Genomic DNA, 57671 nt, shown 5'->3' on the forward strand with positions numbered 1-57671 from the left:
ATGCATACAGGCCCTGCCGCGCCGACTGTACGCCTGCAACAAGTGGTCGACCTGGCCAACGCGCGCAAGGTCGAACCCGGCTACAGCATCACGTTCCCCACCACTGCCGAAGGCGTGTTTACTGTCGCGGTGTTCGCCAACGACCCACGCAATGACGCGACCCTGCATGTGGACCAGTACACCGGCAAAGTGCTGGCCGATGTACGCTGGGAACACTACAACCTCGTCGCACGCGCCACCGAAACCGGCGTGATGCTGCATGAGGGCAAGATGTTCGGGTGGGTCAATCAACTGATCGTGCTGGTGATCTGCTTGATGATTCTGCTCAGTGCGGTGAGTGGCGTGGTGATCTGGTGGAAGCGTCGGCCACAAGGTGGGTTGGGCGTTCCGCCGTTGCGCCATGACCTGCCCAAGTGGAAAACCGCGATGGTGATCATGCTCGCGCTGGCGATTATTTTTCCGCTGGTGGGCGCTTCGTTGATCGTGGTGTGGGCCTTGGATCGCCTGGTGCTGGCGCGCTTTTTCGGCCAACGTGAATCGGCCTCAGGTTCTGCATGAAGCAGGCGAGATGCCCACGGCAGAGGCCTTCTGTAGCCTTGCGCGACTTTAGTCGCGCAGCCAATAAGTGTTAACTTATAACACTTTCTGCGTTATCGTTGCTCGCCGCGCCCTGCGGCGAGCACACCCTTTCAAGAAGCGATTGATCGACCGATGAACAAGTACCTTGCGTGCGGCGTATGCCTGCTCGCCCTGCACAACAATGCCCAGGCGCTGACCCTGCCCGCCAGCCCCGTGACCGCGCCCGCCGTGGATGACGAGCGCGTTGACCTGAACACGCCGACCACCGCCGGTTCGCGCTTGAACCTCACGGCCTTGCAAACCCCGGGCAGTGTCGAGAGCCAGACCGGCGAAAAAATCCGCGAGCGCGGCGACGCCAGTGTGCAGGACGCCATCTCCCGCGCCACCGGCATCAGCCGCACCGGCTCGCCGGGCGACGGCGGCACGTCGTTGCAGGCCCGTGGTTTTACCGGGCAGAGTTCGGTACTGCAACTGTATGACGGGCAGCGTATGTTCGACGGCGCAGGCACGTCCACCTTTCCCGTGGACACCTGGTCGGTTGAGCGCGTGGATGTGCTGCGCGGCCCGGCCTCGGTGATGTACGGCCAGGGTGCGACCGGCGCAGTGATCAATACCATTGCGAAAAAGCCGTTCAGCGGCGAGATCGAAAACCACCTGCGCCTGGGCTACGGTTCCGATGACCGCCAGCAGCAAGCCCTGGACAGCGGCGGCTCGCTGACCGACACACTGAGCTACCGCCTGAACGTCAACCGCCTGCGCAGCAACGGCTTTATCGCGCGAGGCGACTCCGCCAGCGATTTCGTCAGCGGCGCGCTGCGCTGGCAGCCGGCCGATAACCTGAGCTTCACCCTGGCCCACGACTACGGCGACCAGAGCCCGCAGAACTACTACGGCACGCCGCTGATCAACGGCCAGTTGCACAAAGGCCTGCGCGACAAAAACTACAACGTCAGCAACGACAAACAGCACTACAACGACCAGTGGACGCGCCTGACCAGCGAGTGGCAGATCAACGATAACGTCACCGCCACCAACGAGCTGTCGTACCTGAAAAACCAGCGCCGCTGGCAGAACGCCGAGAGCTACAATTTTGTGAATGGCGGTTTGGTGCGCCAGGACTACCTGGGCATCAAGCACAACCAGGAACAGGTCGGTGACCGCCAGACGTTCACCTTCAAGCACACACTGTTCGGCCTCGACAGCCAGACGGTGACAGGCGTTGAGTACAATCGTATTCGCTTCCGCCTGGCCAGCAATGCGCCGTTTAACGACGTGCCAGGCGGCGGCCAGCCGGTGGATATTCAGCATCCGGTGCCACAGCCGTTTGTGAGCGACAGCCCGTTTATTGCGCAGTCGGTCAGCACCACCAAACAGCTCGCTGCTTTTGCCGAAAACCGCCTGCAACTGACCGATAAACTCTCGCTGATCACTGGCGCACGCCGCGACTACCTGCACATCGATAGCCATGACCTGACAACCGCGAACACAGATTCCGACAAGACCCTGACCGGCAACAACTGGAAAGCCGGCCTGGTCTACGCGATCACACCGAGCACTTCGGTCTACGGCCAGTACGCCACCAGCACCGACGGTGTCGGCAGCCTGATCAGCCTGAGCCCGAGCCAGCAGCAGTTTGGTTTGTCCACTGCCAAACAGGCCGAAATCGGCTTCAAGCAGGCGTTCTGGGACGAGCGTGGTGAATGGACCCTGGCGGCCTATCACATCGTCAAAAAGAAACTGCTGGTGAGCATCCCCGGCACCACCCTCAAGGAGCAAGTCGGCCAGCAATCCTCCAACGGCCTGGAAGCCAGCCTGGACCTGCAACTGCCCAACGCCTGGCAGCTGCAAGCCAATGCGGCCATTGTGCGGGCGCAGTACGACGACTTTTCCGAAGTGGTCAACGGCCAGGCTGTTTCCCACGACGGCAACCGCCCGGTGGACGTGCCGAACCGCACCGCCAACCTGTGGTTGAGCAAGGCGGTGACCGATGACATTCGCGCCGGTGCCGGTGTGCGTTACGTCAGCGCCCGTTATGCCGACACCGCCAACCGCAGCGAAGTGCCGAGCTACACCGTGGCCGACGCCAGCGTATCGTGGAAGGCCATGCGCAATACCACCCTGGGCCTTGAGCTGAACAACCTGTTCAACCGCACCTACGCCGTCAGCCAGTACAACAACGGCCAACAGTGGATACTCGGGGAGCCGCGCTCGTTCTTCGTCACGGCGGACTACACCTTCTAACTGAAACACATGGACTAGTGTGGGAGCTGGCTTGCCTGCGATAGCGGTCTGCCTGATACACCGCTATCGCAGGCAAGCCAGCTCCCACAATTTACTGTGTTGAACTTGAGAATATTGATGGCCTCACTCACCCTCACCGACCTTGGCTGGACCCCACCGGGCCACGACCACTGCAATCATCGCTTCCAGCTGCGAGATGCCAGCCTGCAGGTCGGTGCGGGGGAGTTTGTCGGGCTGATCGGCCCTAACGGCAGCGGCAAGACCAGCCTGTTGCGCTGCGCTTATCGCTTCAGCAAACCCGAACGCGGTGACGTGCTGCTCGAACACCAGAATGTGTGGAAACAAAGCGCCAAATGGTGCGCACAACGCATCGCGGTGGTGCTGCAGGAGTTCCCCGACACCTTCGGCTTGCGCGTCGACGAAGTGGTCGGCATGGGCCGCACGCCCCACAAGGGGTTGTTCGATGGCGACACACTGCACGACCAGCATCTCATCCGGCAGGCGCTGGAATCGGTCGGTATGCACGGCTTTGAAGACCACGCGTTCGCCACGCTCTCGGGCGGTGAAAAACAGCGCGTGATCCTCGCCCGCGCCTTGGCGCAGCAGCCGCAATTGTTGATCCTCGACGAGCCGACCAACCACCTCGACCCGCGCTATCAGCTGGAGTTGCTGCGGCTGGTCAAGCGCTTGAACATCGGCACCCTGGCCAGCATTCATGACCTGAACCTGGCCGCGGCTTTCTGTGACCGTTTATACGTGATCAACCATGGGCGCATTGTCGCCAGCGGCACGCCTCACCAAGTGCTGACCGCCGAGTTGCTGCGTGATGTCTTCGGCGTCGAAGCCTTGATCGACGCTCACCCTTTGGCCGGCTACCCCCGAATCACCTGGATAACCCAACCATGATCCTGCGCTCCCTGTTGTCTCTCGCGTTGTTGTTCGGCACTGCCCAAGCGTTTGCCGAAGCCACCCATTACCCGGTGACCGTCAAAAGCTGCAACCGCGACGTGACCTTTCAGGAAGCGCCGAAATACGCGGTCAGCCACGACATCAACATGACCCAAATGATGCTCGCCCTGGGCCTCAAGGATCACATGGCCGGCTACAGCGGCGTCACCGGCTGGAAGTCGGTGACGCCGCAAATGGCCGACACTCTCGTCGGCCTGCCGGAGCTGGCGAGCAAGTACCCGTCGGTGGAAACCCTGCTCAACGCCAACGTGGATTTCTTCTTCGCCGGCTGGGATTACGGCATGCGCGTGGGCGGCGATCTCACGCCGCAAACCTTGCAGCCACTGGGCATCAACGTCTACGAGCTGACCGAGTCCTGCGCCTTCGTAATGAAGCGCCCGGCCGCGACCCTGGACGACACCTATAACGACCTGCGCAACCTGGGCAAGATCTTCAACGTGCAGGACCGCGCCACGGCCTTGATCGCGCAGATGCAGGCGCAAGTGGCCGAGGTGCAACAGCACCTGCCCGCCGACAAGCCTCGGGTGTTCCTCTACGACAGCGGCGAAGACCGCGCCATGACCTCCGGCCGCCTGGGCATGCCGCAAGCGCTGATCACCGCCGCAGGCGGGCGCAATATCCTCGATGACATCGACGCCAGCTGGACCCGCGTCAATTGGGAAACCGTGGTGGAGCGCAACCCGCAGGTGATCGTGATTGTCGACTACAGCGAAATCACCGCCGCGCAAAAAGAACAATTCCTGTTGGATAACCCGGCGTTGCAATCGGTGGACGCCATCAAGAATCAGCGCTTTATCGTGATCCCGTATGTGCAGGCAACGCCAGGCATCGACAACGTGCTGGCGGTGGAAACCCTGGCCAAAGGGTTCCACGGCGAATGATCAGCCGCCGCTATGCTCTGCTGCTGAGTGCGCTTGGCGCGTTGTTGCTGGTCTCTTGCGTGATCTCGCTGGGGTTTGGCTCGGCGCGGGTGCCGGCGGACGTGGTGTGGCGGATTCTGCTCAACAAGGCCTTCGGCCTCGGTGACGTCAACTGGAGCACCGGCCAGGAACATATCGTCTGGTTGATCCGCGTGCCGCGCATGTTGCTTGGCGCACTGGTCGGCGCCGGGCTGGCGTTGATCGGCGCCGTGTTGCAGGCGGTGACGCGCAACCCGCTGGCCGACCCGCACCTGCTCGGCGTGACCTCCGGCGCCACTCTCGGCGCGGTGATCGTGGTGTTGCACGTAGGGGAAGTCGTCGGCTTGCTGACCTTACCTATCGCCGCCTTCATCGGTGCGCTGCTGAGCATGCTGGTGGTGCTGGCCGTGGCCAGTCGTAACGGCCGCCTGGAGAGTGATCGCCTGCTGTTGTGCGGCGTAGCCGTGTCATTCGTGATGATGGCGGTGGCCAACCTGCTGCTGTTCATGGGCGACCATCGCGCCGCCTCGGCGGTGATGTTCTGGATGCTCGGCGGCCTGGGCCTGGCGCGCTGGGAACTGTTGGCGATCCCCACTGCGACTGTGCTGCTGGGGCTGTTGATACTGGTGGGCATGGCGCGGCCACTGAACGCATTGATGGCCGGCGAACAGACCGCCGTGACCCTGGGCATGAACGCACGTTCTGTGCGTTTGAAGGTGTTCCTGGTGGCGTCGTTGATGACCGGTGTGCTGGTGTCCATCAGCGGCTCCATAGGCTTTGTCGGGCTGATGGTGCCGCATATTGCGCGGCGTCTTGTGGGCGCTGAGCACCGGCGTTTATTGCCGGTGTGCGCGCTGCTGGGCAGCCTGTTCCTGGTGTGGGTTGATGTCGCCGCCCGCACCCTGATCGCCCCCGAAGACTTGCCCATTGGCGTGGCGACGGCGGCGATTGGCGGGCTGTTTTTTATCGGGTTGATGCGTAAGCGCTGAACTCAGAGTTCGTCCCGATTCCGTTCATACCAGAACTCTTCGGGTTCCGGCTCTGCCTCGCTCCACTCCTCCCCCAATGGCCCAGCAACTCTCCAGAAGGCATCGGTGACCAGCACTGACAATTTGCCCAAGGTTCGCAATCGCGCAACGAACACACGGGGCACTGGTGCCATACCCGGGGCAAGCAATCGGTCTTCAGATGCCGTAAACGCCGGTACGTACTTGAGCAGCGCACCATTGCGGCAGGACAGATAACAACTCTCGGCGTCAGGGGCATTCGCCCTGGCGACCGACACGTAGTCGTGAAGATCGTCCTTGGCAACGAAGTTACCCAAGAGTTCTTTATCTATCGTTTCAAAGCTGGATGTCGACGCAATGGCTTTATAGAACGCCTGCACAGCGGCGATTTTGTAGGTACTCAGTGTATTTTCAGGCGGTACATCAAACCCGGCATGATCAGCCCAGAACAACAATTCCAGGGTACTGGTACTTCCCGTACCCTGATCTTCCACTGGGTCGAGCGCGACGTACCCCGGCGTTTGCCCCGGCACCAGCACAGCGCCCAGGTACTGCTTGCCCTTGAACGGTGCAACCAAGCCTTGTGCATAGCGGGCCGCATCATCGGTGTAAGTAAACAGCGGGCCGCAAAACGAATGAAAATGCGGATCGTCGGCGAAAGCATGAGGCGCTTTATTCGGCTCCCAATGCTCAGTGACCCTCTCTTTCTTACCCCAGACCTCACTGGTCACCCGAATGTACAACTTCCCCGCGCCCGCAAGGCGGCGCACATAATCACGTACCGTAAGGGAGGCATCGAGCAATTGTGTGCGTTCGATATGTGCCTTGCTCGTCCATGGGTACAACGGCGCCGTTTTGGGAAACTCATACGTGAGCAGCGCACCGTCGCTGCACAACAGATACAGCGTCGGAGCACTGCCGTTACGTGCATAGGTGACAACGTTGAGTGCCTTGGCGATGTACTGGGGCGGGAAAAAACTGCGCGCCATTTCATCATTGCTACCGGCGATGGCCACGGTCGAAGCACAGAGATACAAACCATCAAACACATAGCCCTGTGGCAATTGGCCGTCGATAAAGACCTGTTTAAAATCAGCAAAGTCGTCTCTGACAAGCGCCAGGGTTGCCTTATAGAACGGTTTATTAGCCGACTTGAGTACGTAACCGAAGGCCACTTCGGTTTGAGGCTTCCATAGGCGTTGAGCGTAACGAACGGCATCGACCGCCCGGGTGAAAATCGGGCTGCAGGGCGCGTCCATGAACACAGCGCGAATATCCCCAGGATGGGTTGGCGGTATATTCGCCACAAAATCCCCCGCCAACTTTCTGGGCGGGCCCCATACCCCATCACCTTCTATCACGCTCAGATTGCCGGCTTTCACCACCTCGGTGATGAAGTCCTGCGGCGAGAGCGTGCCACTGCGAAGTTGCTGCTCAATACTGTTGTCACCGTAATCACCCTTGACCTTGTTAAGTGGCGCGAGACGATCCTTGAGTCGCTCCTCCTCGGCAGAGCCCGACAGGTGGTAACTGAGGATCGAGCCACTGGGGCCAAACACATATTCACGGTTAAGGTGGGCCTCACGACGCAACAGGTTTGACAATACCGCAGTCGGTATCATGGTTTTATAGATGGCTTTTTGGGCGACGGACAACAACAACGGCCCCTCTTGATCTATCAAAGACCGATAGCGCGCAACAATCGTACTGTTCTGAGGGTAAAGCGCTAAATCAGCAGCCCGATCCGGGTATATCCAGTGTAATGCCAACCCTTGAGGTGGAAGCGCCAGTGGTTCAGTCGAGACAAACAGACCATTTCCCAGCCTGAGTATCACCCCGGCAAAACGCCGATAGTATCCGTTGTTCACCCTGGCAGCTGCATAGCGGGCTGCATCGTCGGCACTCGCGAAGCAGGGGCTTAAACGCCGCGGTGTCAGGGTTGCGTAACTGCTCCAGCTAGGGGCGACCTGACCTTTTTTATCCCAGAACTGGCTGGTACGTACCACATGCAGCATTCCCTTCAGCGCCCACTCACCAAGGAAGCTCTGGGGTGTCTTCTCGCCGGAGTCCAATGCTTGCTGCGCCTGCGTCAGCAATGTATCTGCCGGGCCGCCACTTTTGACGTCAAGCCGCGGGGGCTCATACCGCAACAGCGCGCCATCAAGGGTGGAAAAGTACACCGACAGGTTGCTCGGGCCACTCCGAATAGCGGCATAAAGAGCAGAGAACAATACTGTTGGCGTGACAAAAAACAGCGTCAACCAGGCGTTCGACGTATTTTGCCCGACACGTGACCATTGCTGCGAGCGAAACAGCCCGTGCAATATAAAACCATCGGGTAGCTGGTAACCCCCCTCGGGCTTAAGTTCAAACAGGCTGTTGAGATTGAACAGTTCGCTCTCACTGACAACGCCCACTACCTCACTGGCGATGTACTGCTCCTTGTCCCTATGCTTGAGGATGAAAGCAAAACAGGCCGCCTGCGCGAAGTTGCGCGCATGCACGCGTCCGTGCAGGTTACGGGCCGCCTCATCGGCACTGGCAAATACGGCACCGTAGGTGGTGTAGTCAGGTGGGCCCGATCTTGGTGCGTAGGAATAGTTAGGCGTCCAGTCGTTGTAGACCACCGAACGCTGGCCCCATAACGGGTTGCCCAGGATGATCTTGAAGTCCCCCGCCTCGGCCAGCCGCCGGACCCAGTCGGCCGGCCGGATCTGCCCGCTGTCGAGGCGCTTGCCGAGGCTGTTGTCGCCAGCCTGCGGGCCGATATTGGCCAGCAGCAACTGTTCCTGCGCCGAATGATTTGGGGTGTACTCCAACAGGCAATCACTGGCTCCCGACAGGTACGCCACGCGACCGGCCGGAATGATCGAGTACATTTCATCATCGGAGAACACTTGCAGGTTGATCTGCGCCTCCTCATGCGTCCAGCCGCGCCGCGCAACCCAGGACGGGCTCACCATCGACAGAGCGGTATGGGAACCGTAGCGAGCATGCAACACATAAGGCTCCGGCGGGATCAACGGCCCGTTACCGTCGCGTGGAAAAAACAGAGTGAAGGCAAATGGGTTGGCCGCACTGGACACTGGCTCAGTGATAACAAAACGGCCGTCTTCGCCCTTGAGTATATAACCGCCGTAGTAGCCGCCACGCCAGTTGTTGATTTGCTCATGGGCATACACCGCGGCATCGCGCGCCGAGAGAAACGAACGGCTAAGGGTTGCCTTGTAAAACGACTCTATCAGGTTCGAGCGGTTATCTACCCTCCCGACCTTGCGCCACAATCCTCCGGCCTGCACCACCGAAAGGTCCGTCGCCGCAATAACCCTGCGCACGTAAGCCCGAGGGCTCAACGTACCGGTGAGCATGGCCGCCTGAGCACCGTTATCGTTTAGCTCGCCCGTGTCGGTTTCCCGCACCAGATCGGTGGTGTTCGTGGCTGCGGGCACCCTGAAGCTCAACAGCGATGAATCCGAGGCCAGCATGTACAGCGACAACCCACGGGCCGGGTTCTGGATGTCCTGGCTTGCGCGCGCTTGACGGGTGGCGGCCACCACCTGCGCCGGGGTGAAAAACGTACTGGCCAGCCAGGTTTCCCGGGCGGCAATTTCGCCGGTCTCGTACCAACTGCTGAAGTAAATGGCTTCCAGCCGAAATTGCGAAGGCAAGCGCAGCTTGCCGTCTGGGCGTTTTGGAAACACCAGGTTTGGCGAAAACAGTGGATCACCCTTGGGCAGTGCCAACGTCGCAACATACGCGTCATCACGGGAGTGCTTGAGTACAAAGCCACACCGGCCGCCCTCGCTCCCCGCCAGCGAAAGTGCACGCAACACCGCAAGCTCAGGCCGTGAAAACACCTGAGTAAAAAACGGTTGTTGCGGTGCAAGGGTCGCCGGCGTTCTGATCCGCCATGTGTTGCTTATACGCCCGCGAACGCCTCCCCATACCGGGTTGGCAATCACTGTCCACAACTCACCCGCCGCAGCCAGCAACCGGATGGGATGCTCGAAATCACTGCTGGTTTCACCCGGCCCGCCGCGCAGTTGCAGGTCCAGCGTTTTTTCAGCGATCGAGCCACTGCTGACATACTTGAGCAGCACATCATCTGGCCCGGACAAATAGTGGACTTTGGCGAACGTTCTTTTTTCAAAGCTGAAGAGTTGATCGGCACCGGAATAGAAGTTGTTGAACACCTGCACCTGGTCCGCCGTGAAGTGTGGAAGTGCGCGCTTGATGCCCTCAGCATCGGCGGGATGAGAGTGGTAAAAGGCCTCGGCCTGGTAATCATCAGGGGCGATGAACTTGCCCTCACTGTCACGGGCCAACATGCGCCCGTGATCAAATTGAACGCGCTCTCCTGCGATGGGATCTGTGGCGTAGAAGCGATTGCCGCGCTTGAAGACCACACCACCATACTCAATGTCACGACGCTGGCCGATCACCGCATGCGCCCAACGCGCCGCATCATCGGCGGTGATAAAGGCCGGACTGAACACCGGTAAGGGAATGCCAGAAAAGGGTCGCCAGTTCGCCTCGACCGTGCCGGTTTTGTCCCAGAGTTGGCTGCCCTTGCCGGGAGCGCTGGCCTTGAGCACCGTCAATTGTCCCGCCGCCGCCAGGCGCTGCACGAACTCACTCGGTTTGAGGCTGCCGGCGATCAAGGTCGAATCGATTTGGTTATCCACAATCGCGCCGTCAGGCTCAACACGATAAAGCTGCGCTTCGATAGCCGAGAATGAACAGGTGTAGCGCAACACCGCGCCATCTTCGGTGTTAAGAAATATCGACAGCCCGGACTGCTTGAGCAGTTCAGGCACCAATCGCCCCTGGTAAAGGTGCCGGACCAGTTCCGGGGGTGAAAAGAAATTGCGGTACAGCCATGGTTGCCGGGTCTGGGCCAATGCCGCATAGCCCGTCTTGCCCAGGCAAATACCGATCAAGTGAAAATGCGCAGGCAGGCGATGTTTGCCGTCCATGTCCTTGGGAAAAACCTCTTGCACCGAGGGCTGGCGGTCGACCGTGCCAGAAGGCTCGGTCACCCCATACAAGTCCTGGGTATCATGCTTGAGCAGGAACACATACTGGGCCGCCCCTGGCATAGCGGCCAAACGCGCCCGAGCGTGGCTGAGCGCATCGGTGAGGCTCGCCTGCACGGGGCCACAGGGCGGCAGCTCCTGGGTTTTGGTTTTGAAGGCCCGGTAGGGCGTCCATGTGTGGGGCACCTCTCCCGTAGAGCCGCCCCACACGGCGTTGGACACGACAATCGACAGCTGGCTGACGCTGGCGACTTTCTTGAATAGATTCTCCACCACACCGTCATAGCCTTCGGGCCTGCCGAACGGTTCCTTGTCCCGCAGCCACACGGCAAAACGCCGCTCGGCCTCCGAACGGGTGGGGACGTGCTTGAACAACGAACCATCAGGGCCGGACACATAGAAGGCGCTGAAAAATACCGGATCCAGAATATTGCCGATCAAGTCAGGCTCGGAATAAAAGCTGTTCAGCGCCTTGATCTGACGATCTGAAAGCTCAGGGTTGTTGCTTTTGTACTGGGTGAAAAAGTCCGGGTGCGAGTGATACTCCGCCACGCACCGATAGCCTTCGGGATGCAGGAGCCGCTTATTACTGTCCTCGTTGAGAACCGTGCCCACATCAAAAAAATTCTCGCCGCCCTCAATGGGGTCGGTCGCGTAAAACAGATCGTCGGCCAGGCTTTGCATAATGACCCCGCCATACTCCGTGTCCTGCGTGCCACCCATCTGGTGATGGGCATACCGGGCCGCATCATCCATGCTGACAAACCCCGGCCCAACCGGGGGCAACTCCACCTCTGGCTTGGGGTCTGCCCCAAACCAGCCACGTTTGACTCGTGCCATCGCATCACCTTCCTATGACAGGCTTCATGGCGCCAGGATTGGCGGCCATAAAGCCCATCTTCGGCAATGGCAGGCGACCTGGGGTGCCAAATAGGCACCCCAACAAGTCCGCCCTCACGCGATGCCCCGTTTTGAGGCTTGCCCTGCACGGGGCCGCTTTAGCGGCGCCACACTGGTGCGCCATGCGACAGCGACTGGCGCCATAGCGCCCTGAAACCGGTACTGCACGGCGCAGGCACAGCCTTTGCAAAGCCCTGTGTATCTGCCCCACAACACTATCGGTTTACGGAGATCGCACCATGAAGCGTCGTAGCTTGATCAAGGCTTTCACTTTGTCGGCATCCATTGCCGCCATGGGTTTGACCTGGACCGTCCAGGCCGCAGAGACCATCAAGGTCGGCATCCTGCACTCGCTGTCCGGCACCATGGCAATCTCCGAAACTTCGCTTAAAGACATGGCCTTGATGACCATCGACGAGATCAACGCCAAGGGCGGTGTGAACGGCAAGATGCTGGAACCGGTGGTGGTGGACCCGGCGTCGAACTGGCCGCTGTTTGCCGAAAAAGGCCGGCAGTTGCTGACCCAGGACAAGGTTGCCGTGGTGTTTGGCTGCTGGACCTCGGTGTCACGTAAATCGGTATTGCCGGTGTTCGAAGAACTCAACGGCCTGCTGTTCTACCCGGTGCAATACGAAGGTGAAGAGATGTCGCCGAACGTGTTCTATACCGGTGCGGCGCCTAACCAGCAGGCGATCCCGGCCGTGGAATACCTGATGAGCGAAGAAGGTGGCGGCGCCAAGCGCTTCTTCCTGCTCGGCACCGATTATGTGTACCCACGCACCACCAACAAGATCCTGCGTTCGTTCCTGCATTCCAAAGGCGTAGCGGATAAAGATATTGAAGAGGTCTACACCCCGTTCGGCCATAGCGATTACCAGACCATCGTCGCCAACATCAAGAAGTTCTCGGCCGGCGGCAAGACCGCAGTGATCTCCACCGTGAATGGCGACTCCAACGTGCCGTTCTACAAGGAGCTGGCCAACCAGGGCTTGAAAGCTACCGATGTACCGGTGGTGGCGTTCTCGGTGGGTGAAGAAGAGCTGCGCGGCATCGACACCAAGCCACTGGTGGGCAACCTCGCGGCCTGGAACTACTTCCAGTCGGTGGAGAACCCGGTGAACAAGAAATTCGTTGCGGACTGGAAGGCCTACGCCAAAGCCCACAACCTGCCAGGCGCGGACAAAGCCGTGACCAACGACCCGATGGAAGCCACCTACGTAGGCATCCATATGTGGGCACAGGCGGTTGAGAAAGCCAAATCCACCGATGTCGACAAAGTCCGTGAAGCCATGGCCGGCCAGACCTTCGCCGCGCCGTCGGGCTTCACCCTGACCATGGACAAGACCAACCACCACCTGCACAAGCCGGTGATGATCGGTGAAATCCAGGCCGACGGGCAGTTCTCGGTGGTATGGCAGACCGAGAAGCCGATCCGCGCCCAACCGTGGAGCCCGTACATTCCGGGTAATGACAAAAAGCCGGACTATGCCGTGAAGAGCAACTGATCCGAGGGGTGTCGGCCCTTAAGGCTGACACACACCCTGTGGGAGCTGGCTTGCCTGAGATGCAGACAACTCGGTGTATCTGATACACCGCCATCGCAGGCAAGCCAGCTCCCACATTTGTTCGAGCAAGGCCCAAGACTATGCCCACTGCCCTTTACCGCCTCATCCTCGCCGCCCTGCTGTTGCTTCCCTTTGCCGCACACGCCAGCGACGCCGAAGACTTCATCAACGCCAACCCGATGCAACAAGCCAAGCTGCTCCAGGACTGGGCCGCCCAGCCCGACCCGGCGCGCATCGAGCTGGTGGACGCGCTGCAACAAGGCCAACTTAACGTCAACGGCGAAACCAAAACCGTGCGCCTGAACAACCGCCTGCGCGGCTTGATCGACAACGTGCAAGCCAGCCAGCAACTGCTCGCCGCCGACCCCAAGGTGCGCCTCGCTGCTGCGCAAACCCTGCAAAAAAGCGCACAACCTGCACAGCTCAAATTCCTCGACCAGCAAGTCGCCGCCGAGACCAACGAGGCCGTGCACACCGCGTTGAGCCTGGCCCTGGCCAACCTGCAACTGGTCGACCCCGACCCGGTCATTCGCCTCGCCGCCGTGCGCCTGCTAGGCAGTACCGGTGACCCGCTGGCGCGCACACGCCTTGAGGCGCTGCTGGCGCCCGGTGTCGAAACCGATGCCGCCGTGCACACCGCCGCCGAGACCAGCCTGGCTCAGGTCAAACGCAAATTGATGTTCGGCGAGATCCTCGGCCAGGCTTTCAGTGGCATGTCTTTGGGTTCGATCCTGCTGCTCGCGGCCCTGGGCCTGGCGATCACCTTCGGCCTGCTTGGCGTGATCAACATGGCCCACGGCGAGATGCTGATGCTCGGCGCTTACTCCACGTATGTGGTGCAGTTGATGATGCAGCGCTACGTACCGTCGGCCATCGAGTTCTACCCGCTGATTGCGCTGCCGGTGGCTTTCTTTGTGACTGCCGCGATTGGCATGGCGCTGGAGCGCACGGTGATTCGCCACCTCTACGGGCGGCCGCTGGAAACCCTGCTGGCCACCTGGGGCATCAGCCTGATGCTGATCCAGCTGGTGCGCCTGGTGTTCGGTGCGCAGAACGTCGAAGTCGCCAACCCCGAATGGCTGTCCGGCGGCATTCAAGTGCTGCCCAACCTGGTGCTGCCGTACAACCGCATCGTGATCATCGCCTTTGCCCTGTGCGTGGTAGTGCTGACCTGGCTGCTGCTGAACAAGACGCGCCTGGGCCTCAACGTGCGCGCCGTCACCCAGAACCGCAACATGGCCGCCTGCTGCGGCGTGCCCACCGGGCGTGTGGACATGCTCGCCTTTGGCCTTGGCTCCGGTATCGCGGGCCTGGGTGGTGTGGCGCTGAGCCAGATCGGCAACGTCGGCCCGGAACTGGGCCAGAGCTACATCATCGACTCGTTCCTGGTGGTGGTGCTCGGCGGCGTCGGCCAGTTGGCCGGTAGCGTGATGGCCGCCTTCGGGCTGGGCATCGCCAACAAGATTCTTGAACCGCAGATCGGCGCCGTGCTCGGCAAGATCCTGATCCTCGCGCTGATCATTCTGTTTATCCAGAAACGCCCGCAAGGACTCTTTGCACTGAAAGGACGGGTGATCGACTGATGAACCAGCCATTGATGCTTACCGCCGCGCAAAAGGCCGGCCCCAAGATCACGATAGCGGTGGGTACGGTGATTTTGGTCCTGCTGCTGGCGCTGCCTTTGTGCTCGCTGCTGTCGCCGGCAAATCCGTTTTACGTCTCGGCCTACACCCTGACGCTGGTGGGCAAGATCCTCTGCTACGCCATCGTCGCCCTCGCGCTGGATCTGGTGTGGGGCTATGCGGGGATGTTGTCCCTCGGCCACGGTTTGTTCTTTGCCCTCGGCGGTTATGCGATGGGCATGTACCTGATGCGCCAGGCGTCCGGCGATGAGTTGCCGGCGTTCATGACCTTTTTGTCGTGGACCGAATTGCCGTGGTATTGGGTCGGCACCGAGCACTTCCTCTGGGCCATGTGCCTGGTGGTATTGGCACCCGGTTTATTGGCGTTGGTGTTCGGGTTCTTCGCCTTTCGTTCGCGGATCAAGGGCGTGTATTTCTCGATCATGACCCAGGCGTTGACCTTTGCCGGGATGCTGCTGTTTTTCCGCAACGAAACCGGGTTTGGCGGCAATAACGGCTTCACTAACTTTCGCAGCATTCTGGGCTTTGGCATCACCGAGCCGGGCACGCGGGCGGTGCTGTTTGTGGCCACCGTACTGTTGCTGGTCGCCAGCTTGTACACCGGCTGGCGCCTGGCGCAGAGCAAGTTCGGCCGCGTGCTGACGGCATTGCGTGACGCCGAGAACCGCCTGATGTTCTGCGGCTACGACCCACGTGGCTTCAAGCTGTTTGTGTGGGTGTTGAGTGCGGTGCTGTGTGGTTTGGCAGGCGCGTTGTATGTACCGCAAGTGGGCATTATCAACCCCAGCGAAATGTCGCCGACCAACTCTATCGAAGCCGCCGTATGGGTAGCCCTGGGCGGGCGCGGCACCTTGATCGGGCCGTTGCTGGGCGCCGGTGTGGTCAATGGCATGAAGAGCTGGTTCACCGTGGCCTTCCCGGAATACTGGCTGTTCTTCCTTGGGGCGCTGTTCATCATCGTCACCCTGTACCTGCCCAAGGGCATCATCGGCCTGCTGAAGAAATGAGGAACGTCATGCTTGAACCTATTTTCGATGCAGGCAGCGGCCGCGATGCCATCGGTATCGGCCAGGCTGCCGGCAAGGGGCTGAACACACGCCACGGCACCATCCTGACCCTGGAAGACATCAGCGTCAGCTTCGATGGCTTCAAGGCGCTCAATGACTTGAACCTGTATATCGGCGTCGGCGAGCTGCGCTGCATCATCGGCCCCAACGGCGCGGGCAAGACCACACTGATGGACGTGATCACCGGCAAGACCCGCCCCAGCCACGGCAAGGCCTGGTTTGGCGAAACTCTCGACTTGACCAGCATGAGCGAAGTGCAGATCGCCCAGGCCGGCATTGGCCGCAAGTTCCAGAAGCCTACGGTGTTCGAAGCCCTGAGCGTGTTCGAAAACCTGGAGCTGGCGCAAAAGACTGACAAGTCGGTATGGGCCAGCCTGCGCGCACGCCTGAGCGGCGAACAGAAAGACCGCATCGAGGAAGTGCTCGATACCATCCGCCTGACCGCCTCGGCACTGCGCCCGGCGGGGTTGCTGTCCCACGGGCAGAAGCAGTTCCTGGAAATCGGCATGCTGCTGATGCAAGACCCGCAACTGTTGCTGCTGGATGAACCGGTGGCGGGCATGACCGACGCCGAAACCGAGTTCACCGCCGAGCTGTTCAAGCGCCTGGCGGGCAAGCATTCGCTGATGGTGGTGGAACACGACATGGGGTTTGTCGGTTCGATTGCCGACCACGTGACCGTGTTGCACCAGGGCAGCGTGCTGGCCGAAGGGTCGCTTGCACAGGTGCAGGAAAACGAGCGCGTTATCGAGGTTTACCTCGGTCGCTGACGCGCACCGCTTTATGTGGGAGCTGGCTTGCCTGCGATAGCGGTGAGCCTGATACACCGCCATCGCAGGCAAGCCAGCTCCCACATTTGATCCAGTTCCCTCAGTGGGGAATTGAGGAGGTTTTGAACATGCTGCAAGTCGACAAGCTGCACCAGTACTACGGTGGTAGCCACATCCTGCGCGGGCTCTCATTTGACGTGAAGATCGGCGAAGTCACCTGCCTGCTCGGCCGTAACGGCGTGGGCAAGACCACCTTGCTCAAATGCCTGATGGGTTTGCTGCCGGCCAAAGACGGCGCGGTGAATTGGGAAGGCAAGGCCATCACCGGGTTCAAACCGCACCAGCGCGTACACGCGGGCATCGCCTACGTGCCCCAGGGCCGGGAGATTTTCGGACGGCTGACGGTGGAAGAAAACCTGTTGATGGGGCTGTCGCGCTTCCCAGGCTCCGAAGCCAAGGAAGTCCCGGCGTTTATCTATGAACTGTTCCCCGTATTGCTGCAGATGAAACATCGGCGCGGTGGCGACCTGTCCGGCGGTCAACAGCAGCAGTTGGCAATTGGCCGCGCACTGGCCAGCCGCCCGCGCCTGTTGATTCTCGACGAGCCTACCGAGGGCATCCAGCCGTCAGTCATCAAGGAGATCGGTGCAGTGATCAAAAAGCTCGCGGCGCGCGGCGATATGGCGATCCTTTTGGTGGAGCAGTTCTACGACTTCGCCGCCGAACTGGCCGACCAGTACCTGGTGATGTCTCGTGGTGAAATCGTGCAGCAGGGCCGAGGTGAAAATATGGAAAGCGAGGGTGTGCGCGGGCTGGTTACGATTTAATCTGTTGTGTCCTGACGATAAGTAAAAAAACATGAACCTGCCCGTTACCCCTGCCCTGTTCACCCCCAGCTGGCATGCCGAGCTGGAACTCGGCTACGCGCGCTTCGGCGACACCACGCGCCCGGTAATGCGCCGCCACCTCGGCCCGCTGCGGGTGCAAAAGCACTTGTACGCCGAAGGCCCCGAGGTGTGCCAGCACATCATCGTCCACCCGCCCGGCGGGATTGCCGGCGGGGACCGCCTGGACATCAGCGCACACGTGGGTGCAGGCGCATGGGCGCAACTGACCAGCCCCGGTGCGGCCAAGTGGTATCGCGCCAGCGGCCCGGCCTATCAAACACTCGACCTCACCGTGGAAGCTGGTGCGACCCTGGAATGGCTGCCCCAGGAAACCATCGTGTTCAGCGCTGCCCAGGCCGAACTCAGCACGCGCATCGACCTGCAAGGCGATGCCCGGCTGTTCTACTGGGACGTGATCGCCCTTGGCCGCCCGGCCAGTGGTGAACGTTTTGACCTGGGCCACTTTCAATCGCACCTGGATATTCGCCGCGACGGCCAGTTGCTCTGGCATGAGCGCCAGCGCATTGTAGGCGCCGACGGTTTGCTCGACTCGCCCATCGGGCTGGACGGGCAACCGGTGTTTGCCACGCTATTGCTGACCGGCGATATAGACCCTCAATTATTGGAAACCTGCCGCGCCCTGCCCCATGCGATTCGCGGCGACCTGACCCAACTGCCCGGCTTGCTGGTCGCCCGCTGCCTGGCCAGTGAGGCGCTGCTGGCGCGGGGTTGGCTGATTGATTTATGGAAATTGTTACGTCCGAGTGTGCTTGGGCGAGAAGCGGTTCCACCCAGAATCTGGAGCACATGAAGATCAACCTGTGGAACTGAGTTTATGTGGGAGCTGGCTTGCCTGCGATGGCGGTGTGCCTGATACACCGCTATCGCAGGCAAGCCAGCTCCCACACAAGCCTGTTTCCACAGGGGATCTGCGGTGTTTTTATGAATGCTGTTTGAAGGACCTTGAACCATGGATTTGACCCCACGGGAAAAAGACAAACTGCTGATCTTCACTGCTGGCCTGGTGGCCGAGCGCCGCTTGGCGCGGGGTGTGAAGCTCAACTACCCGGAAACCATCGCCTATATCTCGGCCGCGCTGATGGAAGGTGCCCGCGATGGCCGCACCGTGGCCGAGTTGATGCACTACGGCACCACCCTGCTCAGCCGCGAGCAAGTGATGGAAGGCATCCCGGAAATGATCCCGGATATCCAGGTGGAAGCCACCTTCCCCGATGGCACCAAGCTGGTGACCGTCCACCAGCCAATCGCGTGAGGCCCAGCCATGATTCGTGATGCTACCGAGCAAGACCTGCCGGCGATCCGCGACATCTACAACGATGCGGTGCTCAACACCACGGCCATCTGGAACGAGCAACCGGTGGACCTGGCCAACCGTCAGGCCTGGTTCGCTGCGCGTCAAACCCAGGGCTATCCGATTCTGGTGGCGGTGGAAAACGATGAAGTCACCGGCTACGCCTCGTTCGGCGATTGGCGCCCGTTCGAAGGTTTTCGCTACAGCGTTGAGCACTCGGTGTACGTGCGCAATGACCAACGCGGCAAAGGCCTCGGCCCGCGGCTGATGCAAGCGCTGATCGAGCGCGCCGCAACCTGCGGCAAGCACGTGATGGTCGCGGCTATCGAAAGCGGCAACCAGGCGTCTATTCGCCTGCATGAGCGCCAGGGTTTCATCACCACCGGGCAAATGCCGCAAGTGGGCATCAAGTTCGGCCGCTGGCTGGACCTGACCTTTATGCAACTGACATTGAATCCGGGCGCCGAACCGCCCAAGGAGTGAGATCGATGAGCGCTACGCAACTGCGTCGAGTCAATGCTGAAAGTTTTGCCCATTACCGCCTGGGTTTGATTGAGCTGTTGCTGGACGCGGTAAAGCACGGCGCTTCAATCGGCTTTATGGCTGACTTCGATGACGCCCAGGCCCGCACCTATTTGAGCGGCGTGCAGGCAAGTATCGAAGAGGGCAGCCTGCTGCTGTGGGTGGTGGTACGCGATGAGCAAGTGATCGCCAGCGTGCAACTGGCGTTGTGCCTGAAAGCCAACGGCCTGAACCGCGCCGAAGTGCAAAAGTTGCTGGTACACAGCAGCGCCCGCCGCCATGGCCTGGGCCAACAGTTGATGAACAGCCTGGAACTCGCCGCGCGCCAGCACAAGCGCGGCCTGCTGTACCTGGACACCGAGGCCGGCTCCGGCGCCGAAGCCTTTTACCAGTCGCTGCGCTACACCAAGATAGGTGAGTTGCCCGACTACTGCCAAAGCCCGGACGGGCGCTACACCCCGACCGCCATCTATTTCAAGACCCTGGGGCAACCTGCATGATTCCTGGTGAATATCAGATCCAGCCTGGTGACATCGAACTCAACGTCGGCCGGCGCACCGTCACCCTCAGCGTGGCCAACAGCGGCGACCGGCCGATTCAGGTGGGCTCGCACTACCATTTTTTCGAGACCAACGATGCGCTGACCTTTGATCGCGCCGCCAGCCGTGGCATGCGTTTGAATATTCCGGCGGGCACGGCAGTGCGGTTTGAGCCAGGGCAAAGTCGCGAGATCGAGTTGGTGGATTTGAGCGGGGGGCGGCGGGTGTTCGGGTTTGCCGGACGGATCATGGGCGACCTTTAGGGCCTCATCGCAGGCAAGCCAGCTCCCACAGTTGGAATGCGTTCCCCTGTGGGAGCTGGCTTGCCTGCGATAGCGATATCACATTCAACACCTATTTTTCAGGGCATACACACATGAAGATCAGCCGCCAAGCCTACGCCGACATGTACGGCCCCACCGTCGGTGACAAGGTCCGCCTGGCCGACACCGACCTGTTCGTCGAAGTCGAACAGGACTTCACCGTCTACGGTGAAGAAGTCAAATTCGGCGGCGGCAAAGTTATCCGCGACGGCCAGGGCCAGAGCCAACTGCTCGCCCATGAAGTGGTCGACACCTTGATCACCAATGCGCTGATCATCGACCACTGGGGCATCGTGAAGGCCGACGTCGGCCTGAAAAACGGCCGCATTCATGCGATCGGCAAGGCCGGCAACCCGGATATCCAGCCCGGCGTGACCATGGCCATCGGCGCCAGCACCGAGGTGATTGCCGGTGAAGGCATGATCCTCACCGCCGGCGGCATCGACAGCCACGTGCACTTCATTTGCCCGCAGCAGATCGAAGAAGCGCTGACCAGCGGCGTCACCACCATGATCGGCGGCGGCACCGGCCCTGCGACCGGCACCAACGCCACCACCTGCACCTCCGGCCCGTGGCACCTGGCGCGCATGCTGCAAGCCAGCGATTCGTTCCCGATGAACATCGGTTTTACCGGCAAAGGCAATGCCAGCTTGCCGGAACCGTTGATCGAGCAGGTCAAGGCCGGGGCCATCGGTTTGAAGCTGCACGAAGACTGGGGCACCACGCCCGCCAGCATCGACAACTGCCTGAGCGTTGCGGACGAGTACGACGTGCAGGTCGCGATTCACAGCGACACCCTTAACGAATCCGGCTTCGTCGAAACCACCCTGGCCGCGCTCAAGGGTCGCACCATCCACACCTACCACACCGAAGGTGCCGGTGGCGGCCACGCGCCGGACATCATCAAGGCCTGCGGCTTCGCCAACGTGCTGCCCAGTTCCACCAACCCGACGCGGCCGTTCACGCGCAACACCATCGATGAGCACCTGGACATGTTGATGGTCTGCCATCACCTGGACCCGAGCATCGCCGAAGATGTGGCCTTCGCCGAAAGCCGCATCCGCCGCGAGACCATTGCCGCCGAAGACATCCTGCACGATTTGGGCGCGTTTTCGATGATCAGCTCCGACAGCCAGGCCATGGGCCGTGTCGGCGAAGTGATCACGCGCACCTGGCAGACCGCTGACAAAATGAAAAAGCAGCGCGGCCCTTTGCCCGGCGACGGCCCGGGCAATGACAACTTCCGCGCCAAGCGCTATATCGCCAAGTACACCATCAACCCGGCGATTACCCACGGCGTCAGCCATATCGTCGGCTCGATCGAAGTGGGCAAGTGGGCCGACCTGGTGCTGTGGCGCCCGGCGTTTTTCGGCATCAAGCCGACCTTGATCCTCAAGGGCGGCGCGATTGCCTCAAGCCTGATGGGTGACGCCAACGCCTCGATCCCCACGCCGCAGCCGGTGCACTATCGCCCGATGTTTGCCAGCTTCGGCAGCTCGTTGCACGCCACCAGCCTGACCTTCATCAGCCAGGCCGCCCAGGACGCCGGGTTGCCCGAGGCCCTGGGGTTAAAAAAGCAGATTGCCGTGGTAAAGGGCTGCCGCGATGTGCAGAAAACCGACCTGATCCACAACGATTACCTGCCGGATATCGAGGTTGACCCGCAGACTTATCAGGTCAAGGCCGACGGCCAGTTGTTGTGGTGCGAACCGGCTGATGTATTGCCCATGGCCCAGCGCTACTTTTTGTTTTAGGTCGCACGGGAGACGACACCCTCAGCCATGTCCAGCGGATGATCGAGCAACTCCTGACGGGTCAGCGTCTCGATCAGCGCGGCGTCTTTAATCTGCAATTGCAACTGAAGTTCGCCGGACCGATGCTTATAAAGTGCCTCGGTGATCGCGTTGGATTCAAACCTGCTCCGCAAGTCCGCCAGCTGATCGTGCAAGGGATGGCGCAGAGCGTCAAATTGCACGGCGTATTTACCGGTCAGGTAATCCTGCCAAAAGCCCCTGGACAGCAGCGCCTGAAGCTCTTGCGCGGAGTTATCCAGGGCTTTGATCGTGTCATAGGCAGTATCGAGCATCGATGCGGTCACGCCGCCCAAGTTGATATACCTGACCTGCTGCGGCTGCCCCGGTAGCTGGAGCCGATCCTTGAGGCCGTAACGATACGCCAGTCGAATTTCAACCTCTTCGGCCAGGCGCTGGGTATGGGGCACCTTATTGGCTACCGACACGCGGGGGTCATTGACGATGGCCTCGCTGCGCTGGATATCCGCCGACGCGATCTTGTCCACTTCGTGCAGGCGGAACAAACCTCTGGATAACCTTGCCAGTTGCACGCCCTGGGTCTGATCCGTGGCCTGCAAACGAGCCTTGTAGGCCATTGTGCGCACTTCCAGGTTGCTGAAGGAGAAAGCCGCAAGGTCGCAACATCCTGGCTCACCGGCCAGGTCGAGGAGTTCCTTGCGCAGGGTTTCCGATTCGACGGTGTCCTGGGTGATGCTTTCGATCACTTCCCAGACGCGGCGCTGCAAGTCGGCGTGGCCGGCACCCGCCGGTTCCAGACGCTCAAGGATGTCGAAAAACGGGGCAGCCCTCGGAGCGCGCTCCAACGCCACCCATAGGGGCCGTTTGCTACTCGCCTCTTGCGTGGACATGCCTTGGGCCCAACGCAGAAATGGATCCTGCGCGCCAGCTGTGGGAGCCACACGGTTAGGGGCAATATCAGCCGTCAACCGTAGCATGTTCGGAAGACCCTCAGACATCAGCCCAGCCTCCTCAAGGCGCCGGCTGTGTTCGCGGACTTGTTGCCGGGTTTGCTCGGTCAAAGGGTTCTCGCCGATATCCGTCACACGAGTCACGCGTTCCGTCTGCGCCAATTGCTCATCCAACGGTGCAATGACTGAGTCCGGGATAGTGGTAATACTGTTTTGGCTCAGATCTACCCATAGCAGGTTCGTTCGTTCAACCAACCCCGCAGGCCAGGTATCAATCCCTGTATTTTTCATCTGCAAGGTACGCAAATCCGTCATTTGGCTGAAATCCGGCGTCAGGCCGAGGGGGTTATCATTGAGCATCAAGTCACTGAGTGTCGCTCGCGAGGACAGTAAGGCAGCCGACTCGGCAGTCAATCGGATTCGGTTGTTTTGCAGCGACAAACGGGCCAACTCGTTCATATTCCCCACGGCTGGCGGCAACTCGAACAAATGGTTATCCGACATGTCCAGCCAGCGCACACCTTGGCAGTGCGCCAGGAAACCTTCTGGTGACGTACGCAGGTTCAGGCGGTTCAGTTTCAGTGACGTCGGGCGAATGAAATTCGCGCCAAGGTCGGGCAGGCTCGACAGGCGCAACCCACTGAGGTCCAGTTCGACGTCGATGAGTGTGGCGTCGTTGCTCAAAACGAGGGGATTACCCGCCCTCCAGCAGCTCATGATGCGTTGCCTGGCGCGATCACGATCGTTGAACTCCAGCAGGCGCTCATTTCGCCCGACGCGCTCGTTACTCTGACGCTCGTTGGAGAGGTTCCAGGCTTTTAACTGACGCTTGAACGCTTTGAATTCCTGCTCACGCTGGGCCAACTCTGCATCGGCGCGCTCGCCCAGCGCCCAAATCATCTTCCGAGAAGTTTGCACGCTGTTGTCGGGATAGAGTTCCTGCATGACCCTGAGCCTTGGATTACCACTGTCAAAGGCGCCATCAAGGGCGCCTTGCAAAAGTTCGGGCCGCGTGCGCGTCAAGGTCTCCCAGTAGCGATCGAACTGCTGCCAATAGTCGGCAGGAAACTTATTGTGCTCAAGCATGACGACGTTGTTTGTCCGAACGATCGCTTCAAGCTGCTCAGGCGGTGGTGTCAAATGCTGTGGTGGAACCTCCTGCAGGCGGTTTTCGGACAAATCGACACGTCTCAATCCAGTCAGTGCGGTTAATCCCGAGGGCCACTGCTCAATCTGCGTGTTACTGAGGTTCAACTCCACCAGATTTGGCATACCGCTGACATCGGGGGCAGCACCCAGCGGGTTGCTGCGCAGATCAAGCGTGACAAGGGCGCTGAGGTTGCTCAGCATACGGCTGGTTGGTGGAGTCAACTCAAGATTATTACCGGTCAGGTTCAACGAAGTCAGGTAGCGCATTTCACCGATAGCACTGGGTAACTCGGTAAGCCGGCAACCGATCAGGGCCAAATGCTTGACGTGGGTGAACGATGTAAGGAAAGCATCAGTCTTGCCGGTCCAGCCGCTACCGTAGATCTCAAGCCCCTCAACATGGCTGAAGTCGACGCTTAGCAGTGGTAGTTCCAGATCGCCCCTCATCATCAGCTTCAGGGGGCCTTCACTCATAAGCCGCCAGTGACTCTTGATCTCGCGCGCGATATCGGACGCACCGGGAAAATCGGCATCCCAACCATCAGCACGCGGCGGCCCACTGGCGTAAACCCAGGCATCCAACTCCCTCGTAAACGTTTTGAACTCAGCCTTCCAGTGTTTCAACCCACCCTCGACGTCGTCGCCCAAAGTGCGGACAAACGCATTGACTGCCTCCTCGTCCATCAAAGGGAACAGATCGGTGACCTGCTCGTGTACTAAATCGACATCGCTATCGACATCACTGGCCGCCTGTCGGCTGGACCCGCCGCCACCACCGAGTAATCTCAGCGTCGAATCAATCGTCGGTTTGCGCACCGGATGCTCCAGCAACACCGTGCGCAGCGGCTCACGAGGCAAAGGCGACTGCTGGATCGCTGTCTTCAACTGCTGTGCATCGGTGAACCCGAGGCTCTGGCGTTCGGCGGTGGACAACAGGTCCCAGGTTGCCCCAAAGAAGTCCCTGGGCATGGGCGCCTCGAATAAACCATTGTCCTTGAGCACCAGGGCCTTGGTGGTGGTTGAATCCGGGGAACCGATAGCATCCAGCAACGTGCCTTGGGCCGAGTAGTGACGCAACTCCACCCGCGTTCCACGCTGCCATCCAGGCAAGGTTTCCAAAGTGCGCAAGGCGAGGCGCTGGCTGTCGATGCTTGCCAGAGTGTCCAGGTGCAGGCCTTCATAGGCACGCGATACCCGGGTTTCCTGCTCAAGCCACCTCGCCTGCTCAATACGTTCCTGGGGCAGAAACCCGGTATCTCGAAAGGTGTGCAACTGTTCAACGCTCAGCCTTCTGAGCAACTCAGTAGCCATCGACGCTGGCAGCCTGGGGTAAGTCGCCATGAGCAGGCGCACATCAGGATCGTTCGTGGCATTCAAGGCTTGATAGCGCTCTTCGACCAGCGAGCCCTTAAAGGTATCGACGACATTGGCGATGTGTTCACGCAGCTTGCCGGCCCGCACCGCCAGCGACTCTTCGGCACTGCCGGGGATGTCCCGGAGCGTGGGGTCCACGCCTTGCAAGCTGAACAGCACCTCATTAAGCCACTCACCGCTCGCCAACTGGTTGTCACGGACCACCACTACGCGTTTGGGGGCAGTTGCGAAGGTCTCCTCCCACAAAATCCTGTTGTGGCTGTCCATGACCCGCAGCGGCGCATCAGGCAACATCCCTCGTCGACGCATGATTTGCAGCAGCAGCGTGAGGTCCGCCTGGGCATAGACGGCCGAGTCGCTGCTTCTCAATTGCTCGACAAACGTCGTCAGTGCCTGATGAGCCTTGAAGTGCTGGATCGTGTCATCCAACAACAAAGGCACCGGGTCATGCTCAACAAAGGTCTGGCGCAAGACGTCTTCCTCGACACCGCTGGCCATACGGGCTTGTTCCAGCGTCGCGGAGTCAAGCCCACGCTGTTCCAGCCCCAGGCGCCTCATCAGGGTCGGTTTGTCCCAGGTCAGCGGTTGCTCGATTTCATGGCTCCAGGCGCCAGCATGGTTATGCTCCAACTGCGGCTCATACGCATCAGGGCGGCTGGGGTGCTGGATGCGATACTGCCCAGTGACGGGGTCCTGCCCAACTCGATAGTGGTCACCCTCATGGTGCAAAATCAACTGGCCGTCGTGGGAGTAAAGGCCCAAAGCGTCTGGCTTGGCGCCTGTGGCCAGCTCGACAGGCACCTTATAGGGCGCAAGATCAGGCTTCCACAGGCGGATCTTGCCGCCGGGCAACGTGACGGCTTTGAGCCGTTCAATGAAGGGTGACACTGTGAAGCGCAACGCCACCGCCTGCGCCGCCAGCGTCGCCAGGTTTTCCACCACGTCGGTAACATGCGCCCAACCTGCCTCGCGGTCGCCTTCACTGAGTTCGACCGCACCCTCAAAGACCTCGTAAAGCAGCTGACCGGCCATCACCCCGGCCATCACCAGGCCCAAGGGTGGCACGGCCATCCCCACCAGGTTCAGGCCGAACATGCCGATACTCAGGTAATGGGCTGCACGCCTTGAACTCGATGCCTTGTCAGCAGCCTCAGTGCTCACGGCCTGGTGTTGGGCATCGTTAAACAGTCGCGTGCGCAGACTGGCATGGCGATACACCCACAAGTCCGCAGCCCGCCAGAGGCCAGCGATTTCGATGGCCTGAATATTGAATTCGGGGGCTTTTATCGGAACGCGTACGGTCGGTTGCGGCTCCCCCAGCGACGAGCCGGAGGAAAAGAATGGGGCCGTCAGTAAACGCCCCCATTCCGAACGCAGCGCCTGTGAACCGAACGGTTGCGGTGGCGCATCCACCACGAGTTCGGTCAGCCTGCGGTAGTAGTAAGCGCGATCCTTATAGGCTACAAACTGGGCAAAAAGCTGCTGGTATGGCGTGGTTTGTACCCCCTTGGAGCGGTCGGCACCCTGGCTGACGCTCGCTGTCAGGTGATCAGTCAATTCGTTGCGAAACTCATTAAACGTTTCATAACGCTTGATGGGGTGCTCGAGGTGGTCAGGAATATAGACGATAACCCAGCTCGAATAACGCTGCTTGGCGCATGGGGCGATGATCAGGCAGTCATGCAGGTGCAGGTTCATCAGGCTCAAGCAGCAGTAACCGACCGGCTGGTTGCCGATCACGATGTGCTTTTCGCCAGCCGTCACACGCATCAGCAACGTGTAATCGGTGGCACCGATATCACCCTTGAGCAAGGCCAGATACGCCGCCGCCTTGAAGGCATCTTTCTGATGGCGGATGAAGCGATCCCGAAACTCGGCACGGGACCGTACATCATCAGGTATCAACTGCGCCCTGAGGTGAGCCTGGTATTGACTCCCCAAATCGAGATCACGGCATAACTGGGCGAACTCATGAATTTTCAGGGTCGTGGTGTGGCGTTCAAAGTGCTCGCGAGTATCCGGCTCGGTGATAAATCCCGAAACGCTATCGTAAAAACCGTCCTCGGCCTCCCGCGCCTCAAAGTTGCCCAGGGCAGCCTTGAGCAAGGAGAACGTCTTGACCCTGGAACCGCCGGTTTTTTTGCCAAAGGCGTCTTCAACCGGAACATACAGGCGCAACCAGGTTTGATTGACGTCCAGCGCATAACCGGCAGCCTTTAATGCCGCTTCCAATAACGGCTGGGCGAATGCTTCCAGCGCCTGGACTTTGCTTAGGGATTTCTCCAGCTCATTCAGGGAGTGGCAACGGCTCTCCAACAGCGTCTTGAGCTGATCCTTCTGCGATTGAGACGTGGCGTCGTACCAAGAGGGGATATTCGCGGGGGTCTGTTTGAGGGCCTGGAGCCGCTCAGGTGAACTGCTGACCAGGCAGGACGGGATCGCCTGTTTGATTAATTCGTAGTGTTGTCCCTGTTCACCGGGCGGGAGCGTAGAGGGGGCAATAACCTGAAGTTCGAGCATGGGATGACAACCTTGTGGTGAGAAAGATTGTCATCCTATGCAGTGCGTTTTTTTGCAGGAGCTAACTATTTAGCAAGCTCGAAAACTCATCGGGTCAGCTCGTTCAGAAGTGCTCACGGGGGTCGAAAGCGGCCTTTTCAGCCAGCGCCTGCCACAATGCCTTGACCTCATCGTCTGCAGCCTTAGGCATCACAGCCTTGAGCTGGATAAACAGATAACCGCGTTGCCCGGCCTTGTTCAACAAGCCATGGCCCTTTGCGCGCATGCGTTGGCCGTTCTGGCTGCCGGCCGGCACCTTGAGGTTAATCTTGCCGGTAAGGGTCGGCACTGCGACTTCCGCGCCCAACGCCAGCTCCCACGGGGCCAGCGGCAGGTTGATGATCAGGTTTTCGCCATCCACCTCGAACTTGGCGTGCGGCGCAAACTTGATGATCAGGTACAGGTCGCCATTGGCACCACCGCCCACACCCGGTGCGCCCTGGCCCTTGAGGCGGATGCGCTCGCCATCGGCCACACCGGCCGGAATCTTCACATTCAGGCTCTTGACGGTATTGCTGACATGCCGGCCAGACGCATCGTATTGCGGCACCTGGAAGCTGATCTGCTTGGACTCGGTGGACAGCGTTTCCTCAAGGGAAACGCTCAGTTGCATCTCCACATCCTGGCCCTTGCGCCCGGTAGGACGGCGCTGGCCGCCGCCAAAGGCGTCGCCGCGCGCGCCGAAGATCGAGCTGAAGAAGTCCGAGAAGTCGCCCGTGTCCTGGCCACCGCCATAACCACCACGGCTCTGCCAGCCCGGTGGCCCCTGGAACGGCTGGCCATGCTGGCCGTATTTACGCAGCTCATCGTACTCGGCGCGTTTGTCGGCGCTTTTGAGCGCCTCATAGGCTTCGGACGCGTCTTTGAATTTCTCTTCGGCGTCCTTTTCCTTGCTCACGTCCGGGTGATACTTGCGTGCGAGCTTGCGATAGGCGGCCTTGATTTCCTTGTCATCGGCGCTCGGCTCGACACCCAGAATCTTGTAATAGTCTTTGAAATCCATCGGCAGTTCACCATCCTTAATCGAGATCGCACAGCCCGGGGCACAACGTGCGCTGCTTTGCACCTGTTGAGTGGTGTGGCCTGGGGGTGCGTCAAAGTGTTATCGGCGCTAGCCGTATGCAACAGATGTGGGGGCAAATACCCAACTTTCAAGCACGATTTAGCGGATAGTCGGCCTACGCATCTGCGCGCGAGTGACATACACTGCGCGGCCGTTTTTTAACCGGAACCTGGAAGACATGAACAACACATCCCCAGCCCGTGCCTGCGGCATCGACTTCGGCACGTCCAACTCCACCGTCGGCTGGATCCGCCCCGGCGAGGAGACGCTTATCGCGCTGGAGGACGACAAGATCACCCTGCCGTCGGTGGTGTTCTTCAACTTCGAGGAGCGCCGCCCGGTGTACGGTCGCCTGGCGCTGCACGAATACCTGGAAAACTACGAAGGCCGGCTGATGCGCTCGCTCAAGAGCCTGCTGGGTTCCAAGCTGATCAAGCACGACACCAGCGTGCTCGGCACGGCCATGCCGTTCACCGACCTGCTGGCGCTGTTTATCGGCCAGCTCAAGAGCCGCGCCGAAGCCAACGCCGGTCGCGAGTTCGAAGAAGTGGTGCTGGGCCGCCCGGTGTTCTTCGTCGATGACGACCCGATGGCCGACCAGGAAGCCGAAAACACGCTGGTGGATGTGGCGCGCAAGATCGGCTTCAAGGACATCTCGTTCCAGTACGAGCCGATTGCGGCCGCGTTTGACTATGAGTCCACCATCGAGAAAGAAGAGCTGGTGCTGATCGTCGACATCGGCGGCGGTACGTCTGACTTCTCGCTGGTGCGCCTGTCGCCGGACCGTCGTCACAACGACAACCGCCAAAGCGACATCCTCGCCACCGGCGGCGTGCACATCGGCGGTACCGACTTCGACAAACAGCTGAGCCTGCAAGGCATGATGCCGCTGTTCGGCTATGGCAGCCGCATGAAAAGCGGCGCCTACATGCCCACCAGCCACCACATGAACCTGGCCACCTGGCACACCATCAACTCGGTGTACTCGCAAAAATCCCAGCTGGCCTTGGGCAGCATGCGCTACGACATCGAAGACACCGGCGGCATCGACCGCTTGTTCAAGCTGATCGAACAGCGTGCCGGGCACTGGCTGGCCATGGAAGTGGAAGAAACCAAGATCCAGCTGACCCACGAAGACAACCGCCACGTGGCCCTGGACCGCATCGAAAAAGGCCTGAGCGTCGACCTGAGCCGGGCATTGTTCGAGTCGTCCATCGACGCGTTGCTGGAGCGTGTGCGCAACAGCGTCACGCAACTGCTTAACGATGCCTCGGTGAGCGTGGCCCAGGTGGACACGGTGTTCTTCACCGGCGGCTCCAGCGGCATTCCGGCACTGCGCCACAGCATCTCGGCGATGCTGCCGAATGCACGACATGTGGAAGGCAATATCTTCGGCAGTATCGGCAGCGGTCTGGCGATTGAGGCGAGCAAGCGTTACGGCGCAATGGAGTAGATCGTTCCCACGCTCCGCGTGGGAATGCATCCTGTGACGCTCCGCGTCACGACTTCAACAGCGGACGCAGAGCGTCCAGGGCAGCATTCCCACGCAGAGCGTGGGAACGAGCTAACGGGCCAGTTAAACCATCCCCGCCAGCTTCAACTCACTCTTCAAATACGCATAATAAATCGGCCCCGCCACCACACCCGGCAGGCCGAATGCGGCTTCAAACACCAACATCGCCAGGAGCAATTCCCAGGATTTGGCACTGATCTGCCCGCCGACGATGCGCGCGTTGAGGAAGTACTCGACCTTGTGGATCACGATCAGATATCCCAACGCCGCCACCGCCACCCAGATCGACAGCGACAGCGCGACGATGGTGATCAGGGTGTTGGAGATCAGGTTGCCGATCACCGGCAGCAGGCCGACCAGGAAGGTCAGCACGATCAGGGTTTTGGTCAAAGGCAGGTGAATGCCGCAGAGCGGCAACACAACCGCGAGAAAAATCGCAGTGAAGGCCGTATTGAGCGCGGCAATCTTGATCTGGGCGAAGACAATGTTACGAAACGCCTGGACCAACAGGTGCAGGCGGTCGAACAGCGCGGCCGCCAGGGGTTTGCGTTTGGTCAGGTCGGGCACGCGCTGCAGGGCGATAATGGCGCCGAGCACCATGCCGATCAGCAGGGTGACGAACATGTGGGCGGCGTCTTTGCCGACCAGTTGCAGCTCGCTCAGGTGTTTGCTCAGCCAATCGCCGATGGCCACGCGGAATTCGGCGGCACTGGCGGGCAGGTAGGCGTCGACGAACGGCGGCAGTTGCCCGCGCGCGCGGTCGACCACGCCCATGAATTTGTCCAGGGAAGCCCCGGGGTTTTCCGCTTCGTGGAGCAGAAAGCTGATGGCGCCGGCAAAGATCAGGGTCAACACGCTGACGATCAAGGTGCCCAGCAACGCTACTGCCAGCCAACGCGCACGCCGGCCTTCGATCAGCCGCTGCAACTGCGGGGTAAGCATGTTGACCAGTTCATAAACCAGCAGGCCGGCCAGCAAGCTCGGCAACAGCTTGAGCGGCAGGACCAGCAATAGCCCGCCGAAAATGATGACGCAACTGACCAGCAACAACACGTGACGCTGAGAAAACGTTGGCATACAGCCTCAAAACGAACGGCGTTAAAGGATGGGCAGTCTGCCAGCCTTGAGGGAATCAAGCGAGAGGTCTGAATTGCGAACACCGTCAGTGTGGGAGCTGGCTTGCCTGCGATGGCATCACCTCAGTCTGGCTGATGCACCGCGGCGTCTGCATCGCGGGCAAGCCCGACTCCCACATGGGATCTATGTTGTTAGCTGCCTTTGAGGCAGGTGCTCATAAAGGTTTTACGCGCATCGCCAGCCAACGCCTTGGTTTTCGCCGAGGCATTGCAGTCTTTCATTTTCTGCTGCTGTGGGGTCAGGGTCTTGGCATCGTTGGCAGCTGGCGCCGACAGGCAGGTCTTCATAAAGGCCTTGCGGTCATCACCTTTGAGCGTCTTGGTGGTCGCTTGTGCATTGCAGGTGGTCATTTTATTTTGCTGGGCTGTGGCAGCGAAGCCTTGGGAACACAGCAGCAGGCCCATCATCAACAACGGAATACGCAGCATCTTCATGGAGTTTTCTCCCTGTTACCGCACCAAAGGGGCACGGCCTACGCAGCAGTGTAGTCAAAACCTGTTACATCTTCAGCGTCCGCGAATATTCGACCGTCGGTACTGCTCCGGGGTGCAGCCGGCGTGACGCTGGAACATGGCGATAAACGCCGAGGCCGTGCTGTAACCCAAGTCAAAGGCTACATGTTGCACGCTGCGGTCGCTGTCCAGGGCTTCGATGGCGGCAAGATAGCGCAGGCGCTGGCGCCATTCGCCGAAGCTGATGCCCAGCTCGCGCACAAATTGGCGTGCCAAGGTGCGCTCACTCACATGCACCTGCTCCGCCCACTGCGCCAGCGGGCGATTGTCGCCAGGGTCGGCCTGCATGCCTTCGAGCACGCCGAGCAGCCCGGGGTGGCGCGCGTAAGGCAGGAAGCAATCATGCATCGGTGCCTGTTTGAGCTGGTCCACCAGCACCTGGGCCAGGCGTATATCGGCCTCACTTTGAGGAACATTGACGTCACGCTGGGCAAAATCGCTGAGGATCGCCTTGAGAATGTCACTGATCGCCAAGGTGCACGGCGCCTGCGGGAGTTGCGCGCACAATGCCGGGGCCAGGCCCACGGAGCGATACACAATCGCCTGGGCGTTGTAGGAGCTGTGCTCGGTATTGGGTGGGATCCACACCGCGTACTGCGGAGGCGACATAAAGCGGCTGCCGGCCACTTCCATGCGCATCACGCCATTGGCCGAATAGTCCAGCGAGCCCCAGCCATGCCGGTGTGGCGTGCACTCGGTGTCGGGCGCAAATTCAGAGTAGCGGAAGTAGACCGGGCTCGGCAGGCTGCGAAAATCCGCGAGGCGTACGGTGTGTCTGGCCATATTGTCTGGATACAAAGGTCGGTTGTCTGGATCGCAGTATAGGCTTCTATCCAGACAGGGGGATAATCGCGGCTCATCAACACACCTGGTTTCTTTCGATGCAATACGCGTACCCCCTGCTGGCCATCTTTATCTGGGCCGGCAACACCGTGGTCAACAAACTGGCCGTGGGCTCGATCTTCCCCGCCGAAATCGGCTTTTACCGCTGGTTGCTGGCGGCATTGCTGTTTACCCCATTCATGCTCAAGCCGGTGCTGGCCAACTGGGCGCTGATCCGCCCGAACCTGGGCAAGATCTTCATCCTCGGCGTGCTGGGCATGGCGGTGTATCAAAGCCTGGCCTATTACGCCGCGACGCTGACCAGTGCCACCAACATGGGCATCATCCTGTCGCTGATGCCGTTGATGTCGCTGACCGCTGCCATCATCAGCCTCGGCCAACGCCTCACCTTCGGCGCGCTGACCGGCGCAGTGCTGTCGTTCGCAGGCGTTGTCGTAGTGGTATCAGCCGGCAGCCTCGGCGCGTTACTGCAACACGGGCTCAACCTGGGTGACGCCATGATGCTGTTCGCCACCCTGGCCTACGCGGTCTACAGCACCCTGCTGAAAAAATGGCATTTGCGCCTGCCGCCGCTGGTGTTGCTGTATTTGCAGATACTGGTGGCGGTGGTGGTGCTGTTTCCGCTGTTCCTGTTCTCGGCCAAGGCCGGCTTGGGCTGGGCGAATATCCCACTGGTGCTGTACGCGTGCCTGCTGGCGTCGATGCTGGCGCCACTGGCGTGGATGCACTCGGTGAAACACCTGGGGCCAAGCCGCACCACACTGTTTTTCAACTTGCTGCCGTTGATTACCGCATTGATTGCGGCGGTGGTGCTGAAGGAAAAACTGGCGATGTATCACTTGGTCGGCGGCTTGCTCACCTTGGGTGGGGTGATTTTGTCGGAGCGCTGGATTACGCCGGTGCGCCGTGAGGTTGGCGTCGCCTGACAGATCGCTATCGCAGGCAAGCCAGCTCCCACATTCGACCGGGTTCCAACTTTGGAATGGGGCCAACTGTGGGAGCTGGCTTGCCTGCGATGAACGATAACCCGGTCTCCCGGTTAAACCCCCGCCGCCTTCAGCCGCCGCGCATGCTCGACAAACAACCGGATCGGCTCGGCGCCCTTGCCCACCAACCCCAAGGATTGGTTGACGATATCGAAGTGATCCAGGGCGTAGTCATCGCCGATGACCGTGCCCAGGTGCGAGCTGTAGCGCCCGACCATGCCGTCACACTGGCCCTTCTCGCGCACAAAGCTGCGGGCGAACAACCGGCAACTGCGATTCGTGCCGTCCAGCAGGTTGCGCCCACGATCGGTCTTGCCCGGCTGCAAGGTGCCGGACCACGAGTAATAACGCACGCCATTGACCACCTCGGCGCCCTGCCCGCCCCAGGTTTCGGGCAGCCCTTGGGGATACTGGCGGTTAAACAACGCCACACCGGCACTGGTCAGCGAATGGTGCGAAGCCTCTAGATCGGCCTTGAAGCGCGGGCCGCGATAGCCGGTTTCCAGCAGGCCCATCACCCAGGCAACCAGGTGAAACACCGCGCTCATGAGCCTGCCTTTCACGCTGTCAGCCGGGTAATGGGCGTGGATATGGTCCGCCAGCTCCGAGCCATGGTTGGGGCCAGCCACCGACGTCACTGACGCCACCCACTCCGGGCGCCTGGCGGCGGCATAACGCGCGGTGAGCGCGCCCTGGCTATGGCCGATCAGGTTGACCTTGTCGGCGCCGGTCTCGCGACGAATCTGCGCAATGTGTACCAGCAACTGCTCGCCACGCACCTCGCTGGAATCCAGCGGCGCCACCTGAACGGCAAATACCTGCGCCCCACCCGCCCGCAGCGCCGGGACAATCCCGTACCAGTAAGGGAAAAAGCCTACGCGCACAAAGCCCAGCATGCCGGGTACCAGCACCAGGGGGTAACGCGTGGCGAGGGAATCGGGCATAGGGCGGACATCCTGGTAGGGGAAGCGATAACGCCATCCTAGACCACCCGACATGACTGCCCCATGACTGTGCCGTTTAGAAGTGTCCGGTCAGGCGGTGTGAAATCCGATAAAACTTTTTGCGCTGCCCGGGACTCACAACTTGGAGTGATCACGCCGACAGAGCGTGGCGCAAAACCGGATTAGCACCAGGAGATTGAGATGACCCAAGCAAACTTGACCGACGTTGCAACCCTGCGCAGCCGCGCCCGCCAGCACGTCGAGAACGGTGCCGTGACCGAAGGCTACGACGCCGACCGTGAGGAAATTATTCGCCTGCTCAACGAGTCGCTGGCCACTGAACTGGTCTGCGTGTTGCGCTACAAGCGTCACTACTTCATGGCCAGCGGCCTGAAAGCCAGTGTCGCGGCCGATGAGTTCCTGGAGCACGCCACCCAGGAAGCCGAACACGCCGACAAACTGGCCGAACGCATCGTGCAGTTGGGCGGTGAGCCGGAGTTCAACCCCGACCTGCTGTCGAAGAACTCCCACGCCCAATACGTGGCCGGCAATACCCTGAAAGAAATGGTCTACGAAGACCTGGTGGCCGAACGGATCGCGGTGGACAGCTATCGCGAAATCATCCAGTACATCGGTGATAAAGACCCGACTACACGTCGAATCTTCGAAGATATCCTGGCCCAGGAAGAAGAGCACGCCGATGACATGGCGGATATTCTGCAGGACCTGTAACGCGCTTCACCGCTGAACCCCATGTGGGAGCTGGCTTGCCCGCGATAGCAATCTAACAGTCAGTGCCTGTATCGACTGTTACACCGCTATCGCAGGCAAGCCAGCTCCCACATTTTTTTGCGCCGGGTCCTGATCGGTCCCACGCTCCGCGTGGGAATGCATCCAGTGACGCTCTGCGTCACATCCCCTCTAGGAGCGGACGCCTTACTTAACGGTTTTCGGCGCCTTGCCTTCCTTCATCTGTTGCAGCAACGGTGCGCACTGGTTGGGCTCGTCACCGCTCGGAGCGACCAACGCCAGCAACCCGGCCGCCGGGCCGGCGATTACGCCCAGCGCGACCATGCCGGCACCCCGCAACATCAGCGGCACGGCCTTTACACCCGCATTAGGCTTGATAAACGGGCCATTGACGTACAACGGTGAACGCAGGGAGAACAAGCGAAAGCCCTTGGACTCTGGCGTGATGGTCAAGTCCAACTGCTCGGTCGCCATGTTCGCCGTGCCATCGATATAGATAATCGCGTTCTCGGTATCGAACACAAACAGCCGCGTCGTCGCCAAACCCGTCTTGATGCCAAAGTCTGCCGCCGCGCAGTTGATCTTCACTTCCTTGTCGCCAAACAAGCGGCCCACCACGTAGTTGCCCACGTTGAGCCCGGCAATTTCCATCAGGCCGCGGCTGATGGCGCCGTCATTGATCAGCATTTTCAGGTCACCGTTGGAGGTGCCCAACAAGGCCGCCACGGAGTTGCCGCGTCCGGAAATATCAGCGTCGCCGTTGAGCTCACCAAAGCTGGTCTTCATCGGTTCGAACGTCGGGAACAACTGTTTGAGCTTGAAGTTGCGTGCAGTCAACCTGGCACGGCCTTCCATTGGCGTGATGCGCCCGTTCAAGCGGATCTGCGCATCCAGCTTGCCACCCGCCACGCCAAAGCGCAGGGGTTGCAGGCTCAGCTCGCCATCGTTGAGAACCAAGTGGGTGTAGAGGTCGGTGAACGGCAAGTCGGCGCTGTGCACGATACGTTTGCCGGTGAATTCCACGTCGGCGTCCATGTCGCGCCAGCGCTCGGTGCGGAACTCTTCCACCGGCAGCACTTTGGTCGCCGGTTGCTTGCTCTCGCCACCACGGGCCTTTTGCTTGGCGTTGGAGTCGGCACCGATCAACGGTGCAAGGTCAGTCATCAGCAGTTGGTTGGACACCAGCGTACCGCTGAGCTTGGGGCGTGGCTGGCTGGCGACGTAGCTGAGGTTGCCGTGGATATCACTGTTGCCGATCTTGCCGTTGAAGTTTTCATAGGTGAATGACGCGCCGCTGGCCTCATGCAGCTTGGCGATCAGATGGCCGTCGGTGGAATAGGCCGGAGAATCGGGCAGCGTCACGCCGGTCAGCGGGTAAAGGTTGCCCAGGCTACTACCGGACAGTTTCAACCGCAGGTCCAGGGCGCCAAGGTTCAGCGGATCGGTCAGGGTGCCGGCCAGTGCGATGCTGGTGTCGGAGATTTTCACTTGCGCTTGCAGCGGGAACGGCTTGGCCGCGTCCTGCAAGGCCAACAGCCCGCCTATCTTGCCGGTGCCATCGAGTTTCTGGCCGTGGTACTGGCCTTTGACCTTGAGGCCGAATGCGTAGTCCTGCGGCGCCGAGCCTTTTTCCAGGGCCTTCTTGGCATCCGCGTCGCCGACGATTTCACCGAAGGGAATCGGCTTGCCAAGCAGGTCGATGATCACATCCAACTGGGTCTTGAGGGTTTGGTCGTCGAGGGTCACGTGGCCCTTGTCGAAACCGATGGAGCCGATGTCCACCACCCAGCTGGAAGGCTCGGCGTTGGGGTCTTTGGGGTCGAACTTGAAGGTCCAGTTGGCGCGACCGTCGGCAAGGCGCTGCAAGTCGGCGCTTGGCTCGGTGAGGTCGATACGCGGGATCACCACGCGCTGAGCCAACAGCGCCAGGGGCGAGATGCGCAGCTCAACGCGTTTGAGCGTGACCATCTGCGGTTTTTTTGACCAGTCCGGGTTGCCCAGGGTCAGGTCTTCGGCAATCACGTGCGGCCACGGCACCCAGGCACGCCAACCGCCTTCATCGGCCTCGCGCGCCCACACCACGGCGAGGTTGCCATTAATGGCAAACGGGCGATGCAATTCTTCGGAGACCTTGGCATTGAGCGGCGGCTTGATGCGGTTCCAATCAAAGAACACCAGCACCAAGACCACGATAGCGATTAACACAGCGAAGCTGGCGCAGCTCCAAACCACGATTTTACGAGTGCGCGTCATTGCACAGGACTCCTCAACACAGATAGCAAAACTAAAGCTTATAAGGCTACGACTGGCAAACCGCCGGGGGGTTTAACCCGATCAGCGATTTAGTCGCAAAAAGCCACATTCCTGATCGACCAGACAGTTTTCATCATCGACAGCGCACCATTGTTACCCAGGTTCGTGTCGAAAATACCCACCACGGTGCAAAAGCGCGGGCTTGAGAGGCGCGTTCTAGAGCCTCTGCGGGGAACAATCAATTCTGTTGATTATTACCATTGTGTTTATGAACTTTTATATCGACTTCTCGAGAGTAACATTAGCCCTGTACCCACTTTATCGCCCTCCCAAGGAGCAACCCATCATGAAACGCCAAGTACTCGCTACTGTTCTGCTGTCGGTCCTGGCTTCCAGCGCATTTGCCCTGCCAGCCGCTGAACAAGCTACCCCACAGAACAAAGCTCAAGCCGTTCAGTCGAGCCAGACCCTGGCCCGCAGCGGTTCGCAAGAAGACGAAAACCGTGACTACGCCAAAGGCGCCGTTGCTGAAAACGGTCGCAATCGCCTGGAAGAGAAAGGCCTGGTAGAAGGTGGCGCTGAACAAGCCAACAAACGTGCTTACACCGAAGGCGTTGCTGAAGGTGGCCGTGATCGCCTGGAACAAAAAGGCCTGGTAGAAGGCGGTGCTGAGCAAGCCCACAAACGCGCTTACACCGAAGGCGTTGTTGAAGGCGGTGCTGACCGTCTGCAAGAACTGCATCAAGCACAGAGCTAACCCCGTGGTGGCCGAGAAAAAAGCCCGATCTGAAGATCGGGCTTTTGCTTTTATCTGACGCTTATCTGAACTGCATCACACCCCAACATCCCGCCAAGTTCGACGTAGCTGAAGCTGTTTTGCTAGAGTGCGTCGCTGTACTTGCCGACAAAGCCCGCCCGCCGATGCTGCCCCGCGCCGAACAGAAGCAACAGACCCGCCTCGCCTTGATGGACGCAGCCCGCCATCTGATGGAGTGTGGCCGTGGGTTCGGCAGCCTGAGCCTGCGCGAAGTGGCCAAGACCGCCGGGATTGTGCCGACCGGGTTCTATCGTCACTTTGAGGATATGGACCAGCTAGGGCTCGTGCTGGTCAGTGAAGTCGGTCAGACCTTTCGCGCCACCATTCGCCTGGTCCGTCACAACGAGTTCGTGATGGGCGGCATCATTGATGCCTCCGTGCGGATCTTTCTGGACGTGGTTTCAGCCAACCGTTCGCAATTCCTGTTCCTGGCCCGCGAGCAATACGGTGGCTGCCTGGCCGTGCGCCAAGCCATCGGGGCGCTGCGTGAAGACATCACCAGCGACTTGGCTGCCGACCTTACGTTGATGCCCAAGCTCCAGCACCTGGATGCCGACGGCTTACATGTGATGGCCGACCTGATCGTCAAGAGTGTATTTGCCACCCTGCCCGACATCATCGACCCACCGGCCCAGGCCCTGCCTGCCCACCTTACGCCCCAGGCGAAAATCACCCAGCAACTGCGCTTTATCTTTATCGGCCTCAAGCATTGGCAAGGGCTGGGCAGCACCGAATAAGCCCGGTCAGCCCGCCGTGTGGAAGCGCTTGGCGGTGGTGTAGTGCTTTTTCCAGTAGCTGTTGCTCAATGAATCGATACGCACGCGTTTGCCGGTGCTGGGCGAGTGGATGAATTTGCCCTTGCCGATATAAAGGCCGACATGGCTGACCTGTCCGCGCCCATTGCCTTTGAAAAATACCGCGTCGCCGGGCTTGAGCGCCTCGCGCTGAACAGTCGCGGCGCTTGATCGATGCATTTCTGTGGTGGTGCGCGGCAGGCGGATATTGGCTTCGGTCTTGAACAGGTAGACCAGGAAGCTGCTGCAATCAAACCCCTGGTTAACCTTGGTACCGCCGCTTTTATACGGCGTTCCCAGCAGCTCATGGGCACGATCGATCACGTTGTCGATGGTGGCGGAAGGTTCAAAGGCCACAGGCGCTTTTAAATTGGCAGAGGCCGGTATGACGGCGCAGGACAAGCTGAGAATAAGTGAAACCAAAAATACTTTGAACATGATCGGCGTCGCAGTGGATTAAACACGGCGCACATCGTAATGAAACAGCGCGTAACTTTTTGAACGGCAAATCCTTCAATCACGTAGGACAAATCCGAGAAAAATCCAGTGCGAAACAGGTGAAGGAAATTTCATCCTTCACGCAACGGTTCTCAACGAAAAGCGCCCCCATCCAGTGCTATAAATCCAATAGCGCACCAATTTGAAGCGCGACAGCCATTGGCTGACGCCCTATTCGGTGGCATGTCCGTGCTTGCCTACAGGGATTTCCCGCCCATACACACGGTTGGCAAGCCCCTTGCTCTAGCTCATTTATCGCTCATAGCTGGAAGCCTCCTGATGCTGGTGATCCACCGCCGAATCGCCCCCCAAGCCCTCTGGGCCGCCGAACTGCTGCTGAACTTCGAAGCCCGCAGCAAAAGCCGCCTGCGCTGTTTCAGTGCCGACGGCGAAGACGTCGGCCTGTTTCTGGAGCGTGGCCAGCCGCCGCTGCACGATGGCGAATGCCTGCAAGCGGAAGACGGGCGCGTGGTACGCGTGGTCGCCCGCCCTGAACAGCTGCTGCACGTGACCTGCAGCAACGCCTTTGAACTGACCCGCGCGGCGTATCACCTCGGCAACCGCCATGTGGCCTTGCAAGTCGGCGACGGCTGGCTGCGCCTGCTCGATGACTACGTACTCAAAGCCATGCTCGAACAGCTCGGCGCCACCACGCAAACCCTCGAGGCTCCGTTCCAGCCGGAACACGGTGCCTATGGCGGTGGCCATCATCATTCGCGTCATGGCGATGAAGACTTCAATTACCCGCCCAAACTACACCAGTTCGGCGTGCGTCTATGAACCCAGCCTGGGCGCTGTTGCGTCTGGCCAGTCCGCAATTGCCGATTGGTGGCTACAGCTATTCCCAAGGCCTGGAGATGGCGGTGGAGAACGGCCGCGTCAATGATGCAGCCAGTGCCCGGCGCTGGATCAGCGACCAGTTGCTGCTCAACCTCGCCCGTTTTGAAGCGCCGCTGTTGCTCGCCCATTGCCACGCCGCCGCCGAACAGGATTGGCCGCATTTGGCGCAGCTGTGCGAAGAGCACCGCGCCAGCCGCGAGACCCGCGAGCTGTATCAGGAAAGTCGCCAAATGGGCTATTCCCTGCAACAGCTGCTCAACGGTTTACCGGAGCTGGACGACGCCGCGCGCCACTTTCTGGCCCAACGTGATGAACCCCACCTGGCCCTGGGCTGGGCTTTGGCCGCCCGCGCTTGGCATATCAACCCCGATGACGCCCTGGCCGCGTGGCTGTGGAGCTGGCTGGAAAACCAATTGGCGGTGCTGATGAAAACCCTGCCGCTGGGCCAGCAAGCCGCCCAACGCCTGACCAGCCAATTGCTGCCCCTGTTGCAACAAGCCCAGCAGGACGCGGCACGCATCGACCCTCCCCATTTCGGCAGCGCCGCGTTCGGCCTGTCCCTGGCGTGTATGGCCCATGAGCGCCAATACAGCCGCCTGTTCCGTTCCTAGGAGACCTACATGAACACACAACCTTTGCGTGTCGGCATCGGCGGCCCAGTGGGCTCCGGCAAGACCGCCCTGACCCTGGCGCTGTGCCTGGCGCTGCGCGACCGCTACAACCTGGCGGTGGTCACCAACGATATCTACACCCGCGAAGACGCGGATTTTCTGGTGCGCAACCAGGCACTGGCGCCCGAGCGCATCATCGGCGTGGAAACCGGCGGCTGCCCGCACACGGCGATTCGTGAAGATGCCTCGATCAACCTCGAAGCGGTGGACCAACTCAACCGCCGCTTCCCCGGCCTGGACCTGATCCTGGTGGAGTCCGGCGGCGACAACTTGTCGGCCACGTTCAGCCCGGAACTCTCGGACCTGACCATCTACGTGATCGATGTGTCTGCCGGTGACAAGCTGCCGCGCAAGGGCGGGCCCGGTATTTGCAAATCCGACTTGCTGGTCATCAACAAGATCGACCTGGCGCCCCTGGTCGGCGCCTCGCTGGAACTGATGAACAGCGACACCACACGCATGCGCAACGGTAAGCCCTTTGTGTTCAGCAACCAGAAAACCGGCATCGGCCTGGATGAAATCGTCGCCTTTATCGAACGTCAGGGTTTGCTGACTGCAGCCTGATCACACCCCCAAAAGGAGCCTGTATGGGACTCAACAAAATTCTTGCAACCGCCGCCCTGCTGCTGGCACCGGCCCTTGCCTTCGCTCACCCCGGGCATGGCGATAATGGTCTGGTGGCCGGTATCAGCCACCCATTGGGCGGTATTGATCATTTACTGGCCATGGTCGCGGTTGGGTTGTGGGCCGCGCAGCAACAAGGCAAGGCGCGCTGGGCACTGCCTTGCGCGTTTGTCGGCACCATGCTGGTGGGCGGCCTGCTCGGCTTTGAAGGCCTGGAACTGCCGGCGCTGGAAAGCGGGATTGCTGCCTCGGTACTGGCGCTGGGCTTGGCGGTAGCGCTGGCAGTGCGGCCGCCGTTGTTTGTGGCGGTGGCGGCGACGGCGTTGTTTGCGTTGTTCCACGGTGTGGCGCACGGCCTGGAGCTGCCTGACATGTCCAGCCCGTGGGCGTATGCGGCCGGCTTTGTGGCCGCGACGGCGGCGCTGCATGCTGCCGGGTATGCGGTGGTGCGTTTCCTGCCGGCTGCTGCGGCGCCGCTGGTACGGGTTGCCGGGGCAGCTTCGGCGGCAACCGGGGTTTGGTTGCTGGCGGGCTGATTGGCGGCGCTGCTGAGGGCACCATCGCAGGCAAGCCAGCTCCCACCTTTGACTGTGTTCACAGATCCAAAGGTGGGAGCTGGCTTGCCTGCGATGGCGGTGGCACAAACACCACAGAACTCAAGCCTGCTACCATGCGCGCCTACACCTCTGCCGTGACGACGCCAGCCGATGCCCATCGCTTCCCAACCTTCCTTGAATGCCGTGCTCACGCACTTCCACACCCTGATCGTGCCGCTGTGGCAAGGCCCGGGCTGGAACGCCGACTTGGCGCTGCCCTACGAGGCGCTGGGCGCCGATCACCAGCCATTGCCCCCGCAACGCTACCGCGCCATGGCCTGCGCCCGGCAGTTGTACCTGTTCGCCAGCCTGATCGGCGAGCCGGGTGCAGCGTTTGCCGAAGAGCGTGCAGCGGCGCTGTTTCGTTCGCTGCAACGGCATTTTCATGATGCCGAACACGGCGGTTGGTTTTACAGCATCGACGCCCACGGCAAACCGCTGGACAAGCGCAAAGACCTCTACACCCACGCGTTCATCATCTTCGCCTGCGCCCACTATTGGGCCAAAGTACGCGAGCCGTTGGTGGAGTCGGTACTCGATGCGGCCCTGGCCGTGGTCGCCGAGCGTTTCGCCACCGGCGACGGCCTGTACGAAGCCGTATTGGAGCGCAACTGGTCATCGCTCAAGTCCGGCCCACTGCAAAACCCACTGATGCACCTGGCCGAAGGTTTCCTCGCCACCCTGGCCGTGCGTGAAGACGCGATCACCCAGGATGCGTTGCTGGACCTCGCCACCGCCCTGCAGAAGCGCTTCATCGACCGCCAGCACGGCGTGATGATGGAAAAACCGCTGGGCGCTGTGGATAACTGGTTTGAGCCGGGACACCAGTTCGAGTGGTTCTTTTTGCTCGACTCTTCAGAGGTACTGCGCGGCACACCCTTGCATGCCTCGCTGACGCGGGCATTTGCCTATGCAGAGCTTAAGGGTGTGGATAAGTTAAGTGGCGCGGTCAGCGGCATGCTCGCGCTGGATGGCAGCGTGCGCGACGGCACGCAACGGATCTGGGCACAGGCTGAATACCTGCGGGCGCTGACCTTGCGGCCGGGCAGTGAAGCGGTGTTGCAACGCCAATTGCTGGCGCTGCAACAGAACTTTTTGCATGAGAAAGGCTGGCATGAGTGCCTGGATGCCAAGGGCGCAGTGAGCCGGCGGGATATGCCGTCGACTACACCGTATCACTTGGCGACCTGCTATCAGGGGCTGATCCAGCATCTGGGTTGAGCTTTAGTGCCTCATCGCAGGCAAGCCAGCTCCCACATTTTGATGTGTGAACACAGTCAAATGTGGGAGCTGGCTTGCCTGCGATAGCGGTCTACCTGACTGTCATGCAATCCACTTGCGATCCCCAGTAAAACTGATCGTCAGCCAGCGCGCCGCATCCGGCGTACCCAACCCTGTGGATATCTCCTCGCGCAGCCCATCAAGCGTCGCCACGTTATCTACCGGGTAATTGGCCGGCAACACCACATGAATCTCGATAAACCGCGCCCGCCCGTGCTTTTGCACGTAAGACACGTAATCATCAAAACCGTGCCTGGCCTGGGCGGCATCCATCACTTCGCGCACTTTGTCATCCAAGTGGTCCGGGGCAATGCCCAGCACCTCACGCAACGCCGGGCGCAGGATCTTGAACGCCGGCGCCAGCATGCTCAGGGCCAGCAGAATCAGGATCAATGGGTCGACATACACCGCCCACTCGCCATAGCCCTGGGACTTGAGCAACAGCGCAGCGAGGAAGCTGATCAGCAAGCCCACCGACAGCATCGCGTCCACCAGCCAACTGATGTTGTCGAACTGGATCAGTGAAGATTTGAGCTTGCGATTGCGATAGCGCACATAGAAGAAGTAGGCAAACTCGACCACGGTAAACACTGCCGCGTAGACGATCACCAGTCCCAACTCAATCTCACGCCCGCCATTGATGATGCCGAACACACCGTTGAGAAACGCGTAGATCGCGATCAACAACAAGAAGCTGCCTTCGATCAGCAGCACCATCGGTTCCAGGTGCCAGTAGCCGAACTGGAAACGCTCGTTGCTTTTCTTGGCGATCAGCTTGGCCGTGATCAGCATCAGCACCTTGATGGTGGTGGCGATCAGCGAGAAAAAGCCGTCGAACAGAATGGACTGGGCGCCAGATATCACACCCGTGACAATCCCGGCGATCGCGACCGCGAACATCAGAATCGTCGATTGTTTGAGCAGTGCCTGCTCGCCTCGGTTACTCACATTTCCTCCCGTCAAAACCTTTAAACCGCACAGTGCGGAGGGGTTTTCAGGAGTGGAGTGTACCTTATGTCCTGTTTTGGCCGATTTGACGCCATCGCAGGCAAGCCAGCTCCCACATTCGGCCGCATTCTCATGCAGGAACTCGGTCAAGTGTGGGAGCTGGCTTGCCTGCGAAGGACGCAACGCGGTCTTAAGCCTTACTTGGCCCCACGCTCAATCGCAAACCCAGCCCAGGTCTGGCTCACCGGCATCAGCTCCAACCGGTTGATGTTCACGTGCGCCGGGGTATTCATCACCCAGAAGATCGTGTCGGCAATGTCCTGCGGCTGGATCGGCTCGGCACCGGCATAGGTCGCGTCATAACGCGCCTGGTCACCGCCAAAGCGCACCAGCGAGAACTCGCTCTCACACAGGCCTGGCTCGATGTTGGTCACGCGCACGCCGGTGCCTTGCAGGTCGCAACGCAGGTTCAGCGAGAACTGCTTCACGAACGCCTTGGAGCCGCCATACACGTGGCTGCCCGGGTACGGGTAGTTACCGGCGATGGACCCCAGGTTGATGATGCCGGCGCCACGGCCGTGGGCGATCAGGCGCGGCAACAGCAGGTTGGTGGTGGTCAGCAGGCCTTTGATGTTGGTGTCGACCATGGTTTCCCAATCGTCGAGGCTGCACTTGGGCGCAGGGTCGGTGCCCACGGCCAGGCCGGCGTTGTTGATCAGCCCGCGCAACTTGGCGAACGACGGCGGCAGGTTGGCGATGGCCTCTTCCATACCCTTGCGGTCACGCACGTCCACCACCAGGCCATGCACTTCGGTCTGCTTGGAAAGCTCTTCGACCAAGGCATTTAAACGGTCAGCACGACGGCCGGTAAGCACCAGTTTCCAGCCAGCGTCGGCAAAACGACGGGCGCAAGCTTCGCCAAAACCAGAGGTGGCGCCAGTAATAAACAGCGTGTCGGACATGGTGTTCTCCTTGCGGGCATCGGAAAAAAAACAGCCAGCAGAATGCCCTTACGCCGCGATTGCAGCAACCGCTAAGCGTATAACTTCATACACGGCTGGTTGTTTTTTGATCACATCAGGCAAAGCCTTATAGAACGTGGCGTGCAGCCATATGCACGCAGGTTATCCACAACTGCGCCCACAGTCTTTGGGGGCAAGTGTAAAAAGCGCCAAGCCGCTCTATACAAGGCTTGCAGACGATTTCAGAAAGTTTTTTGCTTGACCTTGGCCAAGGCGTATGTAGCCCAATGGCAAGAGGGAAAATCCGAACGATGGCTCCAGGCCAGTCATTCCGGCCTCTGCGGCCGTCTTTCCAGAGTTTAGTCACAGACTTATCCACAGGCTGATCAGACATAAATCAGTCATATACCTGTGTCTTTAAACAGGTTGACAAAGCCCTCGGCAGGCCACCAAAAACTGGCTGATCAATAAACAACCACCACGCTGCAAGCCCCGTTTTTAAAGGCTTGCAGCCAGCTACTCCCACGTTACCCACAGCCGGTTCCACAGCGGATGGGGACAAGTCAAAACTGTGACAAAACAGGGATTTGCGGCGGCTATATGTCGCGCTTTGGAGGGTCTCTGGATTTGTTTTCCACAATTTGGCGGGAGCACTGAAAACACCCCAAAAACACCTGTGGATGATCGTTCCCACGCTCCGCGTGGGAATGCAGCAAAGGACGCTCCGCGTCCCCAAGCGTGACGCGGAGCGTCACAAGAGGCATTCCCACGCAGAGCGTGGGAACGATCAGGGGCAGGGATCAATGCCCGCCGAGGTAGGCGTTGCGCACTTCCTCATTCACCAGCAATTCCTTGCCGGTGCCCGTCAGGCGGATCTCGCCGTTAACCATCACATACGCCCGGTCCGACAGACGCAGCGCGTGGTTAGCGTTCTGTTCCACCAGGAAGATAGTCATCCCGGTGGCCGCCAGCTCGCGCAGTGTGGCAAAAATCTGCTTCACCACAATGGGCGCCAGGCCCAGGCTCGGTTCGTCCAGCAACAGCAACTTGGGCCGGCTCATCAGCGCGCGGGCGATGGCGAGCATTTGCTGCTCGCCACCCGACATGGTCATTGCGCGCTGGGTGCGCCGCTCCTTGAGCCGAGGGAACAGCTCGAACATGCGCTGCATGTCTTCCTGCGCATACTTGTCACCAATCGGGATGGTGCCCATCAGCAGGTTTTCCTCGACGGTCATGTCGGGGAACACCCGCCGCCCTTCCGGCGACTGCGCAATGCCGTTGGAGGCGATGTAGTGGGACGACTTGTGGGTAATGTCGACGCCGTTGTACAGAATTTGCCCGGACTCGGCGCGCGGCTGGCCGAAAATCGACATCAGCAGCGTGGATTTACCCGCGCCGTTGGAGCCGATCAGGCTCACGGTTTCGCCTTCGTTAATGTGCAGCGAGACTTTTTTCAGGGCCTGGATCGGGCCGTAAAACACGTTCAGGTCCTTCATTTCGAGGATAGGTGCACTCATACCAGCTCCTCTTCGTCTGCGCCCAGGTAGGCGGCAATCACTTTCGGGTCGTTGCGGATCGCGTCCGGGCCGCCTTCGGCGATCACGTTGCCGTGGTCGAGCACCACGATGTGGTCGGAAATACTCATCACCATGCCCATGTCGTGTTCGATCAGCACGACTGTCAGGTCGTGTTCGTCGCGCAGCAGGCGAATCATCGCGCTGAGGGCTTCGGTTTCCTGCGGGTTGAGGCCCGCTGCCGGTTCGTCCAGGCAGATGATCTGCGGCCGGGTGCACATGGCGCGCGCGATTTCCAGGCGGCGTTGCTGGCCGTAGGAAAGCTCACCGGCCAGGCGGTTGGCGCAGTCCACCAGGTCCACCACTTCCAGCCAATAGAAGGCGTGGTCGAGGGCATCGCTTTCGGCCTTACGGTAGCCCTTGGTATTGAGGATGCCCGCCAGCATGTTGCGGTTGACCCACATGTGCTGGGCCACCAGCAGGTTTTCCAGCACCGACATTTCCTTGAACAGGCGAATGTTCTGGAAGGTCCGCGCCAACCCTGCGCGGTTGACCAGGTGGGTGCCGCCGAACATCTTGTAGTACACGCGGCTGAAGAAGCTTTTTGGCGACACAAAGTCGACGGCCTTGAAGCGTTCGCCGAGCAACTGGATCACGTTGGTCTGCTTGCCACGAATGTTCAGTTCGATCTTGCCGCCGCTGGCTTTGTAGAAGCCGGTGAGGCAGTTGAACACCGTGGTCTTGCCCGCGCCGTTGGGGCCGATCAGGGCGAAGATCGAGTTGCGTTTGACCTTGAGGCTCACATCGCTCAAGGCCTTGATGCCACCGAAGTGCATCATCAGGTGTTCCACTGAGAGGACGACTTCTTTGCTCATGGCGCCACTCCTTTACGTGGGGTCACACCGGTTCGGCTGATGCGGATCAGCCCGCGTGGCCGCCAAATCATCATCACCACCATCAACACGCCAAACAGCAGCACGCGGTATTCGGAGAAGCTGCGCAGCAACTCCGGCGCGACGGTCAAGACGAACGCCGCAATCACCACACCGACTGTCGAACCCATGCCGCCCAACACCACGATGGCCAGGATCAGCGCCGATTCGAAGAAGGTAAACGACGACGGGTTGACGAAGCCTTGGTAGCTGGCGAAGAACACCCCGGCCAGACCCGCAGTCGAGGCCCCGATGGTGAACGCCGAAAGCTTGACCAGTACATGGTTCAGGCCCATGGAACGGCAGGCGATTTCATCTTCGCGCAAGGCTTCCCAGGCGCGGCCGACCGGCATACGGGTCAGGCGGTGCTTGATGTACAGCACGGCCAGTACCACCAGGAACAGCACGATGTAGATGAACATGAACTTGATGTTGGGGTTGTAATCGATGCCGAAGAACTCGTGGAACGGAATCCCGCCATCCTTGGCCTTGCGCCCGAATTCCAGGCCGAGAAAGGTCGGCGAAGGCACCGGCATACCGTTGGGGCCACCGGTGAACGACAGCCAGTTGTTGAGCACCAGGCGGATGATTTCACCAAAGCCCAGGGTCACGATGGCGAGATAATCGCCGTGCATTCGCAGCACCGGGAACCCGAGTATGCAGCCCGCCAGCGCGGCAGCGATGGCCGCCAGAGGCAACACACTCCAGAAGCCCAGGCCCAGGTATTGATAACCGAGCGCCAGGCCGTAGGCGCCGATGGCGTAGAACGCCACGTAACCCAGGTCGAGCAAACCGGCCAGGCCCACCACGATGTTCAGGCCAAGGCCGAGCAACACGTAGATCAGCCCGAGAATCACCACGGTCAGCAGGTACTTGTTGGCGAAGATCGGGAACACGATCGCGATCACGATCAGTGCCGGGATGATCCAGCGCAGCCGCGATTTGTAGTCCGGCGGCAACACGTGCACGCCGGAGCCACTGCTCTCGAAACCCTGCAGGATCTTCACGCCCTTGGGGGTTTGCAGGAACAGGCTCAAGGCAAAGCGCCCGGCCATCACGATGGCGACCAACGTGGCCACCCGCGCAGGCTCGAGGTTAAAGCTATAGCCGTCGAGGACCACGCCGACGATCGGGCCGAACACGATCAACGAAATCAGCCCGGCAAGGACCGTATCGACCACACTTTTCTTGATATCGATAGATTTGGCAGCAGACATGTTTACACCTTAGCCACGAGTGGGCGACCAAGCAGGCCCTGAGGACGGAAGATCAGAATCACCACCAGCAGGGAGAAGCTGAACACGTCTTTGTAGTCAGAGTTGATCAACCCCGAGAACAGCGACTCGGAGATACCCAGGATGATCCCGCCCAACATCGCCCCAGGCAGGGAACCGATGCCGCCGAGTACCGCTGCGGTAAACGCCTTAATGCCGATGATAAAGCCGGCATAGAAGTCGAAGGTGCCGTAGTTGAGGGTGATCAGCACGCCGGCCAGGGCGGCCATGGCGGCACCGATGACGAACACGTAGGAGATCACGCGGTCGGTGTTGATGCCCAGGATCGAGGCCATCTTGCGGTCTTGCTGGGTGGCGCGGCACATGCGGCCGAGCTTGGTGTATTTGATGATGTAGGTCAGCAGGCCCATGCCGAGAAACGCGGCCACCAGGATAAACACCTTGGTGTAGGTCAACTGCACGAAGCCCGTGCCGATATCGACGCGCCAGGCGCCGGCCAGCAGGGTTGGAATGCCTTGTTGTTTCGCGCCCTGAGCGATCTGCGCATAGTTTTGCAGGATCAGGGAGATACCGATGGCGCTGATCAGCGGTGCCAGTCGGGTGGAGTTACGCAGCGGTTTGTAGGCGACACGCTCGATGACCCAACCGTACACGCCGGTGACGACCACGGTGAAGATCAGAGTGCCGAGAATGAGCAGCGGGAAGGATTCGATGCCGAAGTAAGCCAGCAGTGCCAGACTGATCGCCGCGAGGTAAGCGGAAATCATATAAACCTCGCCGTGGGCGAAGTTGATCATGCCAATGATGCCATAGACCATTGTGTAGCCGATGGCGATCAGGCCGTAGACCGACCCGAGGGTCAGGCCGTTGACCAGTTGCTGCAGGAAAATACCATCCATAACGCAATCTCACGCGGTGAGCACCTGCACACGGTTGAGTGCGCGGCGCTTCTGGAGGAAAAGACAGATATCGATATAAACACCACTCCCTGTGGGAGCGGGGCCCTGTGTGGGAGCTGGCTTGTGTGGGAGCTGGCTTGCCTGCGATTGCATCACCTGGGTATTACTGAAGTACCGAGGTGCCTGTATCGCAGGCAAGCCAGCTCCCACAACAAGCCCGCTCCTACATGGGTTCCGTGGTGCTTGTTCTTACTTCTGCTTTTCCAACTGGTGGTATTTGCCGTCTTTATCCCACTGGTAAACCACGTAGTCGGAGATTTTCAGGTCGCCCTTGGTATCCCAGGCTTTTTCGCCCATGACGGTTTTCACCGGGTGAGCCTTGAGCCACTTGGCGGCGTCTTCGCCTTTGTTGGATTTGGCGCCGTTGAAGCCGGCGGCCAGGGCTTGCAGCGAGGCATAGGCATACAGGGTGTAGCCCTCTGGCTCGTAGCCGGCTTTGCGGAACTCTTCCACTACAGCCTTGCTGTCTGGCAGCAGACGCGGGTCGGCGCCGAAAGTCATGTACACGCCGTCTACGTATTGCTTGCCGCCAGCGGTGGCAACCAGTTCGTCAGTCACTACGCCGTCATCGGACATGAACTTGACGTCCTTGAGGCCGGCTTCACGAATCTGGCGAACCAGTGGGCCGGCTTCAGGGTGCAGACCACCGAAATACACGACGTCAGCGCCCAAGGAGCGGATTTTGGTAACCAGGGCGCTGAAGTCTTTCTCGCCACGGGTCAGGCCTTCTTCCAGCACCGGCTTGACGCCGCGCTTGGTCAGTTGGGCAGCGGTGGCATCGGCCAGGCCTTTGCCGTAGGTGTCCTTGTCGTTGATGACCGCGACTTTCTTGCCCTTGAGCACGTCGACGATGTAATCGCCGGCGACGATGCCCTGCTGGTCGTCACGACCACACATGCGGAACATGGCACCCAGGCCGCGTTCTGTCACTTGTGGGTTGGTAGAGCCTGGAGTGATCGCGATGATGCCCGCTTCGTCGTAGACCTCAGAGGCGGGAATGGTATTCGACGAGCAGAAGTGCCCTACCACGCCGATCACTTTGTCCTGGTCCGCCAGACGGTTAGCCACGGCCACGGCCTGCTTGGGTTCGCAAGCATCGTCACCGGCAACCAGCACGACTTTCTCACCGTTAATGCCGCCAGCCTTGTTGATCACTTCGGCTGCCGCCTGGGCACCCTTCATGTACTGCTCACCGAACGAGGCGTTGGCGCCGGTCATCGGCCCCGCAACGCCAATCTTCACATCAGCTTGAACAAACGCAGAAACACCCAACGCCGCTGCAACGGCGAGGGCCAGAAAACCTTTCTTGTAAAACGTCTGGGACATGAGTGGTGCTCCGAGGTTTTTGTTTATTGGCACTACGAATTCGCGTCAAACTTTCACAGGAAAGCCCAGAGCAAGGCGCGTGCCATTACTTTTTTATTCTTCAAAAAGACACGGTGTCATTGTTATTACAGGCGTTTCGACTCCCTTTGCCAGTACGTGCAACCGTCTAGCATCGAAAGGTGCAACCAATGGATCCAAAAAGTACAACCCTGGCAGGTCGCACCTGCAACCGGATGCCTAAACGACAGTTCCTACAGCTGTAACAATGTGCGTAACGGAACTGCACATTTACAGTGCGTGATTGCTACGACTTGCACCAATACAGATTAGTAGCCTGCTAAGAAGATGCAGGCTTTTGACAGGTATTTCGCTGATCAGACCACGATCCGCAGGCATTGCCCGGCGTGATACAGCGAGAACCCCGCTTCATACAGGCAACTGCGCAGGCCCACCCCGGCCAGCGGTTGCATCGGCGCAAACGGGATCGGCAGCGCCTGTGGGTTCTGGTGACACAAATAGTCTGCAAAGGCTTTGCCCACCACACTGCCCGTGGTCACGCCGCGGCCGTTATAACCGGTGACGGCGACCAGACCGGGGGCCGGCTCGAACAGGCGCATCAGGTGGTCCGGGGTGAAGGCGATGCAGCCGGTCCAAGTGCATTCCCACTGCACCGATTTGAGGTACGGGAAGTAATGCTGCTGCACCCGATCGGCCCACGCCTTGAGGAACCACGTCGGTTTCTGGTTGCCATTGCCCAGGCTGCCGAGCAACAAGCGGCCATCCGCGTCGCGGCGGATGCTGCTTAACACCTGGCGTGTGTCCCACGAGCCCTGCCCGCCGGGGAGGATATGTTGCGCGGCTTCGTCCGTCAGCGGGGCCGAGGCGACCTGGTAGTAGTAACCGGGAAAGAAGTTGCGCCGCAGCTCGGTCCATTCGCCTTCGGTATAGGCGTTGGAGGCGATCACCACTTGCGCCGCCTGCACTGAACCCTGGGCGGTCTGCACCGACCAGAGTGCACCTTGGCGTTCAAGTTGCGTGACCGGCGAATGATCGAACAGTTGCCCGCCAAGTCCCACAGCCGCATTCGCCAGGCCAGTGGTGTAGGCCATTGGGTTCAAGGTGCCGGCACGCCGGTCCAGCAGGGCGGCGGCGATCTTTTTGGTGCCGGTGGCCTGTTCGCACGCCTGGCCCGTCAGCAGCTCGACGGGGGCGCCACGGCGCTTCCACTGTTCTTCGCGACTGCGCAAATCCGCCTCGCCACGGGCGTTATGCGCCATGTGCAAGGTGCCCTCACGGCGCAGTTGGCAATCAATCTTGTATTTGTCGATCAGGCTGAACACCAGCGACGGCGCCGCGCCCAGCATGCGGTTGAGCTGGCTGCCCACCGCTTCGCCGAAACCCGCTTCGATCTCGTCCGGCGGGATCCACATACCGGCGTTGACCAGCCCGACGTTACGCCCCGAACCGCCATGGCCGGTGCGATGAGCCTCCAGCACGGCGACGCTTTTACCTTGTCCCAGCAAATGAATGGCGGCCGACAAGCCGGTGATACCGGCACCGATCACGCACACATCAACCTTGACCTCGCCCTTGAGCGCGGCGCGATCGGGCCGGCCTGGGGTGAGTTGTTCCCATAAACATGTTTCGCGTAGTGCCATTGCCAGACTCCGATGAGACCCAACAAACAACTATTTCCGAACTGCAAACCCAATCAACTGTGGGAGCTGGCTTGCCTGCGATAGCGGTGTATCAGTCACCACCGCTATCGCAGGCAAGCCAGCTCCCACATTGATCCCACTTCGACTTGGGGGATCAGTCGAAGGTGATGCCTTGGGCCAGCGGCAATTCCAACGAGTAGTTCACGGTATTGGTCTGGCGACGCATATACCCGCGCCATGCATCCGAACCCGACTCACGCCCCCCACCGGTCTCTTTCTCACCGCCAAACGCGCCACCAATCTCCGCGCCGCTCGGGCCGATGTTGACGTTGGCGATGCCGCAGTCACTGCCCACCGCCGACATGAACTGCTCGGCTTCACGCACGTCGGTGGTGAAGATGCACGAGGACAGGCCTTGCGGCACGGCGTTATTCAGGCGCAAGGCTTCGGTGAAGTCGCTGTAGCCAACCACATACAGAATCGGCGCGAAGGTTTCGGTACACACCACGTCACTTTGCTCGGGCATCTCCACAATGGCCGGCGACACGTAGTAGGCATTCGGGAACTTGTCTTCCAGCTGGCGCTTGCCGCCGAACACCTTGCCGCCTTCGCTCAAGGCTTGCTCCAGGGCGTCCTGCATGTTCTCGAAGCCGTGCTTGTCGATCAGCGGGCCGATCAGGTTGCCTTCCAGCGGGTGGCCGATGCGCACTTTGGAATAGGCGGCTTTGAGACGGGTAACGATTTCTTCCTTGACCGACTCATGGGCGATTAAACGGCGCAAGGTGGTGCAACGCTGGCCGGCAGTGCCGACGGCGCTGAACAGAATGGCGCGCACGGCCATGTCGAGGTCGGCGCTTGGGCCGAGGATCATCGCGTTGTTGCCGCCCAGCTCAAGGATGCTGCGGGCGAAACGTGCGGCGACTTTCGGCGCCACTTCGCGGCCCATGCGCGTGCTGCCGGTGGCGCTGATCAGCGCAACGCGCGGGTCATCCACCAGCGCCGCACCGGCGTCACGGCCGCCAATGATCACTTGGCTGAGGTAGTCGGGGGCGCCGTCGAACTTCTTCAGTACGCGCTCGAACAATGCCTGGCAGGCCAAGGCGGTCAGCGGGGTCTTTTCCGAGGGTTTCCAGATCACCGCGTTGCCGCACACCAGCGCCAGCGTGGTGTTCCACGCCCACACGGCGACCGGGAAGTTGAAGGCGCTGATCACGCCGACCACACCCAGCGGGTGCCAGGTTTCACGCATGTGGTGGCCTGGGCGCTCGGAGGCGATGGTCAAGCCGTACAACTGGCGGGACAGGCCCACGGCGAAGTCGCAGATGTCGATCATCTCCTGCACTTCACCCAAGCCTTCCTGGGTGATCTTGCCGGCCTCCCACGACACCAACTCGCCCAGGTCGGCTTTATATTCGCGCAATACATCGCCGAACTGGCGCACCAGCTCGCCGCGACGCGGTGCCGGCACCTTGCGCCAGGCCTCGAATGCATGCTCGGCGCGACTGACCTGCTGCTCCACTTCAGCGGCACCTTCCCAGTGCACACTGCCGATACGGCTGCCATCAATCGGCGAATGCACGGGCTGTTTACCCGACTGGTACAGCGCCGGGTTTACCCCGAGACGGTCAAGCAATGCGGCAACCATGGGTCACTCCTTCAAACTCAAACAGAAAATTCGCGCCGCCACAGACACGGCGATCCAGACCTTATTTGTAGCTGGCCCAAGACTTGCCAACAAACGACGATTAGGCGAGATATCATTCCGTTTACTCATGCAAAGAATAAAAAGAGGCGTGCCGTGCTGAATAAAAGACATTTGCCCTCGATCACCGCCCTGCAGTGTTTCGAAGCCGCCACCCGCCACCTGAGCTTCACCCGCGCTGCCGAGGAACTGAACCTCACGCAAAGCGCGGTGAGCAAGCAGGTCGCGCAGCTGGAAGAATTGCTCCAACACCTATTGTTTCGCCGGGTGCGCCGCCGCTTGCAGATGACCCCGGCAGGGGATTTGTACCTGGTGGAAGTGCGCAAAATCCTCACGCAAGTGGAGATGTCCACCCACTACCTGCGCTCCTACGGCGGCGAGACCGAAGTGCTGCGCGTGTCCACGCCCTACACGTTCGGCGCGCGCTGGCTGGTGCCGCGCCTCAAGGGCTGGCGTTTGCGTCACCCGCAGATCCACCTGGACCTGTGCAACGAGCAGGAGCCGGACGAACTGTTGCAAGGCAAGGCCGACATGGCTTTCTACTTCGGCCAGCGTTCACGGCCGGGCACCGAGAGCCTGAAACTGTTCAGCGAAGAGTTGGTGCCGGTGTGTGCGGCAGAGAGCTTGCCTGCGCAGCCATTCACCGACCCCACGCAACTGAGCAACCTGGTGCTGCTGCAAAACGCCTCGCGACCGCAGGGCTGGCATGACTGGTTCGCCAGCCAGGGCTACCAGACCGAGCACAGCTACCACGGGCCGCGTTTTGATACCTTTTATATGTGCATTCGGGCGGCGCAGGTCGGCTGTGGCGTGGCCTTGTTGCCGCGCTTTCTGGTGGAGGAAGAGCTGGCCGAGGGCAAGCTGGTGATTCCCTGGCAGCATGCGATGCCCAGCCAGGATGCGTATTACCTGGCGTATCCCGAGCATTCGGCGGAGGTGCCCAAGGTGCGTGAGTTTGTGAAGTGGATGATGGAGCAGGTTTAGCTCTTTTTGGGCTGCACCACCGTCATCGCAGGCAAGCCAGCTCCCACCTTTGGAATGCATTTCAAGTGTGGGAGCTGGCTTGCCTGCGATGAGGCCAGTGGCCGCACTGAAAAAATCACTGGCAAAACCCCACAGGTCTATGCGCCACTAGCACCCTTCCTTAATTGTGCGTAAAGGCCGGCGCCCATCGCCGACCCGTCTGGAGATTCCCGTTATGAGCGAGAGTGTGTTTGCCGATCGCATCGTGCAGAACTTGCTCGACACCGACTTCTACAAGTTGACCATGATGCAGGCGGTGCTGCACAACTACCCGAACGTGGAAGTTGAATGGGAGTTTCGTTGCCGCAACAGTGAAGACCTGCGCCCGTACCTGGCGGAAATCCGCTATCAGATCGAACGCCTCGCCGAGTTGAGCCTGAGCCCCGACCAGTTGGGCTTCCTGGAACGCATCAGCTTTATGAAGCCGGACTTCCTGCGCTTTCTGGGGCTGTTTCGCTTCAACCTGCGCTACGTGCAAACCGGCATCGAGAACGGCGAGCTGTTTATCCGCCTGCGCGGGCCGTGGCTGCATGTGATCCTGTTTGAAGTGCCGATGCTGGCCATCGTCAGCGAAGTGCGTAACCGCTACCGCTACCAGACCGTCATCCTCGAACAGGCCCGCGAACAGCTGTACCGCAAGTTCGACTGGCTGTCCGCCAATGCCAGCAGCGAAGAACTGTCGGAGCTGCAAGTGGCCGACTTCGGCACCCGTCGGCGCTTCTCGTACCGCGTCCAGGAAGAAGTGGTCAGCGTGCTTAAGCACGACTTCCCCGGGCGTTTTGTCGGCACCAGCAACGTGCACCTGGCCCGCGAGTTCGACATGAAACCGCTGGGCACCATGGCCCACGAATGGATCATGGCCCACCAGCAACTCGGCCCGCGCCTGATCGACAGCCAGATCGCCGCCCTCGATTGCTGGGTACGCGAATACCGTGGCCTGCTCGGCATCGCGCTGACCGACTGCATCACCACCGACGCGTTCCTGGGCGATTTCGACCTGTACTTCGCCAAGCTCTTCGACGGCCTGCGCCACGACTCCGGTGACCCGATTCAATGGGCCGAGAAAGCCATCGCCCACTACCACAAGCTCGGTATCGAGCCGATGAGCAAGACCCTGGTGTTCTCCGACAGCCTGACGCTGCCCAAGGCCCTGGAGATTTTCCGCGCATTGCGCGGTCGCATTAATGTCAGCTTCGGTATCGGCACCAACCTGACCTGTGACATTCC

46 protein-coding genes (2 of these 46 running past the window's edge) are annotated in these 57671 nt (G+C 60.2%); 28 read left to right on the forward strand and 18 right to left on the reverse strand.

Features of this window, described 5'->3' with window-relative positions; all coding sequences use genetic code 11:
• From HBO41_RS12570 to HBO41_RS12590, 5 genes are all read left to right on the forward strand, one after another.
• Window positions 1-558, forward strand: the end of a protein-coding gene (locus tag HBO41_RS12570; protein WP_169986487.1) for a PepSY domain-containing protein. It extends 825 nt beyond the left edge of the window; 558 of the gene's 1383 nt are visible here — the last part of the coding sequence; the start codon falls outside the window, past its left edge; the stop codon is at window positions 556-558.
• Between the two features lie 153 nt (window positions 559-711).
• Entirely contained in the window at window positions 712-2820 is a 2109-nt protein-coding gene (locus tag HBO41_RS12575; protein ID WP_169986489.1) for a TonB-dependent siderophore receptor, read from the forward strand.
• Between the two features lie 117 nt (window positions 2821-2937).
• A complete protein-coding gene (locus tag HBO41_RS12580; RefSeq protein ID WP_099548123.1) occupies window positions 2938-3726 on the forward strand; it encodes an ABC transporter ATP-binding protein in 789 nt (262 codons plus the stop codon).
• The gene (locus tag HBO41_RS12585; RefSeq protein WP_017136768.1) at window positions 3723-4670 is read left to right on the forward strand and encodes an ABC transporter substrate-binding protein; all 948 of its coding nucleotides are present in this window, start codon (window positions 3723-3725) and stop codon (window positions 4668-4670) included. Before HBO41_RS12580 ends, HBO41_RS12585 begins: the two co-directional genes overlap by 4 nt.
• Entirely contained in the window at window positions 4667-5677 is a 1011-nt protein-coding gene (locus tag HBO41_RS12590) for an iron ABC transporter permease (protein WP_017136769.1), read from the forward strand. The genes HBO41_RS12585 and HBO41_RS12590 overlap by 4 nt, the downstream gene beginning before the upstream one ends.
• Before the next feature lie 2 nt (window positions 5678-5679).
• Here HBO41_RS12590 and HBO41_RS12595 read toward each other — a convergent pair whose 3' ends face one another.
• Complete coding sequence (locus tag HBO41_RS12595) at window positions 5680-11571, reverse strand: DUF4329 domain-containing protein (protein WP_169986491.1); 5892 nt, start codon at window positions 11569-11571, stop codon at window positions 5680-5682.
• 299 nt (window positions 11572-11870) lie between these two features.
• Here HBO41_RS12595 and urtA point away from each other — a divergent pair, with 299 nt between their 5' ends.
• The 11 genes from urtA (at window position 11871) to ureC (ending at window position 22013) form a co-directional block, all read left to right on the forward strand.
• A complete protein-coding gene (gene urtA, locus HBO41_RS12600) occupies window positions 11871-13136 on the forward strand; it encodes an urea ABC transporter substrate-binding protein (RefSeq protein WP_017136771.1) in 1266 nt (421 codons plus the stop codon).
• A gap of 140 nt (window positions 13137-13276) precedes the next feature.
• The gene (gene urtB / locus HBO41_RS12605) at window positions 13277-14779 is read left to right on the forward strand and encodes an urea ABC transporter permease subunit UrtB (RefSeq protein ID WP_169986493.1); all 1503 of its coding nucleotides are present in this window, start codon (window positions 13277-13279) and stop codon (window positions 14777-14779) included.
• Window positions 14779-15846, forward strand: coding sequence for an urea ABC transporter permease subunit UrtC (urtC, locus tag HBO41_RS12610; protein ID WP_138450633.1), 1068 nt, complete (start codon window positions 14779-14781; stop codon window positions 15844-15846). Before urtB ends, urtC begins: the two co-directional genes overlap by 1 nt.
• The gene (urtD, locus tag HBO41_RS12615; protein WP_169986495.1) at window positions 15843-16676 is read left to right on the forward strand and encodes an urea ABC transporter ATP-binding protein UrtD; all 834 of its coding nucleotides are present in this window, start codon (window positions 15843-15845) and stop codon (window positions 16674-16676) included. Before urtC ends, urtD begins: the two co-directional genes overlap by 4 nt.
• Window positions 16677-16804: 128 nt before the next feature.
• Complete coding sequence (gene urtE / locus HBO41_RS12620; RefSeq protein ID WP_065930636.1) at window positions 16805-17503, forward strand: urea ABC transporter ATP-binding subunit UrtE; 699 nt, start codon at window positions 16805-16807, stop codon at window positions 17501-17503.
• Between the two features lie 31 nt (window positions 17504-17534).
• On the forward strand, window positions 17535-18374 hold the full coding sequence (locus HBO41_RS12625) for an urease accessory protein UreD (protein ID WP_099548119.1): 840 nt from the start codon (window positions 17535-17537) through the stop codon (window positions 18372-18374).
• A 159-nt stretch (window positions 18375-18533) separates the two neighbouring features.
• Window positions 18534-18836, forward strand: coding sequence for an urease subunit gamma (ureA, locus tag HBO41_RS12630; RefSeq protein WP_017136777.1), 303 nt, complete (start codon window positions 18534-18536; stop codon window positions 18834-18836).
• Window positions 18837-18845: 9 nt separating this feature from the next.
• The gene (locus tag HBO41_RS12635) at window positions 18846-19358 is read left to right on the forward strand and encodes a GNAT family N-acetyltransferase (protein WP_169986497.1); all 513 of its coding nucleotides are present in this window, start codon (window positions 18846-18848) and stop codon (window positions 19356-19358) included.
• Window positions 19359-19363: 5 nt separating this feature from the next.
• Complete coding sequence (locus tag HBO41_RS12640) at window positions 19364-19897, forward strand: GNAT family N-acetyltransferase (RefSeq protein WP_099548118.1); 534 nt, start codon at window positions 19364-19366, stop codon at window positions 19895-19897.
• Window positions 19894-20199: an urease subunit beta gene (locus HBO41_RS12645; RefSeq protein ID WP_012721964.1), complete on the forward strand. Its 306-nt coding sequence runs from the start codon at window positions 19894-19896 to the stop codon at window positions 20197-20199. Before HBO41_RS12640 ends, HBO41_RS12645 begins: the two co-directional genes overlap by 4 nt.
• A 113-nt stretch (window positions 20200-20312) precedes the next feature.
• Window positions 20313-22013: an urease subunit alpha gene (ureC, locus tag HBO41_RS12650; protein ID WP_169986499.1), complete on the forward strand. Its 1701-nt coding sequence runs from the start codon at window positions 20313-20315 to the stop codon at window positions 22011-22013.
• Here the strand turns inward: ureC and HBO41_RS12655 are convergent.
• Both HBO41_RS12655 and HBO41_RS12660 read right to left on the reverse strand, forming a co-directional pair.
• Window positions 22010-28024 (reverse strand): NEL-type E3 ubiquitin ligase domain-containing protein, encoded by a 6015-nt coding sequence (locus tag HBO41_RS12655; protein ID WP_169986501.1) that lies wholly within the window; start codon window positions 28022-28024, stop codon window positions 22010-22012. The two genes, ureC and HBO41_RS12655, sit on opposite strands and share 4 nt — an antisense overlap.
• Before the next feature lie 103 nt (window positions 28025-28127).
• On the reverse strand, window positions 28128-29066 hold the full coding sequence (locus HBO41_RS12660) for a DnaJ C-terminal domain-containing protein (protein ID WP_169986503.1): 939 nt from the start codon (window positions 29064-29066) through the stop codon (window positions 28128-28130).
• Window positions 29067-29304: 238 nt separating this feature from the next.
• Here HBO41_RS12660 and HBO41_RS12665 point away from each other — a divergent pair, with 238 nt between their 5' ends.
• A complete protein-coding gene (locus HBO41_RS12665; protein ID WP_017136783.1) occupies window positions 29305-30579 on the forward strand; it encodes an Hsp70 family protein in 1275 nt (424 codons plus the stop codon).
• 123 nt (window positions 30580-30702) lie between these two features.
• Here HBO41_RS12665 and HBO41_RS12670 read toward each other — a convergent pair whose 3' ends face one another.
• The 3 genes from HBO41_RS12670 to HBO41_RS12680 all read right to left on the reverse strand — a co-directional run bounded on the left by HBO41_RS12670 (window position 30703) and on the right by HBO41_RS12680 (window position 33071).
• Window positions 30703-31716 (reverse strand): AI-2E family transporter, encoded by a 1014-nt coding sequence (locus HBO41_RS12670; protein ID WP_017136784.1) that lies wholly within the window; start codon window positions 31714-31716, stop codon window positions 30703-30705.
• A gap of 191 nt (window positions 31717-31907) precedes the next feature.
• A complete protein-coding gene (locus HBO41_RS12675; RefSeq protein ID WP_017136785.1) occupies window positions 31908-32210 on the reverse strand; it encodes a PsiF family protein in 303 nt (100 codons plus the stop codon).
• Window positions 32211-32282: 72 nt separating this feature from the next.
• Entirely contained in the window at window positions 32283-33071 is a 789-nt protein-coding gene (locus HBO41_RS12680) for a helix-turn-helix transcriptional regulator (RefSeq protein ID WP_017136786.1), read from the reverse strand.
• Between the two features lie 98 nt (window positions 33072-33169).
• Between HBO41_RS12680 and HBO41_RS12685 the strand changes: the two genes are divergently transcribed.
• Window positions 33170-34057 (forward strand): DMT family transporter, encoded by an 888-nt coding sequence (locus tag HBO41_RS12685; RefSeq protein ID WP_138449247.1) that lies wholly within the window; start codon window positions 33170-33172, stop codon window positions 34055-34057.
• Between the two features lie 113 nt (window positions 34058-34170).
• Here the strand turns inward: HBO41_RS12685 and HBO41_RS12690 are convergent, their stop codons facing one another.
• The gene (locus tag HBO41_RS12690; RefSeq protein WP_169986505.1) at window positions 34171-35061 is read right to left on the reverse strand and encodes a triacylglycerol lipase; all 891 of its coding nucleotides are present in this window, start codon (window positions 35059-35061) and stop codon (window positions 34171-34173) included.
• 201 nt (window positions 35062-35262) lie between these two features.
• Between HBO41_RS12690 and HBO41_RS12695 the strand changes: the two genes are divergently transcribed.
• The gene (locus HBO41_RS12695; RefSeq protein ID WP_017136789.1) at window positions 35263-35793 is read left to right on the forward strand and encodes a bacterioferritin; all 531 of its coding nucleotides are present in this window, start codon (window positions 35263-35265) and stop codon (window positions 35791-35793) included.
• A gap of 204 nt (window positions 35794-35997) precedes the next feature.
• Here HBO41_RS12695 and HBO41_RS12700 read toward each other — a convergent pair whose 3' ends face one another.
• Entirely contained in the window at window positions 35998-38064 is a 2067-nt protein-coding gene (locus HBO41_RS12700; protein WP_169986507.1) for an AsmA family protein, read from the reverse strand.
• A 346-nt stretch (window positions 38065-38410) separates the two neighbouring features.
• Here HBO41_RS12700 and HBO41_RS12705 point away from each other — a divergent pair, with 346 nt between their 5' ends.
• Both HBO41_RS12705 and HBO41_RS12710 read left to right on the forward strand, forming a co-directional pair.
• Window positions 38411-38821 carry a hypothetical protein gene (locus tag HBO41_RS12705; RefSeq protein ID WP_017136791.1) on the forward strand — a complete coding sequence of 137 codons (411 nt, stop codon included), beginning with the start codon at window positions 38411-38413 and terminating at the stop codon, window positions 38819-38821.
• Window positions 38822-38985: 164 nt separating this feature from the next.
• Window positions 38986-39618, forward strand: coding sequence for a TetR family transcriptional regulator (locus tag HBO41_RS12710; protein ID WP_017136792.1), 633 nt, complete (start codon window positions 38986-38988; stop codon window positions 39616-39618).
• A 6-nt stretch (window positions 39619-39624) separates the two neighbouring features.
• On the opposite strand, the gene HBO41_RS12715 is transcribed toward HBO41_RS12710, so the two are convergent.
• Entirely contained in the window at window positions 39625-40113 is a 489-nt protein-coding gene (locus HBO41_RS12715; RefSeq protein WP_017136793.1) for a C40 family peptidase, read from the reverse strand.
• 339 nt (window positions 40114-40452) lie between these two features.
• Here HBO41_RS12715 and ureE point away from each other — a divergent pair, with 339 nt between their 5' ends.
• From ureE to HBO41_RS12740, 5 genes are all read left to right on the forward strand, one after another.
• Window positions 40453-40953: an urease accessory protein UreE gene (ureE, locus tag HBO41_RS12720; RefSeq protein WP_017136794.1), complete on the forward strand. Its 501-nt coding sequence runs from the start codon at window positions 40453-40455 to the stop codon at window positions 40951-40953.
• Window positions 40950-41624 (forward strand): urease accessory protein UreF, encoded by a 675-nt coding sequence (locus HBO41_RS12725; RefSeq protein ID WP_169986509.1) that lies wholly within the window; start codon window positions 40950-40952, stop codon window positions 41622-41624. Before ureE ends, HBO41_RS12725 begins: the two co-directional genes overlap by 4 nt.
• Window positions 41625-41633: 9 nt before the next feature.
• Entirely contained in the window at window positions 41634-42248 is a 615-nt protein-coding gene (ureG, locus tag HBO41_RS12730; protein ID WP_017136796.1) for an urease accessory protein UreG, read from the forward strand.
• A gap of 23 nt (window positions 42249-42271) precedes the next feature.
• The gene (locus HBO41_RS12735) at window positions 42272-42844 is read left to right on the forward strand and encodes a HupE/UreJ family protein (RefSeq protein WP_017136797.1); all 573 of its coding nucleotides are present in this window, start codon (window positions 42272-42274) and stop codon (window positions 42842-42844) included.
• Between the two features lie 171 nt (window positions 42845-43015).
• The gene (locus HBO41_RS12740) at window positions 43016-44125 is read left to right on the forward strand and encodes an AGE family epimerase/isomerase (RefSeq protein WP_169986511.1); all 1110 of its coding nucleotides are present in this window, start codon (window positions 43016-43018) and stop codon (window positions 44123-44125) included.
• Between the two features lie 102 nt (window positions 44126-44227).
• On the opposite strand, the gene HBO41_RS12745 is transcribed toward HBO41_RS12740, so the two are convergent.
• From HBO41_RS12745 to HBO41_RS12785, 9 genes are all read right to left on the reverse strand, one after another.
• Window positions 44228-45133 carry a cation diffusion facilitator family transporter gene (locus HBO41_RS12745; RefSeq protein ID WP_169986513.1) on the reverse strand — a complete coding sequence of 302 codons (906 nt, stop codon included), beginning with the start codon at window positions 45131-45133 and terminating at the stop codon, window positions 44228-44230.
• Window positions 45134-45330: 197 nt separating this feature from the next.
• Window positions 45331-46095: an SDR family oxidoreductase gene (locus HBO41_RS12750; RefSeq protein ID WP_058422443.1), complete on the reverse strand. Its 765-nt coding sequence runs from the start codon at window positions 46093-46095 to the stop codon at window positions 45331-45333.
• Between the two features lie 800 nt (window positions 46096-46895).
• Window positions 46896-47612 (reverse strand): ABC transporter ATP-binding protein, encoded by a 717-nt coding sequence (locus HBO41_RS12755; protein WP_169986515.1) that lies wholly within the window; start codon window positions 47610-47612, stop codon window positions 46896-46898.
• Complete coding sequence (locus HBO41_RS12760; protein WP_017136078.1) at window positions 47609-48484, reverse strand: ABC transporter ATP-binding protein; 876 nt, start codon at window positions 48482-48484, stop codon at window positions 47609-47611. The genes HBO41_RS12755 and HBO41_RS12760 overlap by 4 nt, the downstream gene beginning before the upstream one ends.
• On the reverse strand, window positions 48481-49758 hold the full coding sequence (livM, locus tag HBO41_RS12765; protein WP_017136077.1) for a high-affinity branched-chain amino acid ABC transporter permease LivM: 1278 nt from the start codon (window positions 49756-49758) through the stop codon (window positions 48481-48483). The genes HBO41_RS12760 and livM overlap by 4 nt, the downstream gene beginning before the upstream one ends.
• Window positions 49759-49760: 2 nt before the next feature.
• The gene (locus tag HBO41_RS12770; protein WP_017136076.1) at window positions 49761-50675 is read right to left on the reverse strand and encodes an ABC transporter permease subunit; all 915 of its coding nucleotides are present in this window, start codon (window positions 50673-50675) and stop codon (window positions 49761-49763) included.
• Between the two features lie 249 nt (window positions 50676-50924).
• Window positions 50925-52061 carry a branched-chain amino acid ABC transporter substrate-binding protein gene (locus HBO41_RS12775; protein WP_169986517.1) on the reverse strand — a complete coding sequence of 379 codons (1137 nt, stop codon included), beginning with the start codon at window positions 52059-52061 and terminating at the stop codon, window positions 50925-50927.
• A gap of 374 nt (window positions 52062-52435) precedes the next feature.
• Window positions 52436-53719 carry an FAD-binding oxidoreductase gene (locus HBO41_RS12780; RefSeq protein WP_169986519.1) on the reverse strand — a complete coding sequence of 428 codons (1284 nt, stop codon included), beginning with the start codon at window positions 53717-53719 and terminating at the stop codon, window positions 52436-52438.
• Between the two features lie 154 nt (window positions 53720-53873).
• Window positions 53874-55364: an aldehyde dehydrogenase family protein gene (locus HBO41_RS12785; RefSeq protein ID WP_017138439.1), complete on the reverse strand. Its 1491-nt coding sequence runs from the start codon at window positions 55362-55364 to the stop codon at window positions 53874-53876.
• Between the two features lie 153 nt (window positions 55365-55517).
• Between HBO41_RS12785 and HBO41_RS12790 the strand changes: the two genes are divergently transcribed.
• Together HBO41_RS12790 and pncB are read left to right on the forward strand one after the other, a co-directional pair.
• Window positions 55518-56405, forward strand: coding sequence for a LysR family transcriptional regulator (locus tag HBO41_RS12790; protein ID WP_169986521.1), 888 nt, complete (start codon window positions 55518-55520; stop codon window positions 56403-56405).
• Between the two features lie 214 nt (window positions 56406-56619).
• Window positions 56620-57671 carry the 5' portion of a nicotinate phosphoribosyltransferase gene (pncB, locus tag HBO41_RS12795; protein ID WP_017138441.1) on the forward strand. Its footprint extends 163 nt past the window's final position, so only the first 1052 of its 1215 coding nucleotides appear in the window; it begins with the start codon at window positions 56620-56622; the stop codon falls past the right edge of the window.

The organism is Pseudomonas sp. WS 5146 (genome assembly GCF_012985495.1).
GTDB lineage: Bacteria > Pseudomonadota > Gammaproteobacteria > Pseudomonadales > Pseudomonadaceae > Aquipseudomonas > Aquipseudomonas edaphica.

What these genes read in the sequence shown, in the direction of transcription:
- HBO41_RS12675 (WP_017136785.1), bottom strand. Translation starts at nt 32,210, where the DNA reads ATGAAGATGCTGCGTATTCCGTTGTTGATGATGGGCCTGCTGCTGTGT.
- ureA (WP_017136777.1), top strand. Translation starts at nt 18,534, where the DNA reads ATGGATTTGACCCCACGGGAAAAAGACAAACTGCTGATCTTCACTGCT.
- urtC (WP_138450633.1), top strand. Translation starts at nt 14,779, where the DNA reads ATGAACCAGCCATTGATGCTTACCGCCGCGCAAAAGGCCGGCCCCAAG.
- HBO41_RS12655 (WP_169986501.1), bottom strand. Translation starts at nt 28,024, where the DNA reads ATGCTCGAACTTCAGGTTATTGCCCCCTCTACGCTCCCGCCCGGTGAA.
- urtA (WP_017136771.1), top strand. Translation starts at nt 11,871, where the DNA reads ATGAAGCGTCGTAGCTTGATCAAGGCTTTCACTTTGTCGGCATCCATT.
- livM (WP_017136077.1), bottom strand. Translation starts at nt 49,758, where the DNA reads ATGTCTGCTGCCAAATCTATCGATATCAAGAAAAGTGTGGTCGATACG.
- HBO41_RS12625 (WP_099548119.1), top strand. Translation starts at nt 17,535, where the DNA reads ATGAACCTGCCCGTTACCCCTGCCCTGTTCACCCCCAGCTGGCATGCC.
- HBO41_RS12780 (WP_169986519.1), bottom strand. Translation starts at nt 53,719, where the DNA reads ATGGCACTACGCGAAACATGTTTATGGGAACAACTCACCCCAGGCCGG.
- HBO41_RS12735 (WP_017136797.1), top strand. Translation starts at nt 42,272, where the DNA reads ATGGGACTCAACAAAATTCTTGCAACCGCCGCCCTGCTGCTGGCACCG.
- urtE (WP_065930636.1), top strand. Translation starts at nt 16,805, where the DNA reads ATGCTGCAAGTCGACAAGCTGCACCAGTACTACGGTGGTAGCCACATC.
- HBO41_RS12760 (WP_017136078.1), bottom strand. Translation starts at nt 48,484, where the DNA reads ATGAGCAAAGAAGTCGTCCTCTCAGTGGAACACCTGATGATGCACTTC.
- HBO41_RS12685 (WP_138449247.1), top strand. Translation starts at nt 33,170, where the DNA reads ATGCAATACGCGTACCCCCTGCTGGCCATCTTTATCTGGGCCGGCAAC.
- HBO41_RS12665 (WP_017136783.1), top strand. Translation starts at nt 29,305, where the DNA reads ATGAACAACACATCCCCAGCCCGTGCCTGCGGCATCGACTTCGGCACG.
- HBO41_RS12660 (WP_169986503.1), bottom strand. Translation starts at nt 29,066, where the DNA reads ATGGATTTCAAAGACTATTACAAGATTCTGGGTGTCGAGCCGAGCGCC.
- HBO41_RS12585 (WP_017136768.1), top strand. Translation starts at nt 3,723, where the DNA reads ATGATCCTGCGCTCCCTGTTGTCTCTCGCGTTGTTGTTCGGCACTGCC.
- HBO41_RS12775 (WP_169986517.1), bottom strand. Translation starts at nt 52,061, where the DNA reads ATGTCCCAGACGTTTTACAAGAAAGGTTTTCTGGCCCTCGCCGTTGCA.
- HBO41_RS12680 (WP_017136786.1), bottom strand. Translation starts at nt 33,071, where the DNA reads ATGGCCAGACACACCGTACGCCTCGCGGATTTTCGCAGCCTGCCGAGC.
- HBO41_RS12690 (WP_169986505.1), bottom strand. Translation starts at nt 35,061, where the DNA reads ATGCCCGATTCCCTCGCCACGCGTTACCCCCTGGTGCTGGTACCCGGC.
- HBO41_RS12645 (WP_012721964.1), top strand. Translation starts at nt 19,894, where the DNA reads ATGATTCCTGGTGAATATCAGATCCAGCCTGGTGACATCGAACTCAAC.
- HBO41_RS12590 (WP_017136769.1), top strand. Translation starts at nt 4,667, where the DNA reads ATGATCAGCCGCCGCTATGCTCTGCTGCTGAGTGCGCTTGGCGCGTTG.
- HBO41_RS12670 (WP_017136784.1), bottom strand. Translation starts at nt 31,716, where the DNA reads ATGCCAACGTTTTCTCAGCGTCACGTGTTGTTGCTGGTCAGTTGCGTC.
- ureC (WP_169986499.1), top strand. Translation starts at nt 20,313, where the DNA reads ATGAAGATCAGCCGCCAAGCCTACGCCGACATGTACGGCCCCACCGTC.
- HBO41_RS12785 (WP_017138439.1), bottom strand. Translation starts at nt 55,364, where the DNA reads ATGGTTGCCGCATTGCTTGACCGTCTCGGGGTAAACCCGGCGCTGTAC.
- HBO41_RS12700 (WP_169986507.1), bottom strand. Translation starts at nt 38,064, where the DNA reads ATGACGCGCACTCGTAAAATCGTGGTTTGGAGCTGCGCCAGCTTCGCT.
- ureG (WP_017136796.1), top strand. Translation starts at nt 41,634, where the DNA reads ATGAACACACAACCTTTGCGTGTCGGCATCGGCGGCCCAGTGGGCTCC.
- HBO41_RS12595 (WP_169986491.1), bottom strand. Translation starts at nt 11,571, where the DNA reads ATGGCACGAGTCAAACGTGGCTGGTTTGGGGCAGACCCCAAGCCAGAG.
- HBO41_RS12580 (WP_099548123.1), top strand. Translation starts at nt 2,938, where the DNA reads ATGGCCTCACTCACCCTCACCGACCTTGGCTGGACCCCACCGGGCCAC.
- urtB (WP_169986493.1), top strand. Translation starts at nt 13,277, where the DNA reads ATGCCCACTGCCCTTTACCGCCTCATCCTCGCCGCCCTGCTGTTGCTT.
- HBO41_RS12740 (WP_169986511.1), top strand. Translation starts at nt 43,016, where the DNA reads ATGCCCATCGCTTCCCAACCTTCCTTGAATGCCGTGCTCACGCACTTC.
- HBO41_RS12750 (WP_058422443.1), bottom strand. Translation starts at nt 46,095, where the DNA reads ATGTCCGACACGCTGTTTATTACTGGCGCCACCTCTGGTTTTGGCGAA.
- HBO41_RS12640 (WP_099548118.1), top strand. Translation starts at nt 19,364, where the DNA reads ATGAGCGCTACGCAACTGCGTCGAGTCAATGCTGAAAGTTTTGCCCAT.
- HBO41_RS12635 (WP_169986497.1), top strand. Translation starts at nt 18,846, where the DNA reads ATGATTCGTGATGCTACCGAGCAAGACCTGCCGGCGATCCGCGACATC.
- HBO41_RS12715 (WP_017136793.1), bottom strand. Translation starts at nt 40,113, where the DNA reads ATGTTCAAAGTATTTTTGGTTTCACTTATTCTCAGCTTGTCCTGCGCC.
- urtD (WP_169986495.1), top strand. Translation starts at nt 15,843, where the DNA reads ATGAGGAACGTCATGCTTGAACCTATTTTCGATGCAGGCAGCGGCCGC.
- HBO41_RS12725 (WP_169986509.1), top strand. Translation starts at nt 40,950, where the DNA reads ATGAACCCAGCCTGGGCGCTGTTGCGTCTGGCCAGTCCGCAATTGCCG.
- HBO41_RS12710 (WP_017136792.1), top strand. Translation starts at nt 38,986, where the DNA reads ATGCTGCCCCGCGCCGAACAGAAGCAACAGACCCGCCTCGCCTTGATG.
- HBO41_RS12755 (WP_169986515.1), bottom strand. Translation starts at nt 47,612, where the DNA reads ATGAGTGCACCTATCCTCGAAATGAAGGACCTGAACGTGTTTTACGGC.
- HBO41_RS12695 (WP_017136789.1), top strand. Translation starts at nt 35,263, where the DNA reads ATGACCCAAGCAAACTTGACCGACGTTGCAACCCTGCGCAGCCGCGCC.
- ureE (WP_017136794.1), top strand. Translation starts at nt 40,453, where the DNA reads ATGCTGGTGATCCACCGCCGAATCGCCCCCCAAGCCCTCTGGGCCGCC.
- HBO41_RS12575 (WP_169986489.1), top strand. Translation starts at nt 712, where the DNA reads ATGAACAAGTACCTTGCGTGCGGCGTATGCCTGCTCGCCCTGCACAAC.
- HBO41_RS12705 (WP_017136791.1), top strand. Translation starts at nt 38,411, where the DNA reads ATGAAACGCCAAGTACTCGCTACTGTTCTGCTGTCGGTCCTGGCTTCC.
- HBO41_RS12770 (WP_017136076.1), bottom strand. Translation starts at nt 50,675, where the DNA reads ATGGATGGTATTTTCCTGCAGCAACTGGTCAACGGCCTGACCCTCGGG.